This window comes from Methylomagnum ishizawai (assembly GCF_900155475.1).
GTDB lineage: Bacteria > Pseudomonadota > Gammaproteobacteria > Methylococcales > Methylococcaceae > Methylomagnum > Methylomagnum ishizawai_A.
In genome coordinates, this window is sequence record NZ_FXAM01000002.1 from 115,344 (window position 1) to 173,014 (window position 57,671).

At 64.2% G+C, this 57,671-nt stretch carries 48 protein-coding genes and 1 pseudogene (2 of these 49 cut by a window edge); 30 read left to right on the forward strand and 19 right to left on the reverse strand.

Annotation, left to right across the window (positions count from 1 at the left end):
* Together B9N93_RS21270 and B9N93_RS21275 are read right to left on the reverse strand one after the other, a co-directional pair.
* Nucleotides 1-387 carry the 5' end (the start) of a hypothetical protein gene (locus tag B9N93_RS21270; RefSeq protein WP_085216434.1) on the reverse strand. It extends 1,497 nt beyond the left edge of the window, so 387 of the gene's 1,884 nt are visible here — the first part of the coding sequence; it begins with the start codon at nt 385-387; its stop codon lies beyond the left edge, outside the window.
* Nucleotides 388-434: 47 nt separating this feature from the next.
* A complete protein-coding gene (locus B9N93_RS21275; protein WP_085216435.1) occupies nt 435-2,675 on the reverse strand; it encodes a hypothetical protein in 2,241 nt (746 codons plus the stop codon).
* Nucleotides 2,676-3,057: 382 nt separating this feature from the next.
* Between B9N93_RS21275 and B9N93_RS21280 the strand changes: the two genes are divergently transcribed.
* The 7 genes from B9N93_RS21280 (at nt 3,058) to B9N93_RS21310 (ending at nt 11,671) form a co-directional block, all read left to right on the forward strand.
* Nucleotides 3,058-4,800 carry a putative porin gene (locus B9N93_RS21280; protein ID WP_085216436.1) on the forward strand — a complete coding sequence of 581 codons (1,743 nt, stop codon included), beginning with the start codon at nt 3,058-3,060 and terminating at the stop codon, nt 4,798-4,800.
* A gap of 252 nt (nt 4,801-5,052) precedes the next feature.
* Nucleotides 5,053-6,138, forward strand: coding sequence for a calcium/proton exchanger (gene cax / locus B9N93_RS21285; RefSeq protein ID WP_085216437.1), 1,086 nt, complete (start codon nt 5,053-5,055; stop codon nt 6,136-6,138).
* Nucleotides 6,139-6,165: 27 nt separating this feature from the next.
* Nucleotides 6,166-6,855 (forward strand): phosphate signaling complex protein PhoU, encoded by a 690-nt coding sequence (gene phoU / locus B9N93_RS21290; RefSeq protein WP_085216438.1) that lies wholly within the window; start codon nt 6,166-6,168, stop codon nt 6,853-6,855.
* A 104-nt stretch (nt 6,856-6,959) separates the two neighbouring features.
* Nucleotides 6,960-7,790, forward strand: a complete 831-nt coding sequence (locus tag B9N93_RS21295; RefSeq protein ID WP_085216439.1) for an EcsC family protein — start codon at nt 6,960-6,962, stop codon at nt 7,788-7,790.
* 212 nt (nt 7,791-8,002) lie between these two features.
* Nucleotides 8,003-8,521, forward strand: coding sequence for an aspartate carbamoyltransferase (locus tag B9N93_RS21300; RefSeq protein ID WP_217807380.1), 519 nt, complete (start codon nt 8,003-8,005; stop codon nt 8,519-8,521).
* A 163-nt stretch (nt 8,522-8,684) separates the two neighbouring features.
* Complete coding sequence (locus B9N93_RS21305; RefSeq protein ID WP_176225385.1) at nt 8,685-11,018, forward strand: DUF4407 domain-containing protein; 2,334 nt, start codon at nt 8,685-8,687, stop codon at nt 11,016-11,018.
* 77 nt (nt 11,019-11,095) lie between these two features.
* On the forward strand, nt 11,096-11,671 hold the full coding sequence (locus tag B9N93_RS21310) for a hypothetical protein (protein WP_085216442.1): 576 nt from the start codon (nt 11,096-11,098) through the stop codon (nt 11,669-11,671).
* Nucleotides 11,672-11,715: 44 nt separating this feature from the next.
* Here the strand turns inward: B9N93_RS21310 and B9N93_RS21315 are convergent, their stop codons facing one another.
* Nucleotides 11,716-12,180 (reverse strand): hypothetical protein, encoded by a 465-nt coding sequence (locus B9N93_RS21315; protein ID WP_085216443.1) that lies wholly within the window; start codon nt 12,178-12,180, stop codon nt 11,716-11,718.
* Nucleotides 12,181-12,516: 336 nt separating this feature from the next.
* The gene (locus tag B9N93_RS21320; protein ID WP_085216444.1) at nt 12,517-14,352 is read right to left on the reverse strand and encodes a S8 family serine peptidase; all 1,836 of its coding nucleotides are present in this window, start codon (nt 14,350-14,352) and stop codon (nt 12,517-12,519) included.
* Nucleotides 14,353-14,746: 394 nt separating this feature from the next.
* Between B9N93_RS21320 and B9N93_RS21325 the strand changes: the two genes are divergently transcribed.
* The gene (locus tag B9N93_RS21325) at nt 14,747-16,141 is read left to right on the forward strand and encodes an FAD/NAD(P)-binding protein (RefSeq protein WP_254899499.1); all 1,395 of its coding nucleotides are present in this window, start codon (nt 14,747-14,749) and stop codon (nt 16,139-16,141) included.
* A gap of 26 nt (nt 16,142-16,167) precedes the next feature.
* On the opposite strand, the gene B9N93_RS21330 is transcribed toward B9N93_RS21325, so the two are convergent.
* Complete coding sequence (locus tag B9N93_RS21330) at nt 16,168-16,602, reverse strand: hypothetical protein (protein WP_085216446.1); 435 nt, start codon at nt 16,600-16,602, stop codon at nt 16,168-16,170.
* A 123-nt stretch (nt 16,603-16,725) separates the two neighbouring features.
* Nucleotides 16,726-19,680 (reverse strand): PAS domain S-box protein, encoded by a 2,955-nt coding sequence (locus B9N93_RS21335; protein WP_176225386.1) that lies wholly within the window; start codon nt 19,678-19,680, stop codon nt 16,726-16,728.
* Between the two features lie 652 nt (nt 19,681-20,332).
* Here B9N93_RS21335 and B9N93_RS25785 point away from each other — a divergent pair.
* The 3 genes and pseudogenes from B9N93_RS25785 (at nt 20,333) to B9N93_RS25790 (ending at nt 21,787) form a co-directional block, all read left to right on the forward strand.
* Entirely contained in the window at nt 20,333-21,487 is a 1,155-nt protein-coding gene (locus tag B9N93_RS25785) for a glycosyltransferase family protein (protein ID WP_176225380.1), read from the forward strand.
* A pseudogene (locus B9N93_RS26925) lies at nt 21,468-21,536 on the forward strand (hypothetical protein); the annotation flags it as partial. The gene B9N93_RS25785 and the pseudogene B9N93_RS26925, both read left to right, overlap by 20 nt.
* 77 nt (nt 21,537-21,613) lie before the next feature.
* Entirely contained in the window at nt 21,614-21,787 is a 174-nt protein-coding gene (locus B9N93_RS25790) for a hypothetical protein (RefSeq protein ID WP_176225381.1), read from the forward strand.
* 60 nt (nt 21,788-21,847) lie between these two features.
* On the opposite strand, the gene B9N93_RS21345 is transcribed toward B9N93_RS25790, so the two are convergent.
* Nucleotides 21,848-23,734, reverse strand: coding sequence for a potassium transporter Kup (locus tag B9N93_RS21345; RefSeq protein WP_085216448.1), 1,887 nt, complete (start codon nt 23,732-23,734; stop codon nt 21,848-21,850).
* Entirely contained in the window at nt 23,731-23,964 is a 234-nt protein-coding gene (locus B9N93_RS21350; protein WP_125469154.1) for a hypothetical protein, read from the reverse strand. The genes B9N93_RS21345 and B9N93_RS21350 overlap by 4 nt, the downstream gene beginning before the upstream one ends.
* Before the next feature lie 516 nt (nt 23,965-24,480).
* On the opposite strand from B9N93_RS21350, the gene B9N93_RS21355 reads away from it, so the two are divergent.
* Genes B9N93_RS21355 through B9N93_RS21365 form a run of 3 tightly spaced genes read left to right on the forward strand, consistent with a single transcriptional unit; the run spans nt 24,481 to nt 28,584 of the window.
* On the forward strand, nt 24,481-24,972 hold the full coding sequence (locus B9N93_RS21355; protein WP_085216450.1) for a cytochrome c: 492 nt from the start codon (nt 24,481-24,483) through the stop codon (nt 24,970-24,972).
* Entirely contained in the window at nt 24,965-26,398 is a 1,434-nt protein-coding gene (locus B9N93_RS21360) for a DcaP family trimeric outer membrane transporter (RefSeq protein WP_085216451.1), read from the forward strand. Before B9N93_RS21355 ends, B9N93_RS21360 begins: the two co-directional genes overlap by 8 nt.
* Before the next feature lie 26 nt (nt 26,399-26,424).
* Complete coding sequence (locus B9N93_RS21365; protein WP_085216452.1) at nt 26,425-28,584, forward strand: methyl-accepting chemotaxis protein; 2,160 nt, start codon at nt 26,425-26,427, stop codon at nt 28,582-28,584.
* A gap of 103 nt (nt 28,585-28,687) precedes the next feature.
* Here B9N93_RS21365 and B9N93_RS21370 read toward each other — a convergent pair whose 3' ends face one another.
* Complete coding sequence (locus tag B9N93_RS21370) at nt 28,688-29,566, reverse strand: transposase (RefSeq protein ID WP_085216453.1); 879 nt, start codon at nt 29,564-29,566, stop codon at nt 28,688-28,690.
* A 177-nt stretch (nt 29,567-29,743) separates the two neighbouring features.
* Between B9N93_RS21370 and B9N93_RS21375 the strand changes: the two genes are divergently transcribed.
* Together B9N93_RS21375 and B9N93_RS21380 are read left to right on the forward strand one after the other, a co-directional pair.
* Nucleotides 29,744-30,262, forward strand: coding sequence for a copper resistance protein NlpE (locus tag B9N93_RS21375; protein ID WP_254899500.1), 519 nt, complete (start codon nt 29,744-29,746; stop codon nt 30,260-30,262).
* A gap of 103 nt (nt 30,263-30,365) precedes the next feature.
* Nucleotides 30,366-30,878, forward strand: coding sequence for a hypothetical protein (locus B9N93_RS21380; protein WP_085216455.1), 513 nt, complete (start codon nt 30,366-30,368; stop codon nt 30,876-30,878).
* Nucleotides 30,879-30,885: 7 nt separating this feature from the next.
* Here B9N93_RS21380 and B9N93_RS21385 read toward each other — a convergent pair whose 3' ends face one another.
* Together B9N93_RS21385 and B9N93_RS21390 are read right to left on the reverse strand one after the other, a co-directional pair.
* Nucleotides 30,886-31,089: a hypothetical protein gene (locus B9N93_RS21385; RefSeq protein ID WP_085216456.1), complete on the reverse strand. Its 204-nt coding sequence runs from the start codon at nt 31,087-31,089 to the stop codon at nt 30,886-30,888.
* A gap of 226 nt (nt 31,090-31,315) precedes the next feature.
* Complete coding sequence (locus B9N93_RS21390; RefSeq protein ID WP_085216457.1) at nt 31,316-31,696, reverse strand: hypothetical protein; 381 nt, start codon at nt 31,694-31,696, stop codon at nt 31,316-31,318.
* Nucleotides 31,697-31,965: 269 nt separating this feature from the next.
* Here B9N93_RS21390 and creB point away from each other — a divergent pair, with 269 nt between their 5' ends.
* The 4 genes from creB to B9N93_RS21410 all read left to right on the forward strand — a co-directional run bounded on the left by creB (nt 31,966) and on the right by B9N93_RS21410 (nt 37,639).
* On the forward strand, nt 31,966-32,652 hold the full coding sequence (creB, locus tag B9N93_RS21395) for a two-component system response regulator CreB (RefSeq protein WP_085216458.1): 687 nt from the start codon (nt 31,966-31,968) through the stop codon (nt 32,650-32,652).
* Nucleotides 32,649-34,079: a two-component system sensor histidine kinase CreC gene (gene creC, locus B9N93_RS21400; RefSeq protein ID WP_085216459.1), complete on the forward strand. Its 1,431-nt coding sequence runs from the start codon at nt 32,649-32,651 to the stop codon at nt 34,077-34,079. Before creB ends, creC begins: the two co-directional genes overlap by 4 nt.
* A 142-nt stretch (nt 34,080-34,221) precedes the next feature.
* Nucleotides 34,222-36,228 carry a VIT domain-containing protein gene (locus tag B9N93_RS21405; protein WP_085216460.1) on the forward strand — a complete coding sequence of 669 codons (2,007 nt, stop codon included), beginning with the start codon at nt 34,222-34,224 and terminating at the stop codon, nt 36,226-36,228.
* Nucleotides 36,221-37,639: an archaeosortase/exosortase family protein gene (locus B9N93_RS21410; protein WP_085216461.1), complete on the forward strand. Its 1,419-nt coding sequence runs from the start codon at nt 36,221-36,223 to the stop codon at nt 37,637-37,639. The genes B9N93_RS21405 and B9N93_RS21410 overlap by 8 nt, the downstream gene beginning before the upstream one ends.
* A gap of 64 nt (nt 37,640-37,703) precedes the next feature.
* Here B9N93_RS21410 and B9N93_RS21415 read toward each other — a convergent pair whose 3' ends face one another.
* From B9N93_RS21415 to B9N93_RS21425, 3 genes are all read right to left on the reverse strand, one after another.
* Nucleotides 37,704-39,332: a SulP family inorganic anion transporter gene (locus B9N93_RS21415; RefSeq protein ID WP_125469156.1), complete on the reverse strand. Its 1,629-nt coding sequence runs from the start codon at nt 39,330-39,332 to the stop codon at nt 37,704-37,706.
* Nucleotides 39,333-39,664: 332 nt separating this feature from the next.
* The gene (locus B9N93_RS21420) at nt 39,665-40,315 is read right to left on the reverse strand and encodes a glutathione S-transferase family protein (RefSeq protein WP_085216463.1); all 651 of its coding nucleotides are present in this window, start codon (nt 40,313-40,315) and stop codon (nt 39,665-39,667) included.
* Between the two features lie 362 nt (nt 40,316-40,677).
* The gene (locus tag B9N93_RS21425; RefSeq protein ID WP_085216464.1) at nt 40,678-41,454 is read right to left on the reverse strand and encodes a glutathione S-transferase family protein; all 777 of its coding nucleotides are present in this window, start codon (nt 41,452-41,454) and stop codon (nt 40,678-40,680) included.
* Nucleotides 41,455-41,565: 111 nt separating this feature from the next.
* On the opposite strand from B9N93_RS21425, the gene B9N93_RS21430 reads away from it, so the two are divergent.
* On the forward strand, nt 41,566-41,934 hold the full coding sequence (locus B9N93_RS21430) for a winged helix-turn-helix transcriptional regulator (protein WP_085216465.1): 369 nt from the start codon (nt 41,566-41,568) through the stop codon (nt 41,932-41,934).
* A gap of 209 nt (nt 41,935-42,143) precedes the next feature.
* Here the strand turns inward: B9N93_RS21430 and B9N93_RS21435 are convergent, their stop codons facing one another.
* The 4 genes from B9N93_RS21435 to amoA are packed head-to-tail and all read right to left on the reverse strand — an operon-like array spanning nt 42,144 to nt 46,286.
* The gene (locus B9N93_RS21435) at nt 42,144-43,454 is read right to left on the reverse strand and encodes an MFS transporter (RefSeq protein ID WP_085216466.1); all 1,311 of its coding nucleotides are present in this window, start codon (nt 43,452-43,454) and stop codon (nt 42,144-42,146) included.
* The gene (amoC, locus tag B9N93_RS21440; protein ID WP_085216467.1) at nt 43,444-44,220 is read right to left on the reverse strand and encodes a bacterial ammonia monooxygenase, subunit AmoC; all 777 of its coding nucleotides are present in this window, start codon (nt 44,218-44,220) and stop codon (nt 43,444-43,446) included. The genes B9N93_RS21435 and amoC overlap by 11 nt, the downstream gene beginning before the upstream one ends.
* 60 nt (nt 44,221-44,280) lie before the next feature.
* Nucleotides 44,281-45,519 (reverse strand): bacterial ammonia monooxygenase, subunit AmoB, encoded by a 1,239-nt coding sequence (amoB, locus tag B9N93_RS21445; protein ID WP_254899501.1) that lies wholly within the window; start codon nt 45,517-45,519, stop codon nt 44,281-44,283.
* A 14-nt stretch (nt 45,520-45,533) separates the two neighbouring features.
* A complete protein-coding gene (gene amoA / locus B9N93_RS21450; protein WP_085216468.1) occupies nt 45,534-46,286 on the reverse strand; it encodes a bacterial ammonia monooxygenase, subunit AmoA in 753 nt (250 codons plus the stop codon).
* A gap of 207 nt (nt 46,287-46,493) precedes the next feature.
* On the opposite strand from amoA, the gene B9N93_RS21455 reads away from it, so the two are divergent.
* Nucleotides 46,494-47,414 (forward strand): LysR family transcriptional regulator, encoded by a 921-nt coding sequence (locus tag B9N93_RS21455; RefSeq protein WP_085216469.1) that lies wholly within the window; start codon nt 46,494-46,496, stop codon nt 47,412-47,414.
* 11 nt (nt 47,415-47,425) lie between these two features.
* Here B9N93_RS21455 and B9N93_RS21460 read toward each other — a convergent pair whose 3' ends face one another.
* Nucleotides 47,426-48,535, reverse strand: a complete 1,110-nt coding sequence (locus tag B9N93_RS21460; RefSeq protein WP_254899502.1) for a major royal jelly family protein — start codon at nt 48,533-48,535, stop codon at nt 47,426-47,428.
* Between the two features lie 588 nt (nt 48,536-49,123).
* On the opposite strand from B9N93_RS21460, the gene B9N93_RS21465 reads away from it, so the two are divergent.
* The 8 genes from B9N93_RS21465 to B9N93_RS21500 all read left to right on the forward strand — a co-directional run.
* A complete protein-coding gene (locus tag B9N93_RS21465; protein ID WP_085216470.1) occupies nt 49,124-50,305 on the forward strand; it encodes a hypothetical protein in 1,182 nt (393 codons plus the stop codon).
* A gap of 1,010 nt (nt 50,306-51,315) precedes the next feature.
* Complete coding sequence (locus tag B9N93_RS21470; RefSeq protein WP_176225387.1) at nt 51,316-52,446, forward strand: sialidase family protein; 1,131 nt, start codon at nt 51,316-51,318, stop codon at nt 52,444-52,446.
* A gap of 11 nt (nt 52,447-52,457) precedes the next feature.
* On the forward strand, nt 52,458-52,817 hold the full coding sequence (locus B9N93_RS21475; protein WP_085216471.1) for a copper resistance CopC family protein: 360 nt from the start codon (nt 52,458-52,460) through the stop codon (nt 52,815-52,817).
* Between the two features lie 13 nt (nt 52,818-52,830).
* Nucleotides 52,831-53,526: a hypothetical protein gene (locus B9N93_RS21480; protein WP_085216472.1), complete on the forward strand. Its 696-nt coding sequence runs from the start codon at nt 52,831-52,833 to the stop codon at nt 53,524-53,526.
* 543 nt (nt 53,527-54,069) lie between these two features.
* Nucleotides 54,070-54,447, forward strand: coding sequence for a hypothetical protein (locus tag B9N93_RS21485; protein ID WP_085216473.1), 378 nt, complete (start codon nt 54,070-54,072; stop codon nt 54,445-54,447).
* Between the two features lie 682 nt (nt 54,448-55,129).
* Nucleotides 55,130-56,632 (forward strand): hypothetical protein, encoded by a 1,503-nt coding sequence (locus tag B9N93_RS21490; protein WP_085216474.1) that lies wholly within the window; start codon nt 55,130-55,132, stop codon nt 56,630-56,632.
* Nucleotides 56,629-57,288, forward strand: coding sequence for an ABC transporter ATP-binding protein (locus tag B9N93_RS21495; protein WP_085216475.1), 660 nt, complete (start codon nt 56,629-56,631; stop codon nt 57,286-57,288). Before B9N93_RS21490 ends, B9N93_RS21495 begins: the two co-directional genes overlap by 4 nt.
* Before the next feature lie 70 nt (nt 57,289-57,358).
* Nucleotides 57,359-57,671, forward strand: the 5' end (the start) of a protein-coding gene (locus B9N93_RS21500) for an ABC transporter permease (RefSeq protein ID WP_085216476.1). Its footprint extends 857 nt past the window's final position; the window shows 313 of its 1,170 coding nt (coding positions 1-313); it begins with the start codon at nt 57,359-57,361; its stop codon lies beyond the right edge, outside the window.

A 57,671-nucleotide genomic window follows, 5' to 3' on the forward strand; every position in this document is an offset into this window, starting at 1 on the left:
GGTGAGGGTCGTGAGGAAGCCCGAATGGTTCTTGGGGCTTTGCGGGTCGTTGTCCGCGGCGGCGACGATGGAACTGGTTTCGGCGCCGGGGGAGTCGTCGTTGAGCGCCTGGATGGTCCAGACCGTGCCCGCCGGGAAGCTGCCGTCCAACTTGAGGCTGGCGAGATTGGTGTCCGCGCCCAGGTCGGCGAGGACGCGCTGGTAGCAGTCCGGGGCATCCATGAAGGCGTCCAGGCTGATGCCCAGGTCGCGGATGTAAGAACGGCCCGTGCTATCGCTCTGGCCGTTCCACACTTCCAGGAACAGTTCGTTGTTGCCGAGCGTGGCGGCGGCGCCTGGGCCGGTCAGGGTCAGCAGCAAAGCCGCCGGGAGGACTCTCAACTTCATGGGGGATACTCGGAAGGTTAGCGTCCGGGCCATCGGCCCGGCCGGATTCATTCGGAGACGGTGAACACTTGGTCGCTGGTGTCGCATAGGCTGGGCGAGCGTTTGGAACCCACGGTGCAGAGCCGGATCGAGCCGGTTTCGGTCGCCAGTTTGTTGCCCGGCGTCCAGATCACATGGCCGGTGTTCTTGAACTTTCTTTTCACCAAGCGCCATTGCTTGCCGCCGTCCTTCGAGAAATACAGGTTCAATCGCTTGTTCCCGGGCAGGTTGCCGGAAGCCCATTCGATGTATTGGCGGACACCCGTCTTCCAGGTTTCGCCGCCGTTGGGGGCGATCATCCACAGGAAGGTGCCGGTCGGGGCGGCGCAGGACTGAGCGGTGAAGCTGCCGTCCAAGACGCCGTTGTCGCAAGTACGGGTTTCCTGTAGGGCATCGGAATCACAATAGAGGCTGGTGGCGGTCTGGTAGGCGGTGACGTTGTCGCCGCTGGCGATCTGGCCACCCCAGGGCAGGTCGCAGGCCTTGGGCGCGGCGCAACTGGGATTCACGAACTCGCCGTCCAAGACGCCGTCGTCGCAGGTGCGGGTTTGCTTATTGGTGGCGGCTTTGCAATTGGTGCTGACCGCCTCCAGATAGGCGGTGACGCGCTTGCCACTGGCGATCTGTCCCCCCCAAGGCAAATCACAGGCTTTGAGCGTGGTACAGGCTTGCTCGGTATAGTCCCCGCTCAATACGCCGTTGGCGCAGGTGCGGGTTTGTTTATTGGCGGCGCTTTCGCAATCGGCGCTGGCGGCGGTCTGGTAAGCGGTGACGCTCTGGCCGTTGGCCAAAGTGCCGCCCCAGGGCAGGTCGCAAACCTGGGGGGCGCTACAGGCCGGATTGGCGAAGGAACCGCCCAGGGTGCCGTTATTGCAAGTGCGGGTTTGTTTGTTGGTGGGCGCTTCGCAAGCGGTGCTGGTCGCGCTTTGGTAGGCGGTGACGCTCTGGCCGCTGGCGAGGGTACCGCCCCAGGGCAGGTCGCAGGCTTGGGGGGCGCTACAGGCCGGGTTGGCGAAGGAACCGCCCAGCTTGCCATTGTCGCAATTGCGGGTTTCTTTATTGGCGGCGTTTTCGCAGTCGGCGCTGACGGCGGTTTTATAGGCGGTGACGCCCTGGCCGCTGGCGAGGGTGCCGCCCCAGGGCAGGTCGCACGCCTTGGGGGTGCTACAGGATTGCAGGCTGAAGCTGCCGCTGAGGACGCCGTTGTCGCAGTTCCGGGTTTCTTTATTAGTGGGCGCGTCGCAATTGGCGCTGACGGCGGTTTTATAGGCGGCGACGCCCTGGCCACTGGCGAGGGTGCCGCCCCAGGGCAGGTCGCACGCCTTGGGAGCGCTACAGGCTTGTTGGGTAAAACTGCCGCTGAGGACGCCATTGGCGCAGGTGCGGGTTTCCTTGTTGGCCGTGCTTTCGCAATCGGTGCTGGTCGCGCTTTGGTAGGCGGCGACGCCCAGGCCGCTGGTGAGCTTGCCGCCCCAGGGCAACGCGCATTGGGTGCCGACCGGGCAATCGGCCGGGACCGGGGTATCGGTCGCGGGCGTGAACGCGACCTGCTTGCCATCGAAACGCCAATCCCCGAGCGGCAGGCCGTTATGGCCGATGGCCGGCATGGATTGGGAGGCATAGTCCAACGTCAGGAAATACATTCCCATCGCATCGCCGCCGGCCACCTGCTGGTTGCTGGCGAACCCGACGGTTTGGTTCATCCGGTCGTCCCAGATGAAGGGCTCGAAGTAATAGCCCGTATCGAAGCTGGAAAACGCCTTGGAATCCTCCACCCCGGCATTGGTCAGGTGGATCGAGAGGGCCGAGACCGGACCCGAAAAATCGATATAGGTGCCGAACACGCTCAGGCCGGTGTCGGGACTGCCCGGATCGGTGACGGTGGTGAGGATGCCGGTATGGTTGTTCGGGTCCTGCTCGCCCAGGCCGGGATCGGCGTTCAGCAGGGAGGAATAATCGTCGTTGAATGCCTGCACCGTCCACACCGTGCCCGGCGGCAGGCCCCCCCCCTGGACCAGCGCGGCCAGGTTGGGGTCGCTGCGCACGTCCTGGACCACATAGTTAAAACAGCCGGGGGCGTTGAGGAAATCATCCAGGCTCACCCCCAGGTCCTTGATATAGGACTGGCCCCCGGTCCCGCTATCGCCATTCCAAACCTCCAGAAACAGCTCGTTGACGCCCAGCGCGGCGAAAGCGCCGGGAGCCGCCAGGGCAAGCGCCAGCGCGGTGGTGAAAACCTTTGAATTCATTGGGATACCTGGGTGATGGGCTGGGCGCAGGGCGGTCGGTCTCTCGGGACAAGGCCGGTCGCGACCGAAACGCCGCGGGGTCTGCCATGGGGGGCGATGACCAGGGGAATGGACTGCGCGGCCCCGCCGTTGTCGATGGTCGCCACGATAAAGCTGATTTATTACGGATCGGTTAAGGAAGCATGACGGATTGTCTTTTTAACGTTCCCGTAATGTGACTGCACCAAAATCCCGCCCCCATGACGAGGCTGGAATCACAACACGGGCAGCGGAACGCCCCCAGGTCACGGAAAACCACCCCCCAAGGCCCGGCCCGGGCCGGACCCGCCCACCTCCCTGGGCCTCCACACCACTCTAATTTAAAAAAACCCAAGCCATCCCTATGATCCTTAGGAAGACATTGGCCGCCGTCATGGTGGGCGGCCTTATCAGTTCCACCGTGTCCGCCGCCGAGCCACGGGAGGAAATCCTCAAAGTCAAGAAATCCACCTTCACCAACCTGGTCGATCTGCTGGTACAGCGCGGGGTTTTGGACAAGAAGGACGCCCAAGGACTCATCACCGAGGCGGAGGCGGAAGCCAAGGCCGCCGAATCGGCCCAGTCCGCCCCGCCCCAGGCGCAAGCCGCCCCGGCCCCGGTGGGCAAGGATGGCAAGAAATCCAAGTACGTGGGCTATGTGCCGGAGTTCGTGAAGCAGGAAATCCGCGAGCAGGTCCGCGCCGAACTCAAGGACGACGTGCTGAAGGATGTGAAGCAGACCGCCAAGAAGGAGCGCTGGGGCATCCCCGACGCCCTGCCGGACTGGATCACCCGCATCAATCCCTATTTCGACGTGCGCCTGCGGGTGGCGGACGATTTCTACCAATCCAGCAACGCCCCGGCCTATGACTGGATGGCGATCAACCAGGACGGCGGTATCTCCCAGGCCATGGCCAAGAACCAAGCCTTCCTCAACACCACGGTGGACCGGCTCAGGCTGCGCGAGCGTTTCCGCATCGGCTTCGACGCCCAGATCAACGAATCCCTGAAGGCCGGGTTCCGCTTCGCCACCAGCAACCTGTACAACCCGGTGTCGAACAACCAGACCCTGGGCAATACCGGGCAGTCCTGGCAGTTCGCCATCGACCGCGCCTTCCTGCAATACGACTACAAGGACAACGGCAACGATTGGGTGACGATCTGGGGTGGACGCATGCCCAATCCCTTCATGTCCACCGATGTGGTCTACGATCCCGACCTGAGCTTCGAAGGTTTCGCGGGCACCTTCCGCCTTAACCTCGGCCAGGACGATCCCATGGTCCAGGGCTATAAGCTGCCGAGCGCAATAGGCCGGGCCGGCGTCAACCTGGGACCGGAGCATCCCAATTCGGTGTTCGCCACCTTGGGCGTGTTCCCGATCCAGGAAGTCAACTTCTCCAGCCGCGACAAATGGCTGTTCGGTTACCAGATGGGCGCGGATTGGCTGTTCACCGACGAAACGCGCTTCAAGATCGCCGGTGCCTATTATGACTTCGACAATATCTCGGCCCGCCGCAACATCTACGACAGCCTGGAATACAACTACACCGCCCCGCAGTTCATGCAGAAGGGCAATACCCTGGTGGCGATCAACGACGCCAAGAACCAGCCGGATTGCAACACCGGCACCCTGGGCAGCCAGAACGTGTGCTTGGTGGGCTTGGCTTCGGGCTTCCAGATCGTCAATGCCACGGCGGTGGTGGACTACAGCCATTACGCGCCCATCCACGTCATGCTGACGGGCGATTACGCCAAGAACCTGGGCTTCAACAAGCAGAAGATATTGAACCAGTTCGGCGAGAACCTCGCCGCCCACACCAACGCCTACCAAGTCCGCCTGGATGTGGGCCGCACGGAATTGAAACATTTCCTGGATTGGAATATGTTTTTCGCCTACCGCTATGTCGAGGCCGACGCGGTGCTGGACGCCTTCACCGACTCGGTTTTCCACCAGGGCGGCACCGACGCCAAGGGTTGGGTGTTGGGGGCTCAGATGGGTTTGTTCACCAATGCCTGGATGAACCTGCGCTGGTTCAGCACCGACGCCATCAATGGCCCGCCCCTGAGCATCGACACCTTGACGGCGGACTTCAACGCCAGGTTCTAACCCATTGCCGGGCCACGGACCCCGCCGTCCCGGCCCACCTTCATCAAACCGTCATGGGGTCCGCCCTATACTGCCGCGCTGAATCCGCCGTCCAACGCAGGCCGTTGGCGGCGCTCCCCGCCCCCAACCAGAACCACGCCATTGATACCCGATCCGACGGCCCATCCGCCGCCCTCCATCGCTTCCGTCGCGGAACCGCCCCAGGCTTTCCCGGCACGACCCAGGGCCGTTCCGGGACACCCACTCCCTCCGATGAAATTCCTGTTCCTGTTCGTACCCCTGGCCTGGCTGTTGGATCGATCCGGCCAGTCGCCCGCCGCCCTGACCTTCGCCGCCGCCGCCCTCGCCATCGTGCCCTTGTCGGCGCTGATGGTGGACGCCACCGAGCAACTGTCCCACCGTACCGGACAGACCGTGGGCGGACTCCTCAACGCCACCTTCGGCAACGCCCCGGAACTCATCATCTCGCTGATGGCGCTCCGGGCCGGTTTGCTGGACGTGGTGAAAGCCTCCATCGTCGGCGTGGTCCTGGGCAACCTGTTGTTCGTGCTGGGCTTGTCGTTCCTGATCGGCGGGCTGAGATACCGGGTGCAGAAATTCAACCGCCGCGCGGCCCGCGTGCAGCGCTCGATGCTGATGCTGGCCGTGTTCAGCATGGTGGTGCCCAGCCTGTTCGATAGCTTCGTCTCGCCCGAATTCGCCAACCTCGGCGACGGACTCAACCTGGGCGTGGCCTGGGTCCTCTTGACCGCCTACGCCCTCAACCTGGTCTTCATGCTCAAGACCCATCCCGATTATTTCGAGGCCAAGGGCCAGGGCGCGGCGGAAGAGCCGGAAGCGGCGCATTGGCCCATGTGGGCGGCGTTGGGGGTGCTGCTGGGCGCGTCGGTGGTCTTGGCCTTCATGAGCGAAATCCTGGTCGGCACCCTCGAATCCACCGCCCAGAGCCTGCATATGTCCAAGGCCTTCATCGGCGTGATCGTCATCGCCCTGGTCGGCGGCGCCCCGGAAAGCGTCGCCGCCGTGGCCATGGCCCGCAAGAACAAGCTCGATCTCACCATGGGCATCGCCGTGGGCAGCAGCATCCAGATCGCCTTGTTCGTCGCGCCGACCCTGATGTTCAGCAGCTATTTCCTGGCCCCCAAACCGCTGAACCTGGTGATCGGCAACGCCGGAATGGTGCTGGTCCTGTTGTCGGTGCTGATCTTCTCGATGATCGTCAGCGACGGCAAATCCAATTGGTTCAAAGGCGTGCAACTCCTGAGCGTCTACCTCTTGATCGCCTTGTTCTGCTACTACCTGCCCGATAGTCCGGCCATCCCCTGGCTCAAACCCTGACCCACCATCCATCCGAGGAACCACGCCATGCCCGAGCCTTTCGACAGCCACACCGTCAAACGCTACGACGGCGAACTGAACCACCTGCATTATCTGGTCCTCGACATGGGCGGATTGGTCCTCGGACAAATCCGCGCCGCCCTGGCCGCGTTTAAGTGCCGCGATGTGGAGGAAGCCCGGCGGGTCGTGGCCTCCGACCGCGTGGTGGACCAGATGGAAGTGCAGGCCGACGACGAGATCGTCAAGCTCATCGCCCGCCGCGCCCCGGTGGGGAGCGATCTACGCATGGTGATGGCGGTATCCAAGAGCATCAGCGACCTGGAGCGGATCGGCGACGAGGCCGTCAGGATCGCCAGCCTCGCCATCCAACTGTTCGGCTCCGAGGGCAGCGACCCCGGCAACCGCCTATTGCGCGATGTCAACCGCATGGGGGAACTGGCGGTCTCGACCCTGGCCGAGGCGCTGGAAGTGTTCGAGGTCTGGGACGAGGCCAAGGCCCGCCATGTGCTGGCGAACTACCACGAGATGGAGGAGGAGTTCCAGGCCGACCTCCGGCGCTTGATGACCTATATCATCGAGGATTCGCGCAATATCGGTTTCACCATCGGCCTGGTACTGGCCATCAAGGCTTTGGAGCGCATCGGCCACCATGCCCACAACCTGGCCGAATATGTGATCTTCCAGGTCGAGGGCGAGGATATCCGGGCCGACGACTGAGCGGGCCGGGCCGGGCGTCATCAAACCGTAAACTGCGGCGGCTAATTTCACCCATCCGTCCTACCGCCGGGAACCTTGGGGTTCCCCGACCCGGAGTTCCATCCATGAGCGCCCCGCCCACCTTCCTTTCCCCCCAGGACCGGCTCGACCTGCAACGCGCCCACCAGTCCTTGGAACATCCCAGCTTCGCCATCCGGCTATCCAATTTCGTCGGGATGCCCATCGAACAGGGTTTCAAATTGTTGCCCAGACGCTGGCACCGCCGCCTGCACCACTACGCCGAACAAGCCATGTGGCGGGCGCTGGACGCGGCGGTCCATTGCCTCAAGGATAAAAAAGGCGCGTCCTCCGACCGCTATTACCGGTTCCTGGGCACGGCCAGCGGCGCGGTGGGCGGCTTCGTCGGCGGACCGGCCCTGCTGCTGGAACTGCCCTTCACCACCACGGTCATGCTGCGGGCCATCGCCGATATCGCCCGCAGCCAGGGCGAAAACCTGGACGACCTGGAAACCCGGATGGCCTGCCTCGAAGTGTTCGCGCTGGGCGGGCACGCCCAGGAAGACGACGCCGCCGACACCGGCTATTACAGCCTGCGGCTGGCCCTGGAAGCGCCCATCGCCGGGGCTTCGCGCTACATCGCCCAGAACGGCACGGTCCGCCGCGAAGGCGCGCCGGCGCTGGTGAACACCATCGTGGTGGTCTCGCGCCGCTTTGGCGTCACGCTTTCGGAAAAAGCCGCCGCCGAGATCATCCCGGTCATCGGGGCCGTGGGCGGAGCCGCCATCAACCGCTTGTTCGTCCAGCACTTCCAGGACGTGGCCCACGGCCATTTCACCATCCGCCGCCTGGAACGCAAATACGGCACCCGCCTAGTCCGCGCCGAATACCGCAAACTGGCCGCGCCCGTGCCCAGGCTATTGTTCGCGCCCGCCTGAGAGGTTGTGAAAAAATCGAATTTCCCATATTCCTGATTTTTTCAACCAATTGAAAAATAAGCGTTAATTTTTGCTTAGTCGAGCGGTTCAGAGGGTTTTTTTACAGCCTCTGAGTCCCTCTCCGATTGCGGCGGGGCGGTCCATGGGCCGCGCCACAAACCGGCCTCCGCTGGCATACTATGGATTCCCACAGCCGCCGCGAGGACCGTGTTTTGACCCATTCCAAACTGCTTTCCCTTGGATTCGTCCTAGCCACAAGCTGCCTGTCCGCGCTTCCCGCAGCGGCGGAATCCGATGCCGCCCGCCAAGCCGAAGTGGCCGGGCGCGGTGCCCAGGTCATGCCATTCGACCTGGAAAAAACCCGGCATATCTTCACCCCCACCGCAGACGGCGGCGTCCAACAAGTCGTGGTCCTCGACCCCCAGGACCGGACGCAGATCGAGGCGGTCCGCCAGCATCTCGCAACCATCGCCGCGGGGTTCCGGCGCGGCGATTTCGCCGGTCCCATCGCCATCCACGGCGCAGGCATGCCGGGACTGGCCCGGTTGCGGCAGGCCCAACCGGGCGAACTCGATATCGCCTACCGCGAAGTGGCGGACGGCGGGGAAATCCGCTATTCCAGCAAAGTACCGGCGGTGGTGGCGGCGATCCACCAGTATTTCGAGGCCCAACTCGCCGACCATGGCCACCACGCCATGCCGGGGCATCCGCATCCTATGCACCACCCCTAAACCCCGGATTCGACCGCGCTTCGATCCGCGCCCAACCCACCCGTCCGAAGACTTTTCCCCGCCCGGCGTTTTGCAGCTTCCATAAAACCATGGTATCAATCGGGAGAAACGCCATTTAAACCGCGTATCGCCATAACACCCATGGGGGCTTATCGAGATGGTGATGTATAACCGGCCAAAGCCAGTCCATCCCTGGAACCGGCTAAAAACCCTGGTGCGGGATTTTTTCACGCTCCGCCCCCATGGCCGGGAAATGGCCGGGCCTGCCGTCGATCTTTGGATCCGCTCGGTCTGGCTGGTGATTTTCCTGATGGCCCTGGTGGAAGCCCTGGTCTGGGCCATGATCGGCGGCTTCATCGCCCCTGGCGAGGGCTGGACCGATACCCTGGTCGCGGCGTTCGCCGCGTCCGGGGTGTTCCTTCTGGTCTGGGTGGTCGATAGCTCCTTCGTCATGGCTGAGCGCCCGCTGCTCCGACGCGGGGCACCGCCGGACGGCGACCGGCCCGTGTTCGATGGCGATGCGTCCTGGAGTTGGGGGGCTGGCATCGCCATCCGCATCGGCATCGTCTTGATCTCGCTCTGCGTCACGGCCCCTCTGCTGACCTTGGTGCTGAACAAGGACCGCATCGACCAGCTTTACCAAGACAAGAAAATCGCCGACGAGAAAAAACTGGCCGGGGAAGCCAAGGCCAAGCTCCAACGGGATGTGGAAGCCAAAACCGCCAGGGTCGATAGCGAACTCGGGCCGCTACAAGCCCAGATCGCCGACCTGGAACAGCGCAAACAGCGATTGAGCGAGAACATGGGCGACCCGGAAAGCGCCTACAAAGCGGGCTTGGACAAGTTCCAAGCAGAAATCGACCGACTCAAACAAGATATACAGGACGAAATAGACGGCAAGCGTGGAAAACCTGGCTGCGGCTCCAACTGCGAAGCCTTGCAACGCAACCTGCACGACAAAGAAAAGCAGCGCGACACCCTGCGCGGCAAAGTCCAGAAAGCCGCGAGCCAGCAAGGCGACACCCTGAGCAAGGATTTAGCCCATATCAGTCGGCAAATCGCGGAATTGGAACCCAAGGTCGATCAACTGAACGCCAAGAAACGCCAACTCCTGGCCGAATTCAACGCCGAGTCCAGCCGCTCCGGGACGGATGGCAAAATCGAATCCAAGCTGGTCCTGTCGCTCGCCACCCAATGGGAGTTGCTCGAGGAAATCCTGGCCCGCGAGCGCCAAGAGCGCATGGCCTTGCGCTACGGCGACGCGGCGGCGACCACCACGCCCGGTTGGATCGAAAAGATCGCGGACCACCTGCGTTCCGTCGATGGCTTGGCGCAGGCGGTGCTGGCCATGCTGTTCCTGTCCCTGCTGGCCCTCAAATTCTTCGAGCCGAAATCGGTGCGGCTGTATTTCAACGAGGCGCTCCAACTCAAATGGCGCGATTACCTGAACGGCGCTTTCGAGCGCACGCCGGGCTTCCCGCCCGCCACCGACCCGGCCCGCCGCTTCAACCATATCGATTTCGCCCGCGCCTATCTCGCCTACACCGAAAACCCGGCGGCGTTCATCGACGACCATGTGGCGCGGCTCGAACGGGAAGCCGGGGCGGTGGACCGCCTAGCCCAGGAGGATTTCGCCCGCAAACTGGCTGCGGCCCATCTCGATCACGAACTGGCCCAGGCCACCCAACGCGCCGAGGAACGCGAGGCCACCGCCCACCGCCAAGCCGAGCGGGACCAAGCCTTGTTCGAGACCCAACTCGCCATGGTCCGGGAAAAATTCCAGGCGGAGATAGACCAACGCACGCGGGATTGGCAGTTGGAACAAGAGCGGATGACGCTCGAACTCGGGAACCAGCGCACCCAATTCGAAGGCGAATTCGCCGCCAAATTGCGCGAGGACGAGCGTCTGTTCCGCGAACTGGAACAGACCCACACCCTGGCCATGGCGCAACTGCGGGGGGATTTCCGGCTCAAGCTGCAATCCCAGCGCGACGAATTCCTCAAGGAACAACAGGAAGCCTGGGACGCCCGCGCCCAGGCAGCCCAGCAGCGTATCGGCACCTTGCACGACGAAACCCGGCAACTGGCGGCGGACCTCGACGCAGCGCGGAAAAACTCGGCGCGGATCGAAGGCGAGGCCCAGGTGATCGAGGCGGAAATCGCCCGCCTGGACAGCGAAATCCAGGGTTATATGCGGGCCATCGCCCAGGCCGATCCCGCCCATCCGGCGCTATTGGCCAGCCTCAATAGCCTGCGGGTCGGCCTGGAAAACCAGTTGCCCGCCAAACAGCGGGAACGGGCCGTCCTCAGGGAAGAAGGCGCTTATCTCAAGGACCGATTGCGGGAGTTGGAGGAACGCCGCCAGGACACCGCCCGTTCCCTGGCCGAAGCCCAGGCGATCTGGAAGCTCTGCCAAGACCAGCTCGCCGATCTCCGCCCCACGCCGTCCACAGCCGAACCGGCCGCGGAGCCCGGCAGCGACGGGGACGCTGCCTAAACGGCCCCGCCCCCTGGTCCCGCCCGCGAAAAGCTGGGAGCATGGACGCCCGAACCCCTACCACAGGACCACAACCCATGACCGAAACAGACTCGATCCGCGCCGCGCTCGCGGCCCATCCTTTCCCGCCCAACCCCTGGGTGCAAGTCACCGACGAGGGCATCATCATCAAGGCGGGCTATACCGACACCCTGCACCGGATGCTGCGCTGGGTACCCAAAGTGCGCTGGATTCCCGAACGCCGCCATTGGCACGTACCCCTGGCCGGAGCCGAGTTGATCCGCTCGGTGCTGCCCGAAATCTCGCGGCTGGCCGAAGCCACCTACGAAGAACCGCCCGCGGCGGCGGACCCGCCCCAACCGCCGGCCACCACCCCCGTCCCAGTCGATGCCGCTCTTTCCGAGCGCGACCTGTTCCGCAACTCGGCGCGGTTCCTGTTCGGGACCGATTGGCAGCGCGACACCGCCCGCGCCCTGGGCCGCGACGAGGCCGCGCTGGCCTGTTGGCTGGCGGGCGATGGCACGCTGGAGGACGATCCGGGAATCTTGCTGGACGAGATGCTGGGCTTGATGCACCGCCGCGCCGCCGCCATCGTGGCCGCGGCCGGGCGCTTGTCCCAGGCTATCGAAGAGAGGAAGGCCGACGGGCGCTGACCCCGGCCCGGCCAAGCCGGGCCGGTCCCGCCGACCAGCGGGGATCAGCCCGGCTGCATTTCATCGGCCTTGGCGATGAAGGCCAAGTGGGTGGCCAGGTCGAACACCGCGTCCGGGATGGTGTGTTCGAACTGGTTTTCGTACCAGCTCCGGCAATAGGGCAGGAACAGCTTGCCCTGGGGAAGGGTGTGCAAGACCTCGTCGCCCTGGCACAGCGCGAAATCGATCCCGGCGTTCTCGCCGACGCTGCGCCAATCGTCGCCGAACACTTCGAACTGCACAATCAGCTTGGAGAACACCCGGCCGGTCTCGGTGGTTTTCACCAGGATGACCCGGATGTTCTGGTAGCGCCGGGCTATCGCGCCGGTATCCAGGGTTTGTAGGAATTCTTGTCGCTTTCCCTTCTTCACCTGTGTGCTTGTGTCGATGGGAACACCGAGATTGTTGAGTCCGGAAGTCTTGGCGGGGGCCAATTCTATCGGCGCGGTGGTCTCGATCAATGCGGGCATGATGCGCTCCTTGTAACGGGGGATGGATTTAAAGGATTGATTGGACTTGGATTTTTCCGCGTGCGCCGCAGCTTGCGGCGGGTGCCGCCCGTTGCGCGGCGGGCCGACCCGGCCCGGAACCGGACTGCGCGGCCCCCGTCTTATTGCAAAATCCATGCAGATCGCCTTCGCCCGCCTCAAATCCGGCATTGACGCTGAGCGTACACTCAAGCCGAAAACGCCCCGGCACCCCGGCTTCCGGCCCCTGGGTTGGGCGATTCCACGAGCCTCCGTGACCCATCGCAGACCGCGGCAACGCCACCATGGCCTGTTGCCGCGGTCCGCGCCGCCGCCGACTTATTGAGGCTGGCTGACGCTGCCGTAGGCGTCGATCAAACCCGCGCCATAGGCTTCGAGGTCGCTGATGACTTGCTTGCCCAGGTGGCAATAGCCATAGGTGCAAGCCTTTCCGCCCAGATCGCCGGGCGAGGTATCGGTCGCGCTGAGGACGCGGGTCCGGTTGTTGACGATGGGCACGGCACCGGCCCGCAGCAACGAGACCACCGCCGCCGGGTCTTTCCAGGCCGCAGGATGGGTACTCAAGGCCAGGGCGGCGACCGCCGACACCTGCGGCGTAGCCATGGAAGTGCCCTGGATCACCGCATAGCATTGCTTTTCAGGGAACGCGGTGCCGCTGATCATGAAGCAGGGAATATCCTGGGCGTAATTGGAAGTGATGGAAAAAACCTCCCAGGCGTTGTAGCCATCGGCGACCGAACCGCCCCCGGCTATCGAACCCTGGCCGGTCCAAGGCCAGCCCTCGGTGCCGCCGTTATCGATGACGGGCAGGTTGAACTTGCGGGCTCCGCCGGGAGCGGCGAAATCGACGCGGGGACCGTAGTTGCTGTAATAGGCCAGTTGGTTCTTCCGGCCGACGCCGCTGGGTTGGTGGGCGTCGGTCTTCAGTTTGCACCATTGATGGTTGCCGTTGGCCAGGGAATCGGCGGGGCAGGTGTCCGCAGGCGCATTCACCACATTCCCGGTGGAAGACACCATGACCACGCCGGGAATGCCAGCCGGGGTTTCCCACAGGCCGTAATAGTCGGTGCCACCCGGCGGCACATCGAGGATGCCATGGCTCAACACCTGCCCGCCCATGCCGATGCGGGCGTGTTCGTTGCCCGCCGCCGCCACGATCAAGGTGCCCCGGTTCCAGGCGTAGTCCACCACCCGCTGGTAGAAGTTGTAGATCAGGTCCTGTTCGGGGTCGGTGCGGTCCAGGTAGCCGCCGAAGGAAATGCTGACCACGTCGATGCCATGATCGGCGGCGTAGGCGAAGGCGTCGAGGATTTCGGAATCGTAGGCGTAGCCGCAGTTCTGCGCGATCTTCAGCGATACCAATTGCACCCCCGGCGCGATGCCGTTGATGCCGCTGCCGTCCAGGGCGGCGGCGATGCTGCCGCCGATCCAGCTGCCATGGCCGTGGAAATCCAAATCCGCCGCCGGCGCGCCCAAGGTGGCGGCGAGTTGCGCGTCGGTTTGGTAGCCGTAGTAGGCACAGAGATTGGGCTGTTCGTTGACGGTGAAATCGACCACCCCGTCCACCTTGTCGGCCAGTTCGGCGTGGGTGTAGTCGAGCCCGGTGTCGGCCACGCCGACCTTGATGAATTGATAGCCCAGCCCCAGGGCTTGGTTCCAGGCCTGCTGCGCGTGGATGCGCTGGGCGTTCCACATCAGCCCCGCGAGTCCCAGGGCGGGATCGGCGGCGACGCGGGCCGCGGCTTGGCCCGCGCTTGGGGCGGCGAGTTTTTTGCGGAACGGGGCCGCGCCGAACAGTTCCCGCCGCATTTGCGGATTGATCAGCCGCTTGACCCGGTCGTGGGCGACCCGTGCCACCCGGCTGTCGGCACGCAGGCCCGCCAGGGCGCTCCGGGCCGACACGGTGCCGGTCTGGGGGGTCTGGACCACCATGAAATTGAGTCCGGGATGGTCGCTCACCACCTGCATCCCCTGTTGTTCCAACGAGGCGCGGAGCGAGGCGTGGGCCGTGGGACCGGAGGTGTCGATGAGCAGGCGTTGCGGCACGGCCTGGTCGAGGTCGGGCGGTGCGGCCCAGACCGCCACCGGCTGGAGGGAGGCGAACAAAGCGGCGCAGGCGAGGGCGCGGGCGGATTGCATGTATTTGGTTTTCATAGCGAGTGTCTGTGAAGTGGCAAGGGAATGACGGATCGGACCTGCGGGAAAGCCGGTCCGGGTACCCGGCGGGCACCGGACCCGGCCGCTCCCCTGGCGGCCTGGATTATTATGGCTGGTAAAAACCGGTTGTGGTTGGGCGCGGACGGGTCGCGACGCAGGCGCCCACCGGCCAGGGCGGACCCGGCGCGTGGATATTGCGCCGACGCGGGCGGATTGAAACTACAATATTCACGGGGGAAATCGACGGCCTGTCGAAGCCACGCGCCGAAGACCCGTCATCGCCACGGCCCGCGCCGCTCCCCGACCCATTCCGCCGGAAGCCGATGCGCCCCGCAGCCGCCGGCTTTCTTGTGACGCCGACCGGATAACCCAGAAGGAACGCCCTATGCCCATGCCAAGCAAACCCTCCGAAATCGCCATTATCGGTGCCGGCTATAGCGGCACCCTGGTCGCGGCCCATTTGCTGAAGGAGTCCAAGGTACCGCTCACGGTACGCTTGTTCGACCGCGACCCCAAACAGTTCGGGCGGGGCATCGCCTATGCCACGCCCTTGGATTGCCAGCTCCTCAACGTGCCGGCCGCCAATATGAGCGCCTTCCCGGACGATCCCGGACATTTCCTGCGTTGGGCCAAAGAGCGCGAGGCCCAGTTGCTCAATCCGCCCTGGGTCGTGGAAGTCGGCCCCAAAAGCTTCCTGCCGCGCCGCGCCTATGGCGATTATCTGGCCTGGGTGCTGGCCGAGGCCGAACGCGCCGCCGCCCCCGGCGTCACCCTGATCCGCCGGGCCGAAAAGGTCGCCAAGCTGTCCCCGGAACCCAACGGCGAAATCAAGCTGGTCCTGGCCGGGGGGCAGGTGTTCCGGGTGGACCGCGCGGTGCTGGCCCTCGGCAATTTCCCGCCGGGGAACCTGCCCATCCCCGATCCCAACTTCTACCGCAGCCCGCGCTACCACCGCAATCCCTGGCTGCCGGGGGTGTTGGAGCGAATCCTGGAGACGCGCTCCTGCCTCCTGGTCGGCAGCGGCTTGACCATGGTCGATTGGGCGGTGAGCCTTGGGCAATACGGTTATACCGGCCAGGTCCATGTGGTTTCGCGGCGGGGCTTCTGGCCCAAGGCCCACCAGGCGGCGGACCCGGTCGGTTTCGCCCTCGACCTGGAAACGGGCGATCCTTCGGTGCGGGCTTGGGTGCGCCAAATCCGGGCCTATGTCGCCAAGACCGGCTGCGATTGGCGGGCGGTGATCGACGCCTTGCGCCCCCACAACCAACGCCTGTGGCAAAGCCTGCCCCTGGCCGAGAAACGCCGGTTCATGCGCCATGCCCGGCCCTTCTGGGACTTGCACCGGCACCGGCTGGCCCCCGGCGTGGCGGCCCGGCTGGAGGCGATAGCCGAGTCCGGCCAGCTCGTGCGCCATGCCGGACGGGTGCAGGGCTACCGGGAAACCGAAACGGGGGTCGAGGTGACGATCCGTCCGCGCGGCGTGGAACGGGCGGAGACGCTGGAGGTCGAGGCCGTGGTGAATTGCTCGGGTTCCGAGAGCAATTACCGGCGCTTGGAAAGTGCCCTGGTCCGCAACCTGTTGGACCAGGGCTTGATCCGGCCCGACCCCCTGTCCCTGGGAATCGAGGTCGCCATGGACGGGGGCTTGGTCAATGCCCAGGGCGTGATTTCCGACCGCTTGTTCACCCTGGGCCCACCCAGCAAGGGCATGCTATGGGAAACCACGGCGGTGCCGGAATTGCGGGTGCAGGCCCAGCGCCTGGCCGGTTTGCTGTTGGCGGGCTGAAACGGCCCGCCGCGGGCGCGGTCCGGTCAATCCAGTTCGGCGAACCGGCTCCGCGCCAAGCCCAACAGCTTGTCGGTGGGGATCGCCACGTTCTTCTTGGGATCATGGACGATAGCGCCGAATTTCGCCGCCAACACCGCCGCCAACACCGCCGCCAACATCAACACACAAACATCCTCCCTGGGATCGCCGCCGGAACGCAGGGTGATGAGGGTATCGCGCTGTGCGGACAGGTCGCCCAGTTCCGGGAACTGGGCCAGGTACGGCTCCACGGCATCGAACCGCAGCTTCACGCCGCCGTCCTCGCCGTTCAGGGTACAGGGCAGGTAATCCACGCTTTGGAACGGGGCGTAGGCCGCGTCCACATCGAGCTTGAATTTGAATTCGCGCAGGGCTTCTTGCAGCTGGGCACGGGTGGGCACGTCGGCACGGCCCAACAGGGCGGATTGGAGTTGTGGCATAAGCGGATTCCCAATGGATCATGGATGGAAGCCAGTCTTTGCGGCTGGCCGGGGTTTGGGCATTGGGACGGAGCTTATCGCCGCCGGACGGAGGGTGTCCAGCCCGCCCGACCGCCGGGACGGCTAGGGTCCGGCATCCCGCGCCCCGCCGCGGCAGGTGCCCACCTCGGCCAAGAGCCGCCGCAAATCCTCGAAATCGACCGGCTTCACCAAGTGCTGGTCGAAGCCACCCAGGCGGGTGCGGTGGCGGTCCGCCGCCTGCCCCCAGCCGGTCAGGGCGAACAGCGCGATATCCCGGCCACCGGGCTGACCCCGGATGCGCCGGGCGACCTCGTAGCCATCCATGCCCGGCATCCCCAGGTCGAGCAGGACCACGTCCGGCGGAAACTCGGCCAGGAGGGCCAGGGCCGCGGACCCGTCGTAGGCCACCCGCACCTCGATCCCCAGCAATTCCAACAACAAAGCCAGACTGTCGGCGGCGTCGCGGTTGTCGTCCACCACCAGCAAGCGGCGCGGGAACTCCGGGGCGGGCGGATCGGCGCTGGCCTGGAAGCCGGCCGGGGGCGCTTCGGCCAGCGGTATCCGCACCACGAACTCGCTGCCCCGGCCCACGCCCCCGCTCCGGGCCTCGATCCGCCCGCCATGCAACTGGACCAAATGGCGGACCAGGGCCAACCCGATGCCAAGCCCGCCCTGGGCCCGGCCCTGGCCGTGGTCCACCTGGGAGAACAACTCGAATACCCTGGGCAGCATCGCCTCGGGTATGCCGACCCCGGTATCGCTGACGCCGATCACGGCCTCGTTGCCTTGCCGTTCCGCGGCGATGCCGATCCGGCCATGGGGTTCGGTGTATTTCGCCGCGTTGTTCAAGAGGTTGGTGAAGACCTGGGCGAGCCGGACCGGATCGGCGTCGAGGTGGAGCGGGTCCGGCGGCAGGACCACGTCCAGCCGGTGCCCGCCGGACTCGACCAGGGGCCGGCTGGTCTCGACGGCCTGCTCGATCACGCCGGCCAGGGCGATGCGCTGCTTTTTCAATTCGACCTTGCCGCGGGTGATGCGGGAAGCCTCCATCAGGTCGTCGACCAGCCGGACCAGATGGTCGACTTGCCGGATCATCACCGTCAGCGCGTGCGCGGTCCTGGAACTGTGGCCACCGGCCCCGCCCAGCGCGTAGAGGGAATTGCGGATCGGGGCCAGGGGATTGCGCAGTTCGTGGGAAAGTATCGCCAGGAATTCGTCCTTGCGCCTATCGCCCTCGCGCAGGGCGTCCTCCATGCGGCGGCGCTCGGTCATATCGGTGACCAGGGTCATGAGATGGGGCGCTTCCTGGGCCGGAACGCGCAGGAACGACACGAACTTGCGTACCCAGACCGGTTCGCCGTCTTGGCGCAGATAGCGGTTCTCGACTTCGAAATAAGGCAGTTCCCCGGCCAGGAGGCGCTGGATTCCGAGCAAGTTGTCGGCGCGGTCCTCGGGATGCACCAGTTCCAGGAATATCCGGTGGGCCAGTTCGGCCTGGGTATGGCCCAGCAGGGCGCAATAGGCGGGATTGCAGCGGATCAAGCGGCCTTCCGCGTCGATGATGGCGATGCCGAGGGCGGCGTATTCGAAGATCGCGCGGAACCGTTCCTCGCTGGCGGCGAGCGCCCGTTCGGCCCGCTTGCGCTCGGTGACGTCCTCGGTCACGGCCACGCCGCCGATGACCTGGCCGACCGGGTCGCGCAGCGGTGCGCCCGAGGCCAGCGCGAACCAGCGCTTGCCGCTCGGGAGCCACACTTCCAATTCCATCGGCGGGATTTCGCGGTTTTCCGCCACCGCCCGCTGCAAGGGCAGTTCCTCGGGCAGGACCGGCCTGCCGTCCCGGAAAAAGCGGACTTGGCGGCCCGGTGCCTCCATATCCGGGGCGGAGGCGGACAGATTGTCGGTATCGGCGACTTCGAACTGCGCCAGCACCGCCGGATTGCCGGTGATGTGTTGGCAAGAGGGATCGTCGGAAAAGCTGACGCCGACCGGCAGGGCCTTCATCAGGGCTTGCAGGCGGCGGTGGGCGGTGTGCCGGGCCGGGTCGTCGGCCACGGGCAGGACCATAGCGAATTGCTGGGCCACGAGGCCGAGGAACTGGCGGTAATCCGGGTCCGGTCGCCGGTGCGGATTCAGCCCCGCGATCAGGACGGCAGCGGCCCGGCCCGCGCCCGGCGGGACTACCGGCAGGCATAGGGCCTGGTCCGGCGGGCGTCGCCACGCGCCGGTGGGCAGTCCGGGGAACAAGGCCCATAGCGGTTCGATCAGCCGCCCCCCGGCCGGAAGTCCCTCCACGGACCAGCCCTTTGCGCCGTCCAAGGGCAGTTCCCAAGGGCTGGCGGGACCGCCCGGCGCGATACCGGCGCTACCCGCCAAGCGCAAGGTCTTGTGTTCCGGGTCGGAGAGATAAAGCAGGGCGAACGGCAAATCGTAAGGGTTGGCGGCGAGCACGGCGGCCACGGCTTCGCAGGTGTCGGCCCCGGACCCGCTCCGGCCCAGCGCCCCCAGATCGCGCAGCGTCCGTAAACGGCGCGCGCCGACCACCTTGGCGGTGGTGTCGATCACCGGGCAGAACACCCCGGCGATTTTGCCATCCTCGTCGTGGATGGGACTGTAGGAAAAGCTGAAATACCCTTCTTCTGGAGAGCCATCGCGCTCCACCAGCAGCAATAAATCGTCCACCGGGCCGGCCGCGCCGCGCAGTAATGCCTGCTCCAGCATCGGCCCGATGGTGTCCCAAATCCCGGCCCCGCATTGGCGACCCCGCTGGCCCACCGCGCCGGGATGCTGGATACCGAGGAGGGGCCGGTAGGCATCGTTGTAGAGCATCACCAATTCCGGCCCCCACCCAATCAGGATGGGGAACGGGCAATGCAAGCAGGTGCTGACCGAGGTACGCAGGCTTTGCGGCCAGGACTCGACCGGCCCCAAAGGGGTGCGGGACCAATCCAGGGCGCGGATCAAGCGGCCCGTCTCGCCACCGCCCGCCAGGAAATCGAAGCCGGGCCGGACGGAATAAGGAAGGGGTGGGGTGGGGCCTAAACATTGACTGGACAAAGGCGTATTTCCGATTTCGGGTATATCAAGCACGGGACGGGCATGACCCACTTTCCGTTGTTCCTTGTGGCTCGACATAAGCATTAATGCATAAGGGGTGGTGGGTTTGATAAATCCTTAATCCGCAAACGGACTACCCGGCTATCACCATGGCTATCCCGCCATGGATGCTATTCGGCAGACCGGCCCGGATCGCCAAGCGATGATCGGTGGCTTATGTTTGGGGCTCCCGGAATACCATCGGCTTTCGAATAGCAGCATATTACCCTTTTCAATATCCGATGGATATTGGGGTTTTCTCCAGGACTGGGCAGCCGCTCTTGAACCTGGGTGGCGTCTCCGGCGGGTTCGGAATATCGCGGGGTGACTATTTTAAGGCCACAGGAGATATGCGGAATTCCCAGAGCCATCGATCCGGTCAACTTGGGTCTGGGCCAGCCCCGGCATGGAACCATCGCGGACGAAGCCAGTCTACCGCTTCAATAAAGCTAGGGAATGAAATTGGATGGATCCACCATCGGCAGGGGTTTATAAGGATATTTACCGATGTTGATATGGAGAGTCGATGATGAAAAGGATGCCCGCCCTGATTGTATTTTCCCATCTACGCTGGAATTGGGTTTAGCAACGCCAGCAACACTTATTGTCCAGTTTGGCTAAACGTTTTCCCGTGGTTTATGTCGAGGAGCCGATATTCGACCCGGACGCCTTGGAACCGCGTTGGGAATTGGCCCGGCCCCAGCCGGGGGTCATGACCGCCACTCCCGTGACCGCCATCGCAGAACCCGGCTTCAACGCCCGCCAGCGTCCCCTATTGGAAACACTATTGGCACGTCTGGTCGAGCAGGAAAAACTGGTCAACCGCTTGGTCTGGCCCTACACCCCGCTGGCCCTGCCCCTGGCCCGTGGACTCAAGCCCCTGGGCCTGATCTACGATGTGATGGACGAGGTGTCGGCCTTCAAGGGCGCTCCGCCCGGCCTGCTGGACCGCGAGGCCGAAGCCTACCGCACGGTCGATCTGGTGTTCACCGGCGGTCCCAGCCTGCATCGGGCCAAACAGGGCCGCCATCCCAATGTGCATTGTTTCCCCAGCAGCGTCGATCTGGCCCATTTCGGCCAGGCCCGCCGGTCCGGTTTGGACCATGCCGGGCAAGCCGGCAAACCCCGGCCCCGGCTGGGTTTTTTCGGGGTGATCGACGAGCGGCTCGACCTCCCTTTGCTGGATGCGCTGGTCCGCGCCCGGCCCGATTGGCAGTTGATGATGGTGGGGCCGGTGACCAAGATCAGCCCGCAGGATTTGCCCCAGGCCCCGAACCTCCATTATTTCGGCCAGCGGGCCTATGCGGAACTGCCGGCCTTTTTGGCGGGTTGGGATGTGTGCCTGTTGCCGTTCGCGCTCAACGACGCGACGCGCTATATCAGCCCCACCAAGACCCTGGAATACATGGCCGCCGAAAAGCCCGCCGATCACCGACGTGGCCGAACCCTATGGCGCTATCGTGCATCTGGGCGAGGGCATCGACGCCTTCGTCGCCGCTTGCGGCCACGCCTTGACCGCGCCGGAAACCGACACCGCCGAACGGGTCGGGGCCATGCGCAAGATGTTGCTCAACACTTCCTGGGATGCCACCGCCCGCGCCATGGCCCACGAAATCGCCAAGGTGCAGCATGGGCGCGACCGGGTGCCGCGCCCCGCTTCGCGCGACCGCGAGGGTTATCACAGTGCCGTCGTGGTCGGGGCCGGTCCCACCGGCCTCAGCGCGGCCTATCACCTGCCGGAGGCTTTGTTGCTGGAAGCCGGGGATAGCGTCGGCGGGTGGTGCCGCTCCATCGAGGAGAACGGATTCACCTTCGATTACGCCGGGCACATCATGTTTTCCAACGACGATGATGTGCAGGCGCTGTACCGCGAATTATTAGGCGACAACCTGCATTGGCAGGACCGCGAGGCTTGGATGGCTGGGAGAACGACCAGCATTGGCATAACAGTGGCCTGTGGAACGTGGCACCGGACGGGCAAGGCGGGTTGCGGCGGGTGGCCGACGCGCCGTACCTGGCCGAACTGCTGGCCGCGCAGCGCCGCCTCGCGCAAGAAGGCTGCGTTTGAAGCGGGATTTTCCGGCATCCTTGGAAACCACGGGATGCCGCGGCCGGTCCGGTGTTCCGCTCAGATTTCCACCCTCACGTTGATCTCGATGACCTGCTCCGCCGGGATTTGGAAGAAATCCGGGGCATGGGCGGCGTTCCGCAGCATGAAGGCGAACAGCTTTTCCCGCCACAAGGCCATGCCGGGGGCGGGCGTGGGCAAAGGCCGCAGGCGGCTGACGAAATAGGAGGTGTCCCCAGGGCCGGAATCGAGCAAACCGCGCCGCCGGCATTCCTCCAATATCCGGGGGACCGCGGGTAGTTCCATGAAGCCGAACCGGGCAATCACCTGGAAAAACCCCAACCCCAAATCCTGGGCCGAATAGCGGTCTGCCTCGGGCTCCCTGGGTTGGTCCGTGAACAGGACGACCAGCACGACGACTTCCTCGTGCAAGATTTTGTTATGCCGGACATTCATCAACAGCGCGTTGGGAATCCCCTCGCCCGGCGCGGCGAGGAAAACGCCCGTCCCGCGCACCCGGCCCGGCATGCCGGGCACCGTGTCGGCCATGAACCGCTCCATCGACGCCTTCTGCGGATAGAGGCGCTGGAACAAGAGGCTCCGGCCTTTACGCCAAGTGGACATCACGACGAAGGCCGCCAACCCGATGGCCAAAGGCAACCAACCGCCTTCAACGACCTTGAGCAGGTTGGCCCCGAAGAACGCTCCGTCGATCATTAAGAAGATGCCCACCAGCGGCAGCAGGAAGGCCCGGTTCCACCCCCAAGCTTGCCGGGCGACCACGTAGAACAGCACGCTGGTCATCAGCATGGTGCCAGTCACGGCGATGCCGTAGGCGGAAGCTAGGCGGCTGGAACTCTCGAAGCCCAGCACCAACACCAGGATGCCGATCAGCAGCCAAGTATTGAGACCGGGCAGGAAGATTTGCCCCCGCTCCGTCTCGGAGGTGTGGAGGATATGCATCCGGGGCAGGTAGCCCAGTTGGAACGCCTGCTGGGTCAACGAATAAGTGCCGGAGATCACCGCCTGGGAAGCGATCACTGTCGCCGCCGTCGCCAGCAGCGCCATCGGCATCCGGGCAGCCTCGGGGAACATCAGGAAAAACGGGTTGCGGGCGGCGTCGGGCACCGCCAGCACGGTCGCGCCCTGCCCGAAATAATTGAGCGCCAGCGCGGGCAGGACCAGGTAGAACCAAGCGGCCCGGATTGGCCGCGCACCGAAATGCCCCATGTCGGCATAGAGGGCTTCGGCCCCGGTCACCGCCAGCACCACCGCACCCAATACCAGCAGCGCCTCGTGCCCATGCGCCGCCAGGAATTCCAGGGCATACCAGGGATTCAAGGCGCGCAGCACCCCTGGATGTTCGGCGATCCTGAACAATCCCATGCCGCCGAGGGCCAGGAACCAAACCAGCATGACCGGCCCGAAGTAGCGCCCTACCCTGGCCGTGCCATGGCGTTGGACCGCGAACAGCCCGACCAACACCGCCAGCGTGGTCGGGATGATGTAGGGCCGGAACAGGGGCGTGGCGACCTCCAAGCCCTCGACCGCGCTCAGCACCGAGATAGCCGGGGTGATCATCCCATCACCGTAGAACAGGGCCGCGCCGGACAAACCGGCCATCACCAGCAGCCAGCGCCGCCAAGGCGGCCCTTGCAAGGACCGCTGGGCCAGGGCCAGCAGGGCCATGATCCCGCCCTCACCCTGGTTGTCGGCCCGCATGACGAAGGCGACGTACTTGAGGGCGACCACAAACAGGAGGGTCCAGAAAATCATCGACAGCACGCCGAGGACCACGGATTCGACCGGGGCGGTCCCGGCGGCGTTCAGGCATTCCCTGAGGGTATACAGCGGGCTGGTTCCAATATCGCCGAAAACCACGCCAAGGGCGGGTAGCGCGAGATGCCTGATCCAATGGCGATCCGAAGCCGGGGAGTTGTTTTTCATAACTTGCTCTTATTGGAGATTGAATATCGCGTGATGGCCGCGTCCCCGGCGATCCCGGACCAACGCCCCACCAGCCTTGCGCACTCCCGCATTTTGGCCCAGAAGTCCTCCGCCAGGCCGAACGGACCCGGAACCAGGAGTGCCCAGCGCATGGGGAGCCTATCGTAGGCCGGGGCCAGGGCGAACCGGCGGTAATTCCCGGTCAGGAAGGAGATATTACCCAGGTGCATGCCCGGATTCCCAACCAGCTTGCCGAACACACCCCAAAGTCCCAGCGTTTTCTTAACCCAGCGCCCCATCAAGGGCATTTTCGGTTTGGATGCACGTCCGGTGCCGGGTGGGCATGTACTCGTGTCCACCCACAGATCACGTGAAAATGCTCCAGCCGCCGCCACTGCCCAAGCGGGGCTGGGCAACCGGCCTCCATACACTCATCGCTGAAAATGCTCGGATGGCGACCCGCCATCGCCTATCACCGTCAAGCGATGCGGACACAAGCCCGCCATGCCTCCCGCATCCCGCATTGCAAAATCCCACAATTCAACTATGCCTATCGGAAGGCGCTAATCCGATATTTTCGATATAAGCACGTCCCATGTGATTTTTAAAAACACGGGTTTTGTGGAAGTCGCTATCACCGTGTGACGATTTCCGCGTTTGGCTCAGCGCTATTGTTAAGCGATGTTCCCACCCGATGCGTCTTTCTCTCTCAAACAAATACGAAAAATTATTAAGGAAACCACATCATGTGCAGAGCTTCCCACTTCGTCGCGGCCCTCTTGCTAACGCTGGCCGCTTGCACCCAGCCGCCCCCTGCGCGCCATCCTTCCGGCTTGTTCGATACCGGCCAACCGGCTTTGCACGCCGTCAGCGATGCCCGTTTGCGCGAGTTGATGAACCGGATGAACGGCTTGATCTTCGAGCGCTTCGTCGCCGAACCCGAGCGCGACCGCGAAACCCTGAAGGAAACCGACGAAATCGCCCGCACCGCCGCCGACCTGGGCCGGAGCATCGACGGTCTCTATGCCCGCTTGCCCGCGCTGAATTTGAACGAGAGCGAACAGGCCACCTTCCATGCCCTGGCCGACAAGCTGCGCCACCAAGCCGACCAATTGCGCCAGTTCGCGGTCGACCACCGCTTGGAAGACCTGTCCGGCCAGTTATCCCAGATCAGCGCCACCTGCACGGCTTGCCATGGCTTGTTCCGGCAGTTGGGCCGGGGAGGTCGCCATGGCTAAGGTGTTTGCCCTGGTCCTGGCCTGGGCGCTGGGCGGCTGGTCGGTCCCGGCGCGGGCGGAGGAGGACTTGCGGGCCTTGGTCGAGGGCTTGCGGACCCAGATGTCCGAACTGAAGCGGCAGGCTGAACAATCCAACGCCCGCATCGCCGATCTGGAGAAGCAACTGGCCCAGGCCAAGCCAGCACCGGCCAAGCCCGCCACGGTTCCCACCCTGGGCGCGCCGGTCGCCGCGACGGCCCCAACCACGCCATCACCCAAGCCGGACAATCCCAAGCCCCCAGTCACGGTGGGCGACGCCAAGGGCACGTTCAAGGTGCCCGGCACCGACACCTCCATCGGCATCGGCGGCTTCATCAAGCTGGACGCGATCTACAACAGCGTCAGCGACGGCTCCAACAAGCTGGGCAACCAACTCCTGGTGCCCTCGCAAATCCCCAGCGGTTCGGTCCGCGCCAACAAGAACAGCCAATTCCTGTTCAATCCCAAGGAAACCCGGCTGTGGGTGAAATCCTTCACCCCGAGCGCCTGGGGCGATATCAACACCTTCCTGGAAGTCGATTTCTACGGCTCCGCCGACACCTATACCTATACGCCGCGGCTGCGCCATGCCTATGGCACACTGGGCCATTTCCTGGCCGGCCAGACCTGGACCACCTTCCTGAATGTCCAGGTGATTCCCGACACCCTCGATTTGGGCGGGCCGGTGGGCAGCATTTTCTATCTGCGCCAGCCCATGTTGCGTTGGACCCAGCCCTTCACCCTGGCCGGGACGCCCTTGAATCTCCAGATCGCCGCCGAATCGCCGCGCAGCCGCCTGTGGGAAGCCCCGCAGAACCAGGCCGCGGCGGATGGTTACGGCTTCGTCCAGCCCGACGACGACCGCTATCCCGATATGATCGCCCGCCTCAATTTCGTACCGACCTGGGGCAATTTCTCGCTGTCGGCCATGGCCCGCCAAATCCGCAGTGCCAGCCTGCCGGGCGGGCATGTCCAGCAGGCCTGGGGCGGGGCGGTCAGCCTGGCCGGGAAGGTCCAGACCTACGATCTCGACAACCTCCGCTTCATGTTGAACTACGGCGACGTGCTGGGCCGCTACGCCTCGATCAACACCTTCGAGGACGCCGCCGTCGATGCCACCGGGCAATTGCGCCTCGTCACCACCTACAGCGGCATGGTGGCCTACCAGCATTGGTGGAACCAAACCTGGCGGACCAATGCGGCCTATGGCTTCGAGCAATCGGAACAGCCGGTGTTCGTGGCCGGGTCCATGACCCGCCAAGCCCAGTCGGTCCACGTCAACCTGTTATGGAGTCCCACCCTGCAAACCACCCTAGGACTGGAATACATCTACGCCACGCGGAACTTGATCGACGGCCAGAACGGAGATTTAAACCGTGTGCAATTTTCGACCCGCTTCGATTTTTGAAACCCGGAACCATAGGTAATCACGCCATGAAAGTCAGCCAACAATTCATCGGGGGGTTTTCCATCATCGCCTTGCTCATGGCGGGTAGCCTGGGGTTCGGCCTGGCCAGGATGAACCAAATACAGGGCCGCCTAGACCATATCACCATGAACAAGATGCCCAAGATCGAGGCCATCAACCGGATGTTGACCGCCTCCCAGGAAGAGGCCGTCGCCCTGCGCAACCTGGTGATTTCGCCCGACCCGGCCTTCGACCAGGAGATGAAGCAGCGGATCGAAGGCTTCCGCGCCCAGTACGACCAGGACGAGCAATACCTACAGCGGGAAGTGGTGACCGAACGCGGCAAGGAGTTATTGACCCAGGCGATGGGCCTGCGCAAGACCTCGCGCGACCTCAACGACGACTTGTTGACGACCGGCCTGCGCAGTTCTCCGGAACAGCTCTGGCCCCAGCTCAAATCGGCGCGGGTCGCGCACCGGCAATGGCTGGACACCCTGACCGCCTTCGACAAGCACGAGGTCGCGGAGGCCGTCGAGGCCCGCGAACAGGCCAAGGAAGCCTATGACTCCGCGATTTACGGGGTATCTTCGATGGGGACGCTGACCATAGCGCTGGCGGTCTTGGTGGGCGTCGGACTCACCCGCAACCTCCTGCGGATGCTGGGCGGGGAACCCGCGCTGGCGACCGGCGTCGCCAGCCGCATCGCCGAGGGCGACCTATCCACCGATATCGTCCTGCGCCCCGGCGATACCACCAGCCTGCTGGCCGCCATGCGCCGCATGTCCGAGACCATCCAGCGGATCATCCAGGACATGAACCGGATGTCCGCCGAGCATAACGCGGGCGAGATCGACGCCCGGTTGGAAGAGGCCCACTTCCAGGGCGCGTACCGGACCATGGCCGAGGGGGTCAACGCCATGGTGTTCGGCCATATCGCGGTGAAGAAGAAGGCCATCGCCTGTTTCAAATGCTTCGGCGAAGGCGATATGGACGCCCAGATCGAAGCCCTACCCGGCAAGCAACGGTTCATCAACGAGGCCATCGAACAGGTGCGGGCCAATATCAAAGCCTTGATCGAGGACGCCAACCTGTTATCCACGGCGGCCATCGAGGGCCGGCTCGACACCAAGGTCGATCCCGCCCGCCACCAGGGCGACTACCGGCGCATCGTCGAGGGCATGAACCGCACCCTCAGGGCCGTGGCCGGGCCGGTGGAAAACATCTGCCGCAGCATGGCCAGCGTGGCCGATGGCGATCTGACCGCCGTGGTCGAGGGCGATTACCAAGGCACGTTCAAGACCTTGCAGGACGCCATCAACGATACCCTCCGCAAGCTGTCGGCGACCCTGGCCGATGTGGACAAGGTGGCGACCGCCATGGCCACGGCTTCGGAACAGGTCAGCGCCACCTCGCAGTCGTTGGCGACGGCCTCTTCCGAGCAAGCGGCCAGCGTGGAGGAAACCTCGACCTCGATGGAGCAGATGGCCGCGTCCATCAACCAGAACAAGGACAATGCCAAGATCACCGACGCCATCGCCGAGAAAACCGCCAGCGAGGCCACCCAGGGCGGCCAGGCGGTGGGCCGCACCGTCCAGGCCATGAAGGAAATCGCCGGGAAGATCGGCATCATCGACGATATCGCCTACCAGACCAACCTCCTGGCGCTCAACGCCGCCATCGAGGCCGCGCGGGCGGGCGAGCATGGCAAGGGCTTCGCGGTGGTGGCGGCGGAGGTGAGGAAACTGGCCGAGCGGTCCCAGATCGCGGCCCAGGAAATCGGCTGCTTGGCCGAGTCCAGCGTGGAGTTGGCGGAACGGGCCGGCCAATTACTCGACCAGATCGTGCCTTCGATCCAGAAGACCGCCACCCTGGTCCAGGACATCACCGCCGGTTCCGAGGAACAGGCGCTCGGTGCCCAGCAGATCGCCCAGGCCATGAACCAGTTCAGCAAGATCACCCAGCAGAACGCCTCGGCTTCGGAGGAGCTTTCCGCCACTTCCGAGGAAATGCACAGCCAGGCCATGGCGTTGCAAACGGCCTTGCGCTTCTTCACGGTGGCGGATGGCGAGGATCGGGTGCCGCCGCCTCCCCACAAGGAGCCGGTCCGGCGGGTCAAGGCCCGACCGGTCGCCCGCAGGCTGGAAGTGGACGACACCATGTTCCAGGGGGAATTCACCCGGTTCTAGCGCATTTCCGGTTTGGGTGTACGCTCAGCCGTAGGTTGGGGATGTCCCCATGGACGGAGCGGGCCGGTGGGCGGCATAATCCGGCCCGGAGCTTAAATGCGAATTACGCGCTTTGAAGGCATGAACTCAACAGGAACATGGCGGCGGCAAGGCGGGCGAAGACGTGGACGAGCAATCCCCGGAACGAGCGCACCTTGCTGGCGCATTCGATGCTGGTTTTTTCCTGTATCCAGTTGAAGAGCGACTCGACGGGCTGGCGGACGCGGGAAACGGCGGTGGAATAGAGGCGGTCGGCGGAGTCCAGGCGCTCCTGACCCTTTTCCTTCTTGACCGGGGTCAGGACCGTGAATGGAAGGTTGGGGTTCCGGGTGAGATATTCGTAGGCCTTGTCGGAGTACAACTCCCGGTAGGCAAGCACGGGCGCGATGGTTTCCAGGGCCGGGGCGTCGTTCATCCCGGCGGGCGTGACCCCGATATAGCGCGGCAGCGGCAGGGTGCCGGGCCGGTAATCGCCGACGACATGGATTTTCAGCCCGTGGTAGTAAAGCTTCTTGGTGGGGCAGTAGCCGCTGTTCGCCAACTCCTGCCGGGCGACCTTGGCCTTGAACCGTCGGCTCTGCTGGGCCAGGATCACCGGCTGGGAATCGACGAGGCCGACGCGGGTCGGGGACGGGCCTTCGGGGCACAACCGTTCCAGCAGCGCGGGGAACACTTCCGCCAAGCGGTTCAGGCGCCGCACATAGGCACCGTAGCAAGGCAGGCGCGGGAACCAATCCGCCCAGTAGTCGCGGGCGTGGCCGTGGATCGTCTGGATTTCCCGCTTCTTATCCAGGATGCCCGCCAGGTAGATCGTGACGACCTCCTCGTCGGTGAAGCCCAGGTCGGCGTGGGGAGCAAAGCGCTGGGCGTGAATCCAAAGGCCTTGCGCGAAGTGCTCGCAGACAGACAGGTAGAGGGTGATAAGCCGGGTTTGCCAATCCATGTTTGGGGAACCAATGGGTCGGGGACATCCCCGGCGAGACTACCCCAGATCGGCTCATCACTCCTCGGTTAGCTCGTAATTCGCATTTAAGGCTAACGTGCCGGACCCGCCGGTGGTTCCCTCCCGGCGAACCCATCCACATGCCATAGGGCAGTCACATCGAAATGAATGGCAACCATGAGCAATAAGGTATTCTTCATTATCCTCGGCCTATTATTGAACCTGCCCGGTCCTGCCAGGGCGGAATCCGACATGCAAATCCAAGAAAAAGCGCTCAAAGCCCGCGAAATGAACCGTGCCGGTGCCATGGACCATTCGGTCCACGCTGGTTCCGCGCCGACGGCGGGCAAATTCCGGGGGGTGTTCTATGGCTATTTGCCCTGCCAGGAGGAAGACTGCAACGGCCTGAAAATGACGCTATCCCTGAATCCCAAGAATAATTATCTCCTGGTCACCCAACCCGCCAAGCTACTGAACCGGGAATCCTTCGAAAAAGGGAAGTACGAATGGGACGAGGGCAAGGGCATCGTCGTGCTGACCCCCAACAAGGACGCCCCCCAGCGGCGGCTCGCCATCCAGAACGAATCCACCCTGCGCTATCTGGCCACCGACGGCGGACCCCTGCCAGGCGACCAGGATCAATATCTCCTGCAAAGGAGCGACAAGGCGGGCAACCGGGAGATGCATATCCACTGACCTTTCCATCCCGCCCGGCGGGATTCGCGGTTCACCGGGCCCATGGGCGGATGGGGCGCTACACTTCAAGGAAACCCATCCCTCCATCCACCGGAAAACTCCCATGACCCACAATCCAGACCTCCCCCTCAACACCGTGGCATCCTGGACCCCGCACAGTTGGTGCGCAGCCTTGATCCGCGTCACCGCGCCGGCTCCCGGTCGGCAAGACGCGCCCATGGACGGGCAACTCAGCTATTGGATCGGATTCCTCTGGCATCCCAGCACGCCCCGGCTGCCCTTCGCCTGGCCCGATAAATATTTCCTGACCCGAACCCCCATGGCCTATCTGGCGGGCGAACTTGGACCCGCCCCCGTCTACCTGCTCAAGGACGACGAATACGAGGGTGCGCCCTTGCTCTCCATCCCCTTGATCCGGGCCAACCTGCCGCCCTGGCTGCACCGGGCCATCGAATCGCGCCGCCACCAATTGCGGCGGGCGCACCGCAACCGGATTTGGGAACTGTATGACGAATCCCCCGGCAACGCCTTCATGGCGGATGTGCGCCGCTGGGTCGCCGAGGCCTTGGAAACCCGCGCCGGCGACCTGGACTTCAGCGATCCGGCCCTGGAATAGCGGCCCGCTAACCGGCGGTGGATATGGTGTAGACGCCGTAGGCCAAGCCCAGCCAGGCCAACATCTTGACGATGGGCAGGCCGAACAGGACCAGCAGGCAAATCACCACCAGGCTCAGGCCGCTCCAGGTGCTTTTTTCCCGCAGCCGGTTCCAGAGCCAGGGAAAGGCGGTGGCGAAATCATGGGGATTCTGGGTGGTATTCTGTGGCATCTTCCCTCTCCTGGGATTCCGGGCGGGGCGCCCGGCGCGGTCCATCGCGATGACGTTCCCTTGCCGGGGAACAGGGCGGTCGGCCTTTGCGGCCAAGTGGGGGGCACCGGACCCGGACGCGGCGGCCCCGGACGGAAACCCCGGAGCCGCGCCCATCCGGACGGGCCATGATCCATAGACGGCGGACGGCTGGGATTTATCCCGGCCCCGGCCCATCCCGAAGCAATCAGGCGGCCAGCGCGTCCAGGTATCGCTGGACGCCGGTCGGTTTCTTGATCGAAGCGGCCAGCGTGTCCAGATATTGTTGGACGCCGGTCGGACCCTGGCGGGGAGCGGGGCGGGCCACCTGCCGCTGGGAAGACAGATAGCGGTCCACCCCGGTCGGCGGCTGGGGCCGGTTGCGGCGGTTGAAATCGTCCCGTTCCACCTTGACCAGGTATTTCGCCACGCCGGTGGCCGGGGCCGGTTCCGCCGCCAACCGCTCCAGATAGGCCTCGACCTTGGTCAGGCCGGAGGTGGCCTGGAAGGCCGGGGCCGGCGCTGGGAGGACCGGGTTCTTCTGGGCCGGGGGGGTGGCGTTGAAAAGCCTGTGCAGTAATCCGCTCATTATGGGTGTTCCTCTCTCGGTAGTTGTGAAAAGGCGGGGGGATTGTGCGGCATCCAGATGGACACGTCCAGAATCACCGCGCGGCGGGCTGGCCGAACCGGGCAAAAATCCGTCCCTCCCGGTACCGGCGACGGGTTTCCGCCGGACCGGACCCGTATTGGAGGACCAGAAGGGATTGATGATCGCCCGGCTGTCGCCCCCGATCCGACCCCTTGGCCTACACTACATCGAATAGCCCGCCCCACCACCGGACCCCCCGAACCACCGCCATGCCCAGTCGCATCCTGATCGTCGAGGACGAAACCGCCATCGCCGACACCCTCGTCTACGCCGTTTCCACCGATGGTTTCCTGCCCGTCTGGTGCGCGACCGGGGCGGCGGCCCTGGCCGAAATCGACCGCGCAGCCCCGGACCTCATCGTGCTGGACGTGGGCTTGCCCGATATCAACGGCTTCGAATTGTTCCGGCTGATCGCGGCCCGCTGCCCGGCCCCGGTGATCTTCCTCACCGCCCGCTCCGCCGAGGTGGACCGCATCGTGGGGCTGGAATTGGGGGCCGACGACTACATCTCCAAGCCGTTCAGCCCCCGCGAATTGACCGCCCGCATCCGCGCCGTGCTGCGCCGCGCCCGGAACGGCACCCCCCCGCTTTCCACCCCCGCCGCGCCGCCGTTCGAGGTGGACGAGGAAAAATTGCGCATCCGCTATTTCGGCCTGGCGCTGAATTTGACCCGCTACGAATTCCGGCTGTTGCGCCTGCTGGTCCAAAGACCGGGCCGGGTCTATTCCCGCGACGAGTTGCTGGGCCGGGCCTGGGACGAACCCGAGGCCAGCTACGACCGCACCGTGGACGCCCACATCAAGACCCTACGCGCCAAGCTCAAGGCCATCCGCCCCGATATCGAAGCCATCGAAACCCACCGCGGCAGCGGCTACGCCCTCAAGGAACATTGGTGAGCGCCAGGGGCCGGATATTCCTCGGCCTAGCGTTGGTGTTCCTGTTGGGGCTGGGCTGGTCCGTGCTGCGCATCATCGAGGACTTGGAACACCGCTACCGGGAATCCGCCGAGGAACTGCTGGTGGACACCGCCCAGTTGGTCGCCGCCCTGGCCGCCATCGACATCCGGGAAGGCCGCATCCAAACCGACCGCTTGCGACTGGCTATTCCCAGTTTGCGGCTACAGCGTTTCGAGGCGCGAATCTTCGAGGCGGTGAAGCGCGATGTGAACCTGCGCATCTATCTCACCGACGCGGCGGGCATCGTGGTCTACGATTCGCAAGGGCTGCACGAGGGCGAGGATTTCAAGCATTGGCGCGATGTGCGGCTGACCCTGCAAGGCCAATACGGTGCCAGGACCAGCCGGGATGTCCCGGAGGACGCCGCGTCCTCGGTGATGTACGTCGCCGCGCCGGTGGTCTGGAACGGGGCCATCGTCGGCGTGGCCAGCGTCGGCAAGCCGACTTCCAGCTACCTGCCCTTCATCGAGGCGGCCCGCCGCGACATCCTGGCGGGCGGTGCCAGCGCGGGGCTGGCGGTGGTGTTGTCGGGGATGGCGGTGGCGATCTGGATGGTGCGGCCTTTCGGGCTGGTGACGGAATACCTGCGGCTGTTCCGCAACCGCGAACGGACCGGGCTGCCGCGGCTGGGCCGCAGCGCCCTGGGGATGCTCGGCGCGGCCTACGACGAAATGCGCGACGCCTTGGCCGGCCGCGACTACGTGGGGGAATATGTGCAGGCGCTGACCCACGAACTCAAAAGCCCGTTATCCGCCATCCGCGGCGCGGCGGAAATCCTCGCGGAAGACCCGCCGCCGGAGCGGCGCGCCCGCTTCCTCGCCAACATCCAGGCGGAAAGCGCCCGCATCCAAAACCTGGTGGAACGCCTGTTGGAACTGGCCGGTTTGGAGAAGCGCCGCCGCCTAGCCGAACTGGCCCGGATAGAATTGGCCCCCTTGATCCACGACACCCTGGATTCGCTGGCTCCCATCGCCGCCGGTCGCCGTGTGGGTTTCCGCCATGATTTGCCGGACGCCCGCCCGGTGAATGGCGACCGCTTCCTGTTGCAGCGGGCGCTCGCCAACCTGCTGCAAAACGCCGTGGAGTTCTCGCCCGAGGCTGGCGTCGTGGAGGTTTCCATCCAGGGTTCCCAGCGGCACTACGAAATCCACATCCGCGACCAGGGTCCGGGCGTCCCGGATTTCGCGGAGAAGCGGGTGTTCGAGCGGTTTTATTCGCTGCCCCGTCCCGCCACGGGCCGCAAAAGCACGGGGCTGGGCCTCAGCTTCGTCCGGGAAATCGCCGACCTCCACCACGGCGCGGTGGAATTGCGCAACCACCCCGACGGCGGGGCGCTGGCGGTTTTGAAGCTGCCCCGCGCCCGTTAACCTGCCCCCACATTTCACAGCCACTTCACAAATCTCCCCGCCGGGTTCATACGCGCCTCACCCATGGGACCGATGCTGATTCCGCGCATAACATCGGCGGGGCTTGGTCCCGCCGCCTTTTCCCCCGTCGCGGAGAACCCTCATGAACCGCCCACGCTTTTGGCTAGGCCGCCTGCTCTTGGCTTGTTGGATACCGCTGGCCTTCGGCCTCCAAGCCGAAGAAACCGGAACCGCCGCCGATCACACTTTGGCCCCTTATTTCTTCGTCCACAGCGACGATCCCAACCTGGACCGCTTGCCGCTCAAATCCACCGAGGTCGAGGCCACCGTGTCCGGGGTCATCGCCGAGGTGGTGGTGCGGCAAACCTACCGCAACGAGGGCACCCGGCCCCTCGAAGCGCAATACGTCTTTCCCGGCTCGACGCGGGCGGCGGTGCATGGCCTGACCCTGCATGTCGGTGAGCGCGTCATCGAGGCCCAGGTGCGCGAAAAACTCCGGGCCAAGGCCGAATACACCGAGGCCAAGGCGCAGGGCAAAAGCGCGGCCCTGCTGGAACAGCACCGCCCCAATGTGTTCCAGATGCACGTCGCCAACATCCTGCCGGGCGATGATATCCGGGTGGAACTGCGCTACACGGAACTGCTGGTCCCGACCGAAGGTACTTATCAGTTCGTCTATCCCACCGTGGTGGGGCCGCGCTATTCCAACCAACCCGCAGCCACCGCGCCCGCTTCGGAACGCTGGATCGCCAACCCCTATCTACACGCGGGGCAGGAACCCACCAGCGCCTTCAACCTCAAGCTGGCGCTGAATTCCGGCATTCCTTTGCAGGATGTCAACTCGCCCTCCCATCCGGTCGAAGTGAAGTTCGAGGGGGCGCGGCGGGCCGTGGTCGCGCTGTCCGCCACGGGCCGCAACCCAGGCGACCGCGATTTCATCCTGAACTACCGGCTGGCCGGGCAAGGTATCGAAAGCGGCGTGCTGCTCTACCGGGGCGAGCAGGAAAATTTCTTCCTCGCCATGCTGGAACCGCCGGAAGCCGTCCGCCCGGAACAGATTCCGGCCCGCGAATATATCTTCGTGGTGGACGTGTCCGGCTCCATGCACGGCTTTCCGCTGGATACCGCCAAGACCTTGCTGCGCGATCTGATCGGACGGCTCAAACCCGACGACAGCTTCAACGTGCTGCTGTTTTCCGGCAACAGCCTGCTGCTGTCGGAACATTCCCTGCCCGCCGATCCGGCCAATCTCCAAAGGGCCGTGGACCTGATCGACACCCAGCAAGGCGGCGGCGGCACCGAATTGTTGCCCGCGCTAAAGCAAGCCCTGGCGTTGCCCGCCGACGCACAACGCGCCCGTAGCCTGGTGGTGGTCACCGACGGCTATGTGTCGGTGGAAACCGAGACCTTCGATCTGATCCGCCAAAACCTCGACCGGGCCAATCTGTTCGCCTTCGGCATCGGCTCCTCGGTCAACCGCTTCCTGATCGAAGGCATGGCCAAGGCGGGCCTGGGCGAACCCTTCGTCATCACCGGGCCGGAACACGCCGCCGCCGAGGCCGAGCGCTTCCGCCGCTATATCGAAGCGCCGGTGCTGACCCATGTCGGCTATGAATTCGACGGCTTCGACGCCTACGACATCCAGCCCGTCGCCCTGCCGGATGTGTTCGCCCGGCGACCCGTGATCCTGTTCGGCAAATGGAAGGGCGAAGCCACTGGCACGCTCACCCTGACCGGCACCGCCGGAAGCGGCCCTTTCCGGCGCAGCTTCGACCTGGGCCGGATCGAAGCGCGACCCGACAACGCCGCCCTGCGCTATCTATGGGCGCGGAGCCGATTGGCCGACCTCTCGGATTATCAGCGGATGGGTGCGGATTCCGAGCGCAAGCGCGAAATCGCCACGCTGGGCCTCACCTATAACCTGCTGACTTCGGAAACCTCCTTCATTGCCGTGGACCCAGTGGTGCGCAACGCCGATCCGGGAGCAACGCCCACCGTCGCCCAGCCCTTGCCGATGCCCGCCGGGGTCGGCGATTTGGCGGTCGGCGGCACCGTGCCCACCAGCCCGGAACCGGAAACCTGGCTGCTGTTCGCCACCGCCAGCGCGGTGTTGGGCTGGGCCAAGCGGAGGGCGGCGCGTCATGGCTAAACCCCTCTGTCATCCCGATGGTGTCCCCGACGAATGGATCGCGGATTTCCTGGCCCGGCTCAAGGAGTTGCTGCGCCATTCCCGGACGCTGTTGGCCTTGCAAATCCTGGCGCTATGGCCGGTGTGGCGCTGGTATGCGGCGCGGCTACAGGATGGTTCTGACGAGCCTTTGGGGCCGCTGGCCTTGGGATTGGCGCTATGGCTAGTGTTCGGGCGGCGGCATAGCTTCCGCGCCGAACCCAGCCCCGCGCCCTTGTTGGCGGCGGCGCTGCTAACGCTGGCGCAAGCGCTGGCCGTGGACCTGCCGCCGCTGGCGCGGGGCTTGTTGGGCATGACCGCGCTGGGATGCTATTTGGCGGCGTATCTACCCCGGCCCGCCACCGCCGCACCGCTGTGGGCTTTGCTGGCTTTGTCCTTGCCGCTGGTGGCGTCCTTGCAGTTCTATGCGGGTTATCCGCTACGGCTGTTCGCCGCCGAGGGCGCGGCGCTGCTACTACGCGCCGGGGGCTGGCCGGTGCTGGCCGAAGGCGCGGGCTTGCGGGCGGGCGGGCAATTAGTGCTGGTCGATGCGCCGTGCAGCGGCATTCATATGCTGTGGGTGGGCTGGGTGATGGCGGGCGCGGCGTCGGCCATGACCCAAGCCGGGCCGGGACGGTTGGCGCTGAATTCGGTGTTAGCGCTGCTGTTGGTATTGGGCGGGAACCTGCTGCGCAACGCCGCCCTGTTCATCAAGGAAACCAGTCCAGAGCCCTGGCCGGACTGGACCCACGACGCCATCGGCGTGGCGCTGTTCGCCCTGGTGCTGGGGCCGGTGGCGCTGGTGGGGTTTTATCGGACCCAAGGCGGGGCGGGCGTGGATGCTTTGCCGGGCAACGGCACGCTTCCCTCGGGCCATTCGGCACTCGCCCCCGGCATCGCCGCCGTGCTATTCCTGACCGCCGCGGCCTGGGGCGGGTTGGACCACACCGCCACCCTGCCCAGCGCCCAACAGCCGGACCTGGCATGGCCGACCCGCTGGCAGGGACGGGCATTGACCCGCCTGCCGTTGTCCCCCGACGAAACCCGCTGGCTGCGGGATTTTCCCGGCAGCGTCGCCCGCTTCAACGACGGCGGGCGGGAAGTGCTGATCCGCCGCGTGGAACGACCCACCCGGATGCTGCATCCCGCCGCCGATTGCTTCCGGGGCTTGGGCTACAGCGTCACCCGCCCGGAAATCCGCGAGGCTGGGGGCGAGCGCTGGAGTTGCTTCACCGTCCGCAAGGATGGCCTGGGCCGGGAGGTCTGCGAGCGCATCCACGACGGGCGGGGCGGGGCTTGGACCGATACTTCGGCTTGGTATTGGAGCGCCTTATGGCACCACGACCGGGGACCGTGGTGGGCGTGGACCGTGGTGGGATTGACCGACGGATAAAGGGAACCACCGGCTTTGCCGCCATGGGCCGATGTCCCATCGACCCTGGCGATGCCCACCCCCATTACGGATTGATGCGGGCCGACAGCGCGTGTTCGCCATAGGCCACGTGGCTGTCCAGTCCATGGATTTCGCAATAACCACCGTGCGCCAGGCGGTCGGCGCGGAAGCGGTCGATGAACTCCATCACCGTATGGTCGATCAGGTAGGCGTCAGACAGGTCGAAAACCACGGTCTTGCCAGGTGGCAAGTCCGCCAACTCGCTCTTGAGGGAAAGGAAGTTGGAAAAAATCGCCGACCCCGCCACCCGGATGACACAGGTGCCGGGGGCGGGATGTTCCACCCGGTAGGAAATCGCCAGCAGGTTGCGCAGTGGCACACCCCGCCCGAGATGAAACAGCAGTTTGGCGGCGACGCCGATCACGACCCCCGCCAATAGATTGGTGGCGAGCACGCCCACGAGGGTAATCACGAACAAAGCCAGCTGCTCCCGGCCCAGATCGAGGGTCCGGGCGAAACCGGCGGGCGAGGCCAGCCGGAACCCGGTATAGACCAAGAGCGTGGCCAGGGAAGCCAGGGGGATAGTGTCGATCAAGCCGGGCAGGGCCACCACGAACAGCAGCAGGAACACCCCGTGGAAAAAATTGGACCAGCCGGTCCGGGCGCCGTGATCGATATTGGCGGAACTGCGGACGATTTCGGCGATCATCGGCAAGCCGCCGATCCAGCCCGCCAGCGTGTTCCCGACCCCCACCGCCAGCAAATCCCGGTTCAGGTTGGAAGAGCGTTTTTCGGGATCGAGCTTGTCCACCGCCGCCGCGCTGAGCAAGGTTTCCAAGCTGCCCACCAGGGTGATGGCCACCACGCTTTCCCAAAAGGCGGGGGTGGAAATCTTGGAGAAATCGGGAAAATACAGGCTGGCGGAGAGGCTGGCGGGAATCGACACCAGGAAATCCGGGCCGAGGATCACATCCTTGGGCGCGATGAAATCGCCCCCCGGCACCAAGTGGCCCAAACCGAATATCCGGCCCAGGACCATGCCAGAAACGATGACCAGGAGCGGGGCCGGGATTTTATTGAACGGGGAGCTGCGCAGCAGGGGCCAGCCGATCAGAATCGCCCAGGCCACCAACGAGACCAGGGCGGCTTGCGGCACCAAGAAGGCCAAGGCGTGGGGCAACTGGGCGATATTGGATAACACCCCGCCCCCGGCGATCTTGACACCCACCATCACCGGAATCTGCTTGACCATGATGATGACGCCGATGGCCGCCAACATGCCGTGTACCACCGAGGCGGGAAAGACCGCCGCCCAGCGCCCCGCCTTGAAATAGCCCAACAGCGCTTGCAGCACGCCGGACACCACGATGACCGCCAGGGTATGGCGGTATCCGGCCAGGGCGTCGCCTTGCCCCAGGGATTGCACCGCCGCGAGGATCACCACGATCAAACCGGCGGCGGGGCCGGTGATGGTGACATGGGAACCGTTGATGCGGGATACCAGCAAGCCGCCGATGATGGCGGACAGGATGCCCGCCATGGGCGGGAACCCGGAGGCCACGGCCACCCCCAGGCAGAGCGGCAAGGCGATGAGAAAAACCAGGAAACCGGCGGCGATATCCTGGCGCCAATGGGCCTTGAGTCCGCCCAGGCCCATAGGCCGACCGGGATTCCGTGCTGAAGGGTTTGTCATTGTTTCTCCAAGTGGGATCGAAGCATTGTGTTGATCGGGTGGCCTTGCCCATTCCAGCACGGTAGCGGGCCGGTCGGCAATCAATTCGGTCGAAGCAGGCGGGCCGTGCCCGGCAAGCCCTGGCGGGATTTGGCCAACGATCTGGGGAAGCGGCCATCCTCGAACAGCGGCTTCCGGGAGCCAGGCCATGACCGTAAAGGCCGGGAAGTGGCCGTTCGCGAATTTATGTAGGCAGGAGCGCGGTCACGGGGATGCGCGACCGCTTTGCGTCCAATCGGCGTTCGTCCTTGCCAATCCGGGTGTCGGGGGGGAATTCCCCAAGGGCACGGTCCTTATCCGCGCCAGTGAGGCGGCCAGGTGGCGTCGAGATACGGCAGGGCTTCCATCCGCGCCCGCCAGTCCGCCAACGCCGGGGGAATCGCCCCCGCCAGGTCCAGGTCCGGGCGGCGGGTTCCCAGCCGGACCCAAAGGGCGGTCAGGGGATATACCGCGTAATCGGCAAGGGTCGGTGGATCGCCCAGGAACAACGGCCCCCGTAGCGATTCCGCCAGCAGCGCCATCTTCTTACCCGCGATGGCGCGGGCCTTGACCAGCACCGCCTCGTCGGGCGGGCCGTCGCGGCGCAGTATCAGTTGCTCGAACACCTGGCGGATCGGCGGATAGAGGAAACCTTCGGCCTCCGCCGCCAACCGCCGCCCGACGGCCCGCAGCCGCGGATCGGTGGGCCAGAGCGGCGGGCCGGACTCCGGGAACGCCTCTTCCAGGTATTCCACAATGGCGGAAGACTCGTACAGCACGAAGCCATCGTGAACGATGGCGGGCACCTTACCGTGGGGGTTGATGGCCCGGTAGGCGGGTGTTTTCAGGTCGCCGGCATCGACGCTCATCAGGCGGAGCGTATAGGGAATGCGCTTGTGTTCCAGCGCCAGCCAGACTTTCCAGGCAAAGGGCGAACCGGACAGGTAATAGAACTCCAGGGACATGGCGGTATTCCTCGTGATCAAGTCCAGGCCAACGGGCGGAAAGGTAAACCATCCAGCGGCCGATGGGAATCTGGGCGGGAAATTCAAGCGCGGGCCAGGACCGCTCCCCCGGTCTGAGGCAGGGGATCAACCCCGCGCCAAGCCAGGCCAACACCCCGGCCAGGGCGAACACCGGGAGACAATCCCCGGATAGCGCCCGCAGATGACTCGCGCCATAGGCAGCCAATTTTGGCGGTTCTACGTGAATCTTCGATCATCCAAGCTCGATGCATCGTCAAATATGCGTGTACAAGCGCTGCTTTGCGCTTGGGAAGTCCGACAGATTCCTAGCCCGGCAGCGGGCCGGGCGGGTACCCGGCGTCTCATACAACCGCATGGACGGCCCCGCCGATTGCGTCGCCGCTGGCTGGCCGTTCCGCGCTATCCGTCCCCCACGGCAATTCCGGGAAACATTCGGCTTGGAGACGGCGGCAATAGTCCACCAGATGGGTCCTGGTCAGGGCATGGTCCTTGAGCGGTGATTCGATGGGGCACCCCAGCGTGTTGACCAAGATGCCATAGGCGGAGGCGTCCAGGCTGCAAGGCCGGTCCCCCATGAAATAAGGCTTGTCGGCGAGGAATTCGGCCAGCGCGTCGATATCTTCCCGGCCCAGTGCGAACGCGGCTTCCTCCGACAGCCTACCGAGTCCGTGGCCGAGCAATTGCCCCTTGATCCGGCGGCGATAATAGAACGCGCCCAGGTCACGGACGACCGGCGGCAGCCAGCCAAAAATCGCCTGCCGGTTCACCCGCCAGTTGCGCTCCGAATAATCCCAACGGGTCAGCATGCCCACCCAATAGAGGTGTTCTTCCAACAACCGCTGTAGGGCCACGGCAATCCCCTTCTGCCCAGGCGACAGCCAATTGTCGAGCGGGTCCCCGTAGGTGGTTTTCAGATGCTCGACGATCAGCCGGGAGTCGCCGATCTTCCTGTCCCCATCCACGATGAACGGCAGTTTGCCCAAGGGGGCTTGGAACGGAATGGCGGTTTCGGTGCGGTAGGGGAGTTGGGCGAGGCGTAGATAGGTTTCGATCTTGACGCAGAACTGGCTCGGGTTGGGGATTCCCCAGAAACGGGGAAATTGATACAGCACGATCATGGAGTTCCTCGGGATGGCGCGATGTTATAGTTACTTTCATTTTAAAAGCGACCACACGTTAGAGAGGTCGCTTGCATATTGCAAGTAACTTTTTCCAAGAACCCAATTTATATGAACGAGAACGATGACATGCCGGCTTACGGGCGTTCCCCGTGCCCGGTGGCGAATGTGCTGGACCTGTTCGGCGACAAATGGACCTTGCTGGTCGTCCGCGACCTGATGCTGGGCAAGGCCCGCTACGGCGAGTTTGCCCAATCCCCGGAAGGCATCCCGACAAACATCCTGGCCGACCGCCTGAAGAGACTGGAGCAAGCCGCCGTGGTGGAGAGGAAGGCGTATTGCGAGAAGCCGCTGCGATACGAGTACGGACTGACCACCAAGGGCCGGGAACTGCTGCCGATCCTGGAGGCCATGGCCGATTGGGCCAAAAAGCACGTGCCGGGCTCGACGGTATTCCCGCGCTGGCAACGGTCGGGGTGAACCCCATGTACAGCCAGCGCCGATCCAAATCTTCTTTTGGGCACCCGGCGAGGGAAAGATATTTCGGTGCCAGATTCGAAAATGGCCGAGTATTCCACAGCGGGCGCGAAGGTCCGGTGACTTCCAGCCACGGGCGAATCCCCGGAACTTGTTCATCGTTCAATCGGCAGCCGACGACACCGCGATTGAACCCGACCCTTTTGGCCCGCCTAGGGTAGGCCGCGATCCGCCAAGGCCGGAGAGGGTTTTTCCTGCCGCAGGCTCAAAATCAACCCCGTGCCAAGCCAGGCCAACACCCCGGCCAGGGCGAACACCGGGAGATAATCCCCGGACAGCGCCCGCAGATAACTCGCGCCATAGGCGGCGAGGGCGGCCCCGGCCTGATGCGCGAAGAATATCCAACCGAACACCACGCCGACGTTGCGCCGCCCGAAACCATCCGCCGCCAGGGCCGAGGTCGCGGGCACGGTGGACAGCCAGTTCAGCCCGTACACCACGGAGAAAACCAGCAGTTCCCCGGTGGAATCCACGAACGGCAGCGCCAGCAAGGACGCGCCGCGCAAGAGATAATACCCGGCCAGCGGCCAACGCGCCCCGAAGCGGTCGCAAATCCAGCCCGAACCGACGGTCCCGAAAATATCCGCCGCGCCCATCACGCCCAACGAGGCCGCCAGGGTCATCTCGGAGAAACCATGCTCGACGCCATGGGCGATCAAATGGGTTTGGAACAGCCCCGAGGTGGTCAGGCCGCAGATGCCGAAGCTCAAGGCCAGCAGCCAGAACAACGGACTGCGCAAAGCCACCCGCATCGGGTGGGGGTCGGGGCGTTGGGGCGGGATGGCGGAACCGCTGGCACCGTAGGGCTGGAGCCCCAGGGTCTCCGGGTCGTCGCGCAGGAAAATCAGCGCCAAGGGCCACACCACCACGCCCAAAACCACCGCCACGAACAGCGTCGCCGCCCGCCAGCCCTGCTCCAAGGTCAAGCGCATCAGGAACGGCGTGAAAATCAACTGCCCCGCCGACATGGCCGCGCCCAAAATACCCAGGGCCAGCCCGCGCCGGGCCACGAACCAGCGGTTCGCCACCGCCGCGCCCAGAATCATCGACGGCCCGCCCGAGCCCAGCCCCACCACCACACCCCACAGCAGGATCATCTGCCAGGATTCCCGCATCCACAGGGTTCCGGCGGTGCCCAGGGCGATCAAACCCAAGGTCCACAGGGCGATGCGGCGTGGCCCGTACAAGTCCATCAGCCGCCCCAGGAAAGGACCGGCCAGCCCGAACAACAACATGTTGACCGACACCGCCAGGGTGATGGTCTCCCGGCTCCAGCCGAATTCGCGCTCCAGGGACACCAGGATGAGGCCCGGCACCGAGCGCACCACCGCCGCCGCCAAAAGGATGACGAAGCACACCGCGAGAATGATCCAAGCGCGGTGTGGGCCGGTGTGGGGTTTCCGCGCGGACGGCGGGGGCGTTCCCCGCCGTCCGCCCGCCCCGCGCTTGCGATTACGGCGCATCCTCGATCCGGTCCAGCAGTTCGGTGATGCGGGCCACCTGCTGCAACAAGATGCCGCCCACGCCCAGGGCGAACCACACCCCGACCACGAAGCCCCAATGGATCGGTGCGGCGAAGAACTCCTCGCGGAACCAGAAGGTGTGGCCCCATTCGTTGAAGCCGACGCTGACGAAGATCATGAAGGGACCGAATACCGCCAAGGTCAGCGGCAGCGAAATTTCCCGCGCGTACAGGGGCAACCGGGTGCGGGCGTAGAGCCAGGCCGAACCGCCGAGGATGATGTAGAGCGGGAAATTGAAGTAGAACTCGACGATGTGATTGGCGGTGAAGGGCGTATCCCGCAGCACCACCTGATGCCAGGAATTGTCCTGCTCGGCGAAATAGCTACCGGCCCAATACACGGCGAAGGTGTAGACGCTGATCCACATGGTCAGGGTGAAATAGCGGCGGATTTCCTCCTTGGGTTCCAGCGTGTCCAGGTTGCGGTCGCGGGTAGTCCACAGATAGCCCCAGATACCGGCCATCGTGGCGGTGATCGCGGCCAGTTCCAAGTAGAACAGCCGCATCCAATAGGTCTCGTACTCGGGCAGGGTGGAATCGAGACCCGTGGTCACGGCAAAGGCACCTTGGTAGACCCTGAGGCCCATGTAGATCGTCGTCAGGACACCGAATGCGCCCAGGTATGTGTAGACATCCCTGAGATACCAAGGGGGCTGATGCGCTGTGGCCACGGTGGCCACGGGATGATCGTGCGTGTTGATAGCCATGATGTTTCCTATGGGTGGGGGTGGAACAGGACGGGATTGAAGGAACGCCCGTCCGGCGGATCAATTGAAGCTCGGGATCACCGCCGCCGAGACGCTGGCGATGCTACGCCGGCCGTCCGCGTCGAAGAAGAACAGCAGGCCACCGAGGCGGCTGTCGGCATCGCGGATCAAGCCGTCGAGCTTCTCGGTTTCCCAACCGGAGTCGGTGGCGGTGATGCGCACCTGGCGGGTTTCGCCGGGCGCTATGGGCGCGGGGTCGTCGATCCGCAAACCTTCCGAAGCCACCAAGCCATCGGGGCCGGCTGGCAGCGGCCCGGCCACCAGGGGATCGAGGAAACGCAGATTGGCGGTGGTGAACTCGCCGACCCGGATCGGCTTCCCGGTGTGGTTGTCGATGCGCGCGATCAACACCATGGCCCGGTCGGACACCCGGTATTCCACCCGCTCCAGCCTGACCCGGACATCGCCGTTGTTGACCTCGGGCGGCAAGGGGTCGATGCGGTCCAAGGCGGCCTGCAAGGGGATCGTATCGGGATAGCGGCTCTGCGCCATGGCATTGGCCCCCAGCACCACCACCGGCACCGCCACCAGGATCGCCTTGGCGAGGGTCTTGTCCAAGGGCGTGATCAAGGCTTCCTCCCGGCCCGCCAACAGCATTTTGTGGCGGGGCAGGAACAAGGGCCGGCGCACCCACCACAGCAGCCAGGCCAGCCCGGCGGCGATCCATAGCGCATGCCAGAACACGCCGTTGGCGAGTCCATAGCTCTCCATGTCGATGGTTGCGCCATTCAGGGCCGTCACCCGGTTATCGAAAGCGGCGGCGTCACCACCCACCTCGATCCATTGCCCCGGACCCTGTACCGGCCCCGCATCCCTCAGGTTCATAAATGGATGGATGTGGTAGCGCCCCGGCAACCGCGCCTTGAGCATGACCTTGAATTCGTAGTCGCCGCCGGGCTTGAGCGATACCGAATTGAGCCAGGGCTGGCCGTTCAGGGTGCGTTCGGTGCGGATGAACACCGGGCCGGGTGAGGACATATTGAGGAAGGCGGCTTCCGGCTTGGGCACGCCGACCGGCCAATCGTCGGCCACATGGAAGCGCCCGGTCACAGCCACTTCGTCGTTGACCTGCATTTCCGGCTTCGACCAGGCCACATCGTAGAACTGGATGGTGCGGGTGCGGATGAAAGGCTCCAGCGCCTTCTCGCCATGGGCGGAGACGGTCGGCGACCCCGCCGCCAAGCCCACCAGGGCCAATGCCGGAACGATCCAGCGCCGCATCAGTGTCTTGAGCATCATGGGTTCCTCCTCCTTCAGATTTTTTTCAAGAAACGCACGGTGGCGAACCACTTGCCGAGGTGCCACCAGATCACGTACATCAGCGAACACAGCAAGGCCGAACAGAACGCCGCCAAGGGCGCGGCGTATTGGCCGTAGGTGCGCAAGGTGCCGCGCTCGATGATGCGCAGGTATTCCGGCATCCCGGCGCGGATGTATTGGAAGCCGAACAAATCGGCGACCGTGAGTTGGGCATGGCCGAGTTCCACCGGCACATGGAACATGGCGAACATCGGCCAGTTACTGGGATAGAACAGCAGCGCGAAGGCGGAAGCGCCGAAAATCGCGGTGAAGGTCAGGCTGTTGGTCAGCATCAGGATCGCGTCCAACACCAGGGCGCTGGGCAGCAGGGTCGCGGGCAGCACCATATTGATGGGGAAATAGTTCCAGTAGTGATAGGCGAAAATCCGCGCCACCCAGGTGCCGATCAGCAGCGCCGAGATGCACAGGGTCGCGCCCAGCGGTAGCCGGAAACGCTCCCACATCACGGCTTGCACCGCTGCCGGGAAGGTAATCATCATCAGCGGCGTGATCAGCGGCCACCATTGGCGGTCCTTCCAATCCTGCCAGAAGTCCCAATCGCCCACGGTCAGGGCGACATGCAGATGGAAAGCGCCGATAAACAGGAACAGGGCCAGCACCAGGATGAGGTAATCGTAGGCGCGGCTGAGCCGCGCTTTCTCCCCGGTATAAGGCTGGGGCGGAAGATCGAGCAGATGGGCTGCCATAATGGGTTTCTCCTTTGAATCGTCCCGGTAGCGCCGAGATGCGATGGGCTTTTTGAGGCTCGTAGCGCCCGGCCTGTCCGCTTCCTGGGGGGATTGGGGCCGGACCGGGCCGTGCGCTACGATGGCGAGACTTTAGGGATTCCGCCCAAGTCCGTGAAATGCTTAGTTTTCATGGCGGCATGGGCAAAATTAATAGGCGCGACGAGCATGTCCGATCTACGTCAATTCGACTTGAACCTGCTGGTGGCCTTCGAGGTGCTGATGCGGGAACTGAACGTCTCCCGCGCGGCGGAGAAGATGTTCGTGACCCAATCGACCATGAGTCACATCCTGCAACGGCTGCGGCAGCAACTGGACGATCCGGTCCTGGTGCGGACCCATACCGGCATGAAACCCACCGAGCGGGCCTTGGCCCTGGTCGAGCCGGTGCGGGCGATCCTCCGGGATGTGGAGCGGGTCATCCAAGTGCCCGAGCGCTTCGATCCCGGCAGCAGCCAGCGGCGTTTCGTCATCGCCGCCACCGACTACATGGAATTCCTGCTCCTGCCGCCGCTGATCGAGCGCATCGGCCTCCTGGCGCCGGGTGTGGATATCCACGTCAAGCGCACGGAAGCCGCCTTCCCGGCGGAAGACTTGGAAAACGGCGATTTGGATGTGGTGCTGGGGTTTTCGGCCATCCTCAAACCGCCCACCCAGTGCCAGGTGGAGAAGCTATTCGAGGACCGGATGGCCTGCGTGGTCCGGGCGGACCATCCGGCGGTGGGGGAACAACTCGGGCTGGAGCAATACGTCGCCCTGCCGCATCTGCTGATTTCCCGCACCGGCACCAAGGCGGGCATCATCGACGAATGGCTGGCCGAGCGGAGCTTGGAACGGCGGATCGCCTTGACCGTGCCGCATTTCCTGTCCGCCCCGCTGATCGTCGCCCGGACCGACTTGGTGCTGTCCCTGCCGCTACGCATCGCCGAGCGCGTGGCGGCACTGGTGCCGCTGCGAATCCTGTCGGTACCCATCGAACTGCCGGCCTACGATTTGGCGATGATTTACCACCCGGTGCGCGAAAAAGAACCGGCCCACCTCTGGCTACGGGAGCGGATCGCCGAGGTGAGCCGGTTGTTAGGGGGGTAAGGCGGGTGGATTTACCGGCCCGCTTGACCAAAGGCCAAAGGTTTGGTCTGGATGAGGAAATACGGCGGCTTGGAGAGGTTCTCGCCGCCGTTCAAGGGAGCCGACTGGTGCAGCTTGTTGACCACGGCGTACAGCCAGCCCTGCGGGCCGAAGCTGAAGGAGTCCACCCAGGACAGGTTCGGGCACTGGCTGAGCCGCCGGTATTTCCGATCCGGGGTGATGACCCCGATGGCGTTTTCCGCCAATTCGCCAAGATAGATATTGCCGTCGCGGTCGATGCTGATGCCATCGGAAATGGGCTTGTCGGCATAGCGCTCGACCCGTTGGCTCAAGGTTTCGGGCGGTAGCTGGTCGTCGGCCAGGTCGGCGGCTTTGATCCGGTACAGGCCATGGCCGTGCATGGGACCGAAATAAACCCACTCGTTTTGTAAATCCTCGGTGATCGGGTTGACGCCGATGTGAGGCCGGACCCAATGACCCTGGGCGTCCTTGACCTGCAAGGGCTTCCCGTCGATGACCAAATCGACATTCTCCGGCACCACGGAGGGATGACCCTGCAAAACCCGCCGCGCCGCGCCGGTTTCCACATCGACCACGATCAGCGCCGCGTCCGCCCCGCCCGCCGGATCGCTGATGAATATGCGCCGGTGGACGGGATCGACGGCGAAATCGTTGACGAACTGGTCCTTGGGAGTGACCGGCGGCGGCAGGTAAATGACCCGATGCAAGCGATCCGCCTGGGTATCCCAGCCCACCAGTTTGGGCGTGACACCGCTGCGCATCCCATTGTCCAGCATCCACACGACGCCATCCGGCGCGGCGCGGAGGCCCAGCACCGAATCGAGCTTCAGGCCCGGCATTCCGGTCCGGTCGTTCAGGGCCGCATTGGGAAAGGGCACGATGGCATCGGTACCCTTGAGTTCGACCACCGAATAGGCGGGTTCGTAAAACTGATGCTGGCTCATGATGACCCGGCCCGTCTCGGTCACGGTGACGTTGCCGGGTCCTTGGTTGAGCCGTGCCACGATATCGTAGGTCGAGGGCTCGGCGGAGGCCTGGACGGACATAGCCAGGGCCATTGCCAAGGCGGCATGGAGGATGGATTGTTTGAAGCTAGGCATGGCGGGACTCCGTTGGACGAACCGGGTTTGAATCGGGGTCCAACGCTACGCGCCTGGGCTTTGATGGGAAAATGGCCTTTTTTCATGGCGTTATCGAAGCAATCGATAAGCAGGGACCGGCTTGGAAGATATACCCGACCTTCAAGTTCTCCCGGCGACGGGAGAACGGCGATCTGGCCGGAGAACGCGCCACTGGAAAATACCGATGGCCCTATATGAGTTCCGGGGTCTTTTGCTAAGATGCCGAAATACGCACATCCCCCATATCAATCAAGCGCTTGGTCGGGAAAGCGCGATGCCACGGACCCCGGCATCAACCGCGCCGGAACAGGGCGTGGTTTGCCTCCCACCGTGGCGACTTCCTGGCCCCATGTCCGGCCCGCCCCTGCCACCCACAGCCCCGGCCCCACCCCATCGAGCGGACATCCTCACTGAAGACCCTGGGAAGCGGACAATCGCGGCGTTTTGGGCAACCACCGCCAACGTTGGCATTAGTCAGCCGCGCTACCTGCGCGGCGCTGGCTATGCCGTACAAGCGATATGAAAATGCGCTCAGCACCGCCTCCACCAACCCCACACCGAACCCGCATGAAAAGCCCCAAAACCACCCACAAACGGCCCGCCGCCAAGCCCGCCGCCGAACCGGACGCGACACCCGCCGCGCCCGCCACCCAGGACGCCCATCCGCCCGTGCTGCCGCCCACCGAGGCGGACTTCGGGAGCCGCCAGATCGACCTGTTCCGCTTCTTCCTCTGCAACGGGCCCGACGAACGCGAACGGCTCTCCAACACCTTCGACCTGTGGGACAGCCTGCCGCGCTACGCCGTGTCGCGCCAGCAGATGACCAAGATCCGCAAGGAAAAGGGCTTCCTGGGCCTGCAACAAATCACCTTCCAATACCGCGGCCGCCCCTTCGAGGTCCGCATCCAGGCCGCCCGCATCTTCGACGAGAAAACCCGCACCGAGACCGACTACTACCCCAGCGCCAACGAGGAACTCATCGAGGACGCCCTGCGCAAGATCGCCACCGAGCAGCGCAACGCCTTCTTCGACCGGCCCAACTACCGCAGCGGCGTGGTGTTCACCCTGCACATGCTGCGCGAGGAACTCAGGAAGCGCGGCCACGCCCGCTCCTACCAACAGATCGTCCTCAGCCTCAACATCCTGGCCCGCAGCAATATCGAGATCCGCGCCGTGGACGCCAAGGGCGGGGAGGGCTTCACGGTCAGCTCCTATTTCTCGGGGTTGTCGGCGGTGTCGAGGAGCAAGCTGTCGGAGGACCCGGAAGCCAAATGGATCGTCCAGTTCCATCCGCTCATCACCCAGGCCATGGACGCCCTCGACTACCGCCAATTCAACTACGCCCAGATGATGGCCTACACCACGCAGCTGGCGCGCTGGCTGCACAAACAGCTCTCGCTCAAGTTCACCTTCGCCAGCATGGTCACCACCTTCGAGATACGCTACGGCACCGTCAAGCGCGACAGCGCCCTGCTGGAGGGCTACCAGCAGCAACGCCAGGCGGTGGCCGCCCTGGACGCGGCCCTGGAGGAACTCAAGGCCGGAGGGGTTCTGATGGATTTCAAGAAGCAACCCATGACCGGCACCCGCGGCCGGCTGGAAGATGTGGTCTACACCCTGACGGCCTCCCGCGACTTCGTGGCCCAGACCAAGGCGGCCAACAAACGGCAGGCCCTGGCCCTGGAACCGCCCGCCGAAACTGTGGATAAGTCTGTGGATAACTTAGCCGTTCCCGGCAAAAAGCGGTAGCTATAGCTGACGGGTCGGGCCATTTTCCGGTAGTTATAGCTGACGGGTCGCGGTAGTTATAGGTGACGGCAGGGTTTTTTGAGGGGGGTCGCTGGTAGTTATAGCTGACGGGTCGGGGGGTTTGACGGTAGTTATAGCTGACGGGTCGGCGAAAAAGCGGTAGTTATAGCTGACGGGTCGGGCAAAATCCGGTAGTTATAGCTGACGGGTCGTGGAGGGGGCGGTAGTTATAGCTGACGGATTGGTTTAAAAGAACCAGAAATAGGCCTAAAAACAGCCCGAAAACGGCCTTCCTGGTAGTTATAGCTGACGGGTCGCGCCGAAAAACGCTCATAAGTTATTGATTTAAAATATAAAAAAAACAAAAAATCCGCGCCTATTCTTCTTTATTCTTCTTTTATCCTTCTTCTTAACCTTCCGGCCAGGAGAAACCCCGGACTGTTGTGCAAAAACAACACGCAGGGCAGCGGGAACGCCCCCGCCAACCGACCACCGATACGCCAACCCGATCAACCGGGTTACCCCCCGTCCAAGGACGGAAACCCCCGCCCCGGAGAATCTCAGGTCGGCGGCAAAGCCAACCAGGAGTATCTAGTTTCCAAACAGCCTATGGCCGGACCACCCTGCCAAGCCCAAACTCCCAGAATGCGCCACGCCGCGCACTCCACAAGCGCTCCACCGGTTATTTCGCACACTCCGCCATATAGCGGCATAAGCTACCGCCAATACCCGCAACATCGACCTGGGCCATCCTGCCAAGCCGTTGTTTAAACAGGGAGATCGAGCTGGCACGGCTTTTGTGATGGGTTTTGCCCATCCACCGGCCCAGCCTCCATTCCATGAAATCCGATTTCCACCGCCACCAGGGCAGCGGTCCAAACCCAGCCGCCCGTTCCCCAAAGCCACGGCGGAAACCCAAGCCCAAACGGTCCCTGCACCCCAGCCGGACCGGAACCTTGTTGTGGACGGCTATCTTGGCCGGTTCCATCCCGGCTGGGGCGAGCGGGACGGTGAGTTATCCGGTCATCGACGGTTTGTTCAAGGTCCGCAGCCTCGATGTCGTGGCCGAGGCTGGAGCGATCCATGCGCTGCTAGCCGGCCGGTTCGCCCAAAGACCAGCCGATACCCTGGCCTATGTGGTTTCGCGCGATAGCGGCAAAACTTGGCAGCCTCCAGTGTTCGTGACCGGTCCCGACACAACCCCGGTCCTCGCCCGGCGCGGCAACGATGCCCGCCTAGCGGTACGAGGGCAAAGGATGGTCGCGGTCTGGCAGGCCCAAGGTGAATTGCCCGGCACCGGTCCTTTGCACAGCGCCCTATCCCAGGACGGCGGCAAGACCTGGCGATCCGGCACGAACCCAGCCAGCGGCGACAGTACAAACAACCAAAGCTATCCCGCCCTGGCCTTGGATACGAAAGGCCAAGCGCATCTGGCCTGGCTGGACGACCGCGATGAGCAAGGCGATGCCCAAGGACTCCGCTACACGCAATCCAACGATGGCGGGCACCATTGGCAACCGGAAACCACCTTGGACCCAAAGGTCTGTACTTGTTGCTGGAACCAGCTACAGGTCTTGCCGAACCGAACCGTGGCGGTACTGTACCGCGACACCGAGCCGCACGACATGCGGCTGGCTCTGCGCCCGCCCGAATCCGCCCGCTGGCGGACGGATGGCGCGGCGGTGGGCGACTTCTCTTGGCATTTCACCGGCTGTCCCCATTGCGGCGGCAGCTTGGCCGCGACCCGGACTCCCCAAGGGACCACATTGCACAGCTTGGTCTGGACCGGGCGGGAAACCGCGCCCGGCTTGTATTACCTGAATTCGACCAACGCCGGAAAAACCTGGTCAGCGCCCCTGCGGGTGGGCGACGGTGATAGCTACGGCGGCGATATCGCGGCGATCTCGGCCACCAAACTAGCCCTGGCCTTCACCAAGCACACCGACCAGGGCAGTCCGGTCTACGCCATGCGCTCCCGCGACGGGGGCCGCCATTGGTCCGAACCCCTGGTCCTGACCCCACCCGACACCGAAGCCGACCATCCCAGGATAGTGGCGACCGAATCGGGATTCCGGGTGTTCTGGACCGAAGCCCGGCCCGGCGGCGGCAAAACCTGGGCGCTGGCCGATTTCCCAATCTGACGGACGCGACGATGTTCAAACGAATCCTTCTAGCGCTGGCGTTCCTGGGCATGTTCCCCACCGCCCACGCCCATGCCATCCTGGTGAAAGCTCAACCCGAAAAAGAGGCGGTCCTAGCCCTGCCCCCGGCGGAAGTGTTACTGACCTTCAACGACGCCGTGGGCGAGGAATTCCTGGCTCTCGCGGTCATCGACGCGGCTGGCAAGCGGGTGGACAAGCACGACGCCCGATTGGACTTCACCGACCATTCCCATCTCCGCGCCTCGGTGGAACCGCTTCCGCCCGGCCAATACGTCGTGAGATACCGGGTACTTTCCGCCGACGGCCATGTGGTCAGCGGCAAGTACTCCTTCCAAATCAAAACCCCCTGAGGAGGTAGCGCAGATGTCCGATAAAACCCGCTTGGCCGGCTTCCCGGTCCTCTTAGCCGCGCTGGCGTTGCACACCCCGGCGGAAGCCGCCACCGCGCCCCGCGACCCGTTCAATGCCCGCCAGTCCTATTCCGGTTCCAACATGGACTGCTTGGTCGCCAACGACTTCTACGCCGTACACTTCTCAGCCCTGCAGGAAGGCCGCAACAAGGGTGAAAACACCAACTTCGCCAAGTACTGCCAAGAAGTGCCCAACCTCGGCAAGGTCTACCTGAGCATCGACCTACTGGACCGCGACACCCGATCCACGCCCATCGCGCTCAGCGTGGTGGAGGAGGATGTCGATCCGAACGGTGGCCGTCCCCCCGAAGCCAAAAGCACCCTGGCCGAAACCCCGGCCAAAATCTACCGGAGCGGTACCGCCGACACCCACATCGAAATCACCCATCCCGGCCACTACGCCCTGATCGCCACCATCGGCGACGGTCCCATCACCGAAGACGACCGTCTACGCATCCCGTTCAGCGTGGGCTTGCCACCGCCCACCGATTACAACAAGTTCGCGGGCCGCTTCACCGGGGCGGTGGTCATCCTGTTCTTCGGGGTCATGGGCATCATCGGCTTCCGCACCTGGCAGAAATACTGGCCGAAATCGCGCCCGACGCCGATCCCCCCCGAAGGCGGGACGACACAGGTCAAGACCGGCTGAATCTCAACACAGGTCCGCTGCAAAACGGTCCCCCTAGCAGCAAACCCGCCCACCCTATCGGTAGGCGGGTTTTTTTACGGCTTCCAGGACCGGCGGCGATATTAGAAATAATCATCCATCGTTCCACGACCCTGTTGAATATCCCGGAATACGTTCTATCACAAATACCATTGCGGTATATCGCACAATAACATCGCCGATATTATTGGGTAATCCGTCAAATCACCTGCCATTCCTACCATAAATAAATGTGGCATAGAATGTGCTAAAAATGATCGACAGCCTCTCTGTTTGGCCTGGTGGCCTCATGGCGTGTGTCGGCTCTGGATATCGGCAAATATCCGCCCGCCTAGACTGATCCGCGCCATGGATTTTCCAATCCATGGCAAGAACCAGGGTATTAAAACCCACCCGGCGGACTTCGATGCCATATCGCCTGGCGCAAGGAAAAAAGAGAACGCTGTCGATCAATGAATGGGAATACGGGCTCACTGGATTCCCCATCCACCATAGTCATGAAAATATCAAACGAGGATACGCCCCATGAGAGGCATTATTGTTCAAGCCGGTTCGGTGTTGTTGCTGGGTTCCATCGCGAGTGTGGGTTTCGCGGGTGGGCGTTACGCGAATCCGCCGGTAGGCTTGGTCGAAGTCCAGCAAAGCTGCACCAAAGCGCTGGAAGCCGCGCAGAAAGGCGATACCGCCGCCGCTCTGGAATCCGCCAAAGCCGCCCGCAAGACCGCCGTCGCTTCCTACAAGGAAATCAGCACTATGCCGATGGAAGTCGGCTCTTCGACCACCAAGAAGGCCATCGCCGCCCTGGAGGCCAACAACACTGCCGAAGCCATCACCGAGTTGCAGCACTGTAAGGAAAAGCTGGACTCCGAAGTAGACTACTACAAGAAGGAAGGCAAACTTTGAGATTCCGCGTCGGCGCGGGAGGGTTGAAACCACCCACCCTATAACGCCTAGTTGGATTGGAACGGCCCCGCCCGCCGAACTTTCAGGGCTTGGCGGACGGGGCTTTTTATCAGGATCGGTGCCCTATAACAAACCCGCATTGATACGACGCCTATTCAAGGTTTATAGACCTTTATCGATAGATGGCAAGTGGCTTGTCTTGAATTTGAGTAAAAATCCGCAATTGCCTTTTTCAAAAATGAAAGTACAATATTTAAATGCCACCATGTGGCGATTATCACAATAGATTCTGAGGTACTCGCGATGAAAAAAATTTTGGTTGTCCTCTTTATAACCGCACTGTCCATGACCGCCGTGGGTTGCGGAAATTCTCCCGACGGCGATAGCGGACACCTCCCCGCTAAAACCCAGTAAGACGACATCTAAAAAAGCGGATTTCACTAAGGATTAAATCCTGTTTTAAAAAACATATACAACTCGCAAGCCGTTTTTGATGGCGGGTCGTTTGATAATAACCCGCCTATTTTTTGCATCGCGAAGTTGATAAGGGGTCGTGAGCTCATCCGAGCAGCGGCCCGTAAATGGGGGAAACCCTAGCCAAAACCCGCCGATCCCGACAGGTTTTCTTCCGTTAACCTTAGCCCATGCTTTGTCTCCAGTCACCTATTCCCGCCGTTCCGCCATGATGGCCTGTTTCCGATTGCACGCCCTCCTCGGACTTTCCTTGTCGCTCGCCCTGCACCCCGCCGCCGCTGATTGGGCCGGATTTTCCCGTTATGGCGCGGTGGCCGAAATCAGCATCGAAGCCGACCATATCCATCTGGACCTGCGGGTTTTGGACAGCGCCCTGCCGCATCTGGCCCAACTCGCCGCTTTCCCGAACCCCATGCCATCCTGGGAACGGGTCGCCCCCGCCCTGCTGATGTTCAAGGACGCTGCCGGCCACACCTTGACGGCACGACCCACCGGTACGCCCATCGCCCATCCGGCGGAGAATGGCGTTCCGGCCTTCCACGAAATAGGCTTGGATTACCCCCTGCCCCCCGCCGCGCGGACCCTGGGCCTCGCGCCCATCGCGGGGACAGTGGCCTACGACTTGGGCATCATCGCCCTGCATCGCGGTGTACCGGTCAACGATCTGGCACCTTTGGCCCAAACCGAGACCCTGCGGTTGGACCCGGTCGATCCCTGGCGCTCGCGCTTCGACAATGCCGGGTTCGCCCGCGGTCATGCCGAGCCGCGTTCCTATCTTTATGTCGAACCTTATGAGGTCCGCCACGAACTGCTATTGAGGTGGGCCGATCTGGCCGGTCCCTTGGGACTCGAACCGGGCGCGATCCCGCCGATTGCCGCCTTGCCCGGCTTGAAACAAAAGATCGGCGCTTTGCTCGCCGCGCATAACCCATTGCAGATCGACGGCGCGGCAATCGCCCCGCAAATCGACCGGGTGGAATTCGTACACTACACCCGCCAGGGCGTGCAGCCGGTGGCGGAAGGCACCGGTCTCGACCCTGCCACCGCCCTGGTCGGCGCGATGCTGTCCTATCTCACCGAGCGCCCGGCGCAGCAGATCGCCCTCGACTGGGATTTGTTCGGGCCGGGCTTGCAACACCGTCCGGTCAGCGCCATCCAGGGCCGCGAAAGCTTCGACGGCGAACTGACCCCAGGACAACCGCGGTTTGAATGGTCCCGTGCCGACGCCTTGGAACCCACCCCGTCCGCCGACACCGATCCCGCCCCGGCGGCGGTCGGACGGGCCAACCAAGCCCCGGCGGCGGAAACCCTCGCGGCCTTGCTGCACAACGCCTACCGTGCCTTCGCCCTACGCGGCGAGGAAGCCGCCTACGACCGCCTCGCCAAGAGCCTGGATGGCGAGTTGCTGGCGGACATCTATCTGCAACAACGCCGCGCCTTACTGCGGCAGACCGACGGCCTGGGCGGCGAGGGCCGGGTGGACCGCATCGAACTGTTGCAAAGCGATATCCAGGCCGTGCCCGGCGGCGGCTACGTGGCCGATGCCCGCTGGATCGCCCACGGCACGGTTTCGCACTGGGGCCACGGCCACGAACGCCACAACCTCTACTCGGCCCGGCTCAGCCTGAATCCCGGCGCGGACGGCGGTTGGAAGATCACCGCCCTGGATTTCCAGGGCGGGCAACGCTTGGACGCGGGGGCGGGTTCATGATCGAAGCCTTGGATTTGCGCTTCGGCTATCCCGGCTTCGCGCTGCATATCCCGGAATTCCGGGTCGGGTCGGGCGAGAAACTCGCCATCATCGGTCCTAGCGGCGCGGGCAAGACCACCCTGCTCAAGTTGATCTCCGGCATCGTGCGGGCCGAATCCGGCCAGCTCCGGGTCGATGGCGCGGAGTTGCGGGCGCTGGGCGAAGGGGCACGGCGGGATTTCCGGGCGCGGCGGGTCGGTTTCGTGTTCCAGGAATTGGAATTGCTGGACTATCTCGACCTGTTCGACAACATCGTCCACGCCTACCGGGTCAATCCCTCGCTCAGGCTGGACCGGGCGGTGTGCGGACGCGCCCGCGCCCTGGCGGAGGAGGTCGGCCTGGGCGCGAAACTCGGGCGGATGCCGCATCAACTTTCGCAGGGCGAGCGCCAACGCGCCGCCGTATGCCGGGCCTTGCTGCCGGAACCGGGCCTGATCCTGGCCGATGAGGCCACCGGCAACCTCGACCCGGCCAACAAGGTCCGCGTTCTCGACCTATTGTTCCGCGCCGCCGAACGCCGTGGCGCGAGCCTCCTGGCCGTGACCCACGACCATGAATTGCTGCCACGCTTCGACCGCGTGGTCGATTTCACCCGGTTGACGGCGGGGGGCGGATGAGGCGTGGCGGGTCCGCGCCGCAAGCCCATCCCCGCGCTTCCACCCCGCTCCATCCACCTGCCGCCACCCTATGCACGATGTCTATCTCGCTTGGCGCTACCTGCGCCACCACAAAGTCCGCAGCCTGATCCTGATCGCCTGCCTCAGCCTGCTGATGGGCCTGCCGTTGGGCTTGCACCGACTGCTGGACGAGGGCGAAAAGCGCATGACCGCCCGCGCCGAAGCCACGCCGCTCCTGGTCGGGGCCCAGGGCAGTGCGGTGGACCTGACCTTGAACGCGCTGTATTTCACCGCCGCCGCCACGCCCATCGCCATGCGTGAAGTGGAACGGATCGCCGCCACCGGCTGGGCCGATCCCTTGCCGATCTACGCCCGCTTCAAGG

Coding starts and splice junctions, on each gene's coding strand:
- B9N93_RS21305 (WP_176225385.1), top strand. CDS start 8,685: ATGTATAACCGGCCAAAGCCAGTCCATCCCTGGAACCGGCTAAAAACC.
- B9N93_RS21315 (WP_085216443.1), bottom strand. CDS start 12,180: ATGCCCGCATTGATCGAGACCACCGCGCCGATAGAATTGGCCCCCGCC.
- creB (WP_085216458.1), top strand. CDS start 31,966: ATGCCCAGTCGCATCCTGATCGTCGAGGACGAAACCGCCATCGCCGAC.
- B9N93_RS21475 (WP_085216471.1), top strand. CDS start 52,458: ATGTTCAAACGAATCCTTCTAGCGCTGGCGTTCCTGGGCATGTTCCCC.
- B9N93_RS21465 (WP_085216470.1), top strand. CDS start 49,124: ATGAAAAGCCCCAAAACCACCCACAAACGGCCCGCCGCCAAGCCCGCC.
- B9N93_RS21275 (WP_085216435.1), bottom strand. CDS start 2,675: ATGAATTCAAAGGTTTTCACCACCGCGCTGGCGCTTGCCCTGGCGGCT.
- B9N93_RS21415 (WP_125469156.1), bottom strand. CDS start 39,332: ATGACAAACCCTTCAGCACGGAATCCCGGTCGGCCTATGGGCCTGGGC.
- B9N93_RS21480 (WP_085216472.1), top strand. CDS start 52,831: ATGTCCGATAAAACCCGCTTGGCCGGCTTCCCGGTCCTCTTAGCCGCG.
- B9N93_RS21385 (WP_085216456.1), bottom strand. CDS start 31,089: ATGCCACAGAATACCACCCAGAATCCCCATGATTTCGCCACCGCCTTT.
- B9N93_RS21325 (WP_254899499.1), top strand. CDS start 14,747: ATGCCAAGCAAACCCTCCGAAATCGCCATTATCGGTGCCGGCTATAGC.
- amoA (WP_085216468.1), bottom strand. CDS start 46,286: ATGGCAGCCCATCTGCTCGATCTTCCGCCCCAGCCTTATACCGGGGAG.
- B9N93_RS21370 (WP_085216453.1), bottom strand. CDS start 29,566: ATGGATTGGCAAACCCGGCTTATCACCCTCTACCTGTCTGTCTGCGAG.
- B9N93_RS21490 (WP_085216474.1), top strand. CDS start 55,130: ATGATGGCCTGTTTCCGATTGCACGCCCTCCTCGGACTTTCCTTGTCG.
- amoB (WP_254899501.1), bottom strand. CDS start 45,519: ATGATGCTCAAGACACTGATGCGGCGCTGGATCGTTCCGGCATTGGCC.
- B9N93_RS21280 (WP_085216436.1), top strand. CDS start 3,058: ATGATCCTTAGGAAGACATTGGCCGCCGTCATGGTGGGCGGCCTTATC.
- B9N93_RS21350 (WP_125469154.1), bottom strand. CDS start 23,964: ATGCACCTGGGTAATATCTCCTTCCTGACCGGGAATTACCGCCGGTTC.
- B9N93_RS21365 (WP_085216452.1), top strand. CDS start 26,425: ATGAAAGTCAGCCAACAATTCATCGGGGGGTTTTCCATCATCGCCTTG.
- phoU (WP_085216438.1), top strand. CDS start 6,166: ATGCCCGAGCCTTTCGACAGCCACACCGTCAAACGCTACGACGGCGAA.
- B9N93_RS21430 (WP_085216465.1), top strand. CDS start 41,566: ATGAACGAGAACGATGACATGCCGGCTTACGGGCGTTCCCCGTGCCCG.
- B9N93_RS21320 (WP_085216444.1), bottom strand. CDS start 14,352: ATGAAAACCAAATACATGCAATCCGCCCGCGCCCTCGCCTGCGCCGCT.
- B9N93_RS21495 (WP_085216475.1), top strand. CDS start 56,629: ATGATCGAAGCCTTGGATTTGCGCTTCGGCTATCCCGGCTTCGCGCTG.
- amoC (WP_085216467.1), bottom strand. CDS start 44,220: ATGGCTATCAACACGCACGATCATCCCGTGGCCACCGTGGCCACAGCG.
- B9N93_RS21355 (WP_085216450.1), top strand. CDS start 24,481: ATGTGCAGAGCTTCCCACTTCGTCGCGGCCCTCTTGCTAACGCTGGCC.
- B9N93_RS21360 (WP_085216451.1), top strand. CDS start 24,965: ATGGCTAAGGTGTTTGCCCTGGTCCTGGCCTGGGCGCTGGGCGGCTGG.
- B9N93_RS21420 (WP_085216463.1), bottom strand. CDS start 40,315: ATGTCCCTGGAGTTCTATTACCTGTCCGGTTCGCCCTTTGCCTGGAAA.
- B9N93_RS21460 (WP_254899502.1), bottom strand. CDS start 48,535: ATGCCTAGCTTCAAACAATCCATCCTCCATGCCGCCTTGGCAATGGCC.
- cax (WP_085216437.1), top strand. CDS start 5,053: ATGAAATTCCTGTTCCTGTTCGTACCCCTGGCCTGGCTGTTGGATCGA.
- B9N93_RS21295 (WP_085216439.1), top strand. CDS start 6,960: ATGAGCGCCCCGCCCACCTTCCTTTCCCCCCAGGACCGGCTCGACCTG.
- B9N93_RS21375 (WP_254899500.1), top strand. CDS start 29,744: ATGAGCAATAAGGTATTCTTCATTATCCTCGGCCTATTATTGAACCTG.
- B9N93_RS21455 (WP_085216469.1), top strand. CDS start 46,494: ATGTCCGATCTACGTCAATTCGACTTGAACCTGCTGGTGGCCTTCGAG.
- B9N93_RS21485 (WP_085216473.1), top strand. CDS start 54,070: ATGAGAGGCATTATTGTTCAAGCCGGTTCGGTGTTGTTGCTGGGTTCC.
- B9N93_RS21435 (WP_085216466.1), bottom strand. CDS start 43,454: ATGCGCCGTAATCGCAAGCGCGGGGCGGGCGGACGGCGGGGAACGCCC.
- B9N93_RS21390 (WP_085216457.1), bottom strand. CDS start 31,696: ATGAGCGGATTACTGCACAGGCTTTTCAACGCCACCCCCCCGGCCCAG.
- B9N93_RS21410 (WP_085216461.1), top strand. CDS start 36,221: ATGGCTAAACCCCTCTGTCATCCCGATGGTGTCCCCGACGAATGGATC.
- B9N93_RS21330 (WP_085216446.1), bottom strand. CDS start 16,602: ATGCCACAACTCCAATCCGCCCTGTTGGGCCGTGCCGACGTGCCCACC.
- B9N93_RS21345 (WP_085216448.1), bottom strand. CDS start 23,734: ATGAAAAACAACTCCCCGGCTTCGGATCGCCATTGGATCAGGCATCTC.
- B9N93_RS21380 (WP_085216455.1), top strand. CDS start 30,366: ATGACCCACAATCCAGACCTCCCCCTCAACACCGTGGCATCCTGGACC.
- B9N93_RS21405 (WP_085216460.1), top strand. CDS start 34,222: ATGAACCGCCCACGCTTTTGGCTAGGCCGCCTGCTCTTGGCTTGTTGG.
- B9N93_RS21310 (WP_085216442.1), top strand. CDS start 11,096: ATGACCGAAACAGACTCGATCCGCGCCGCGCTCGCGGCCCATCCTTTC.
- B9N93_RS21425 (WP_085216464.1), bottom strand. CDS start 41,454: ATGATCGTGCTGTATCAATTTCCCCGTTTCTGGGGAATCCCCAACCCG.